The 57,671-nt window shown below is 33.5% G+C and carries 53 protein-coding genes and 1 pseudogene (1 of these 54 running past the window's edge); 29 read left to right on the plus strand and 25 right to left on the minus strand.

Annotated elements, in window-relative coordinates; all coding sequences use genetic code 11:
* The 4 genes from EMN46_RS07995 to rpsF all read right to left on the minus strand — a co-directional run.
* A partial coding sequence (locus tag EMN46_RS07995; RefSeq protein WP_154200279.1) for a hypothetical protein occupies nucleotides 1-483 on the minus strand: 483 nt, incomplete at its 3' end.
* Between the two features lie 897 nt (nucleotides 484-1,380).
* Entirely contained in the window at nucleotides 1,381-1,824 is a 444-nt protein-coding gene (rplI, locus tag EMN46_RS08000) for a 50S ribosomal protein L9 (protein WP_154200280.1), read from the minus strand.
* A gap of 24 nt (nucleotides 1,825-1,848) precedes the next feature.
* The gene (gene rpsR, locus EMN46_RS08005) at nucleotides 1,849-2,118 is read right to left on the minus strand and encodes a 30S ribosomal protein S18 (protein WP_129254426.1); all 270 of its coding nucleotides are present in this window, start codon (nucleotides 2,116-2,118) and stop codon (nucleotides 1,849-1,851) included.
* Nucleotides 2,119-2,120: 2 nt separating this feature from the next.
* A complete protein-coding gene (rpsF, locus tag EMN46_RS08010; RefSeq protein ID WP_154200281.1) occupies nucleotides 2,121-2,471 on the minus strand; it encodes a 30S ribosomal protein S6 in 351 nt (116 codons plus the stop codon).
* A 330-nt stretch (nucleotides 2,472-2,801) separates the two neighbouring features.
* On the opposite strand from rpsF, the gene EMN46_RS08015 reads away from it, so the two are divergent.
* Nucleotides 2,802-3,926 carry a universal stress protein gene (locus EMN46_RS08015; RefSeq protein WP_154200282.1) on the plus strand — a complete coding sequence of 375 codons (1,125 nt, stop codon included), beginning with the start codon at nucleotides 2,802-2,804 and terminating at the stop codon, nucleotides 3,924-3,926.
* A gap of 78 nt (nucleotides 3,927-4,004) precedes the next feature.
* On the opposite strand, the gene cysK is transcribed toward EMN46_RS08015, so the two are convergent.
* On the minus strand, nucleotides 4,005-4,916 hold the full coding sequence (cysK, locus tag EMN46_RS08020) for a cysteine synthase A (protein WP_154200283.1): 912 nt from the start codon (nucleotides 4,914-4,916) through the stop codon (nucleotides 4,005-4,007).
* Between the two features lie 129 nt (nucleotides 4,917-5,045).
* Nucleotides 5,046-5,885, minus strand: coding sequence for a serine O-acetyltransferase EpsC (gene epsC / locus EMN46_RS08025; protein WP_154200284.1), 840 nt, complete (start codon nucleotides 5,883-5,885; stop codon nucleotides 5,046-5,048).
* Nucleotides 5,886-6,746: 861 nt separating this feature from the next.
* Between epsC and EMN46_RS08030 the strand changes: the two genes are divergently transcribed.
* Complete coding sequence (locus EMN46_RS08030) at nucleotides 6,747-7,412, plus strand: hypothetical protein (RefSeq protein ID WP_154200285.1); 666 nt, start codon at nucleotides 6,747-6,749, stop codon at nucleotides 7,410-7,412.
* A 370-nt stretch (nucleotides 7,413-7,782) separates the two neighbouring features.
* On the opposite strand, the gene EMN46_RS08035 is transcribed toward EMN46_RS08030, so the two are convergent.
* Nucleotides 7,783-10,251, minus strand: coding sequence for a TonB-dependent receptor (locus EMN46_RS08035; RefSeq protein ID WP_154200286.1), 2,469 nt, complete (start codon nucleotides 10,249-10,251; stop codon nucleotides 7,783-7,785).
* A 370-nt stretch (nucleotides 10,252-10,621) separates the two neighbouring features.
* Between EMN46_RS08035 and ovoA the strand changes: the two genes are divergently transcribed.
* Complete coding sequence (gene ovoA, locus EMN46_RS08040) at nucleotides 10,622-12,748, plus strand: 5-histidylcysteine sulfoxide synthase (protein WP_154200287.1); 2,127 nt, start codon at nucleotides 10,622-10,624, stop codon at nucleotides 12,746-12,748.
* A 66-nt stretch (nucleotides 12,749-12,814) separates the two neighbouring features.
* Here the strand turns inward: ovoA and EMN46_RS08045 are convergent, their stop codons facing one another.
* Together EMN46_RS08045 and EMN46_RS08050 are read right to left on the minus strand one after the other, a co-directional pair.
* Nucleotides 12,815-14,878, minus strand: coding sequence for a tetratricopeptide repeat-containing sensor histidine kinase (locus EMN46_RS08045; protein ID WP_154200288.1), 2,064 nt, complete (start codon nucleotides 14,876-14,878; stop codon nucleotides 12,815-12,817).
* A 712-nt stretch (nucleotides 14,879-15,590) separates the two neighbouring features.
* On the minus strand, nucleotides 15,591-16,982 hold the full coding sequence (locus tag EMN46_RS08050) for an MATE family efflux transporter (protein WP_154200289.1): 1,392 nt from the start codon (nucleotides 16,980-16,982) through the stop codon (nucleotides 15,591-15,593).
* A gap of 155 nt (nucleotides 16,983-17,137) precedes the next feature.
* Between EMN46_RS08050 and EMN46_RS08055 the strand changes: the two genes are divergently transcribed.
* Entirely contained in the window at nucleotides 17,138-17,635 is a 498-nt protein-coding gene (locus EMN46_RS08055; RefSeq protein ID WP_154200290.1) for a GtrA family protein, read from the plus strand.
* 519 nt (nucleotides 17,636-18,154) lie between these two features.
* Here the strand turns inward: EMN46_RS08055 and EMN46_RS19925 are convergent.
* Nucleotides 18,155-18,446, minus strand: a pseudogene (locus EMN46_RS19925) (IS1595 family transposase); the annotation flags it as partial.
* A 121-nt stretch (nucleotides 18,447-18,567) separates the two neighbouring features.
* Here EMN46_RS19925 and EMN46_RS08060 point away from each other — a divergent pair.
* The 7 genes from EMN46_RS08060 (at nucleotide 18,568) to EMN46_RS08090 (ending at nucleotide 24,672) form a co-directional block, all read left to right on the plus strand.
* Entirely contained in the window at nucleotides 18,568-19,383 is an 816-nt protein-coding gene (locus tag EMN46_RS08060; RefSeq protein WP_154200291.1) for an SDR family oxidoreductase, read from the plus strand.
* A gap of 11 nt (nucleotides 19,384-19,394) precedes the next feature.
* Nucleotides 19,395-20,522: an NADH:flavin oxidoreductase gene (locus EMN46_RS08065; protein ID WP_154200292.1), complete on the plus strand. Its 1,128-nt coding sequence runs from the start codon at nucleotides 19,395-19,397 to the stop codon at nucleotides 20,520-20,522.
* A 147-nt stretch (nucleotides 20,523-20,669) separates the two neighbouring features.
* Nucleotides 20,670-21,692 carry an alpha/beta fold hydrolase gene (locus EMN46_RS08070; RefSeq protein WP_154200293.1) on the plus strand — a complete coding sequence of 341 codons (1,023 nt, stop codon included), beginning with the start codon at nucleotides 20,670-20,672 and terminating at the stop codon, nucleotides 21,690-21,692.
* A gap of 35 nt (nucleotides 21,693-21,727) precedes the next feature.
* A complete protein-coding gene (locus EMN46_RS08075; RefSeq protein WP_154200294.1) occupies nucleotides 21,728-22,123 on the plus strand; it encodes a hypothetical protein in 396 nt (131 codons plus the stop codon).
* 93 nt (nucleotides 22,124-22,216) lie between these two features.
* On the plus strand, nucleotides 22,217-22,954 hold the full coding sequence (locus tag EMN46_RS08080; protein WP_154200295.1) for an SDR family oxidoreductase: 738 nt from the start codon (nucleotides 22,217-22,219) through the stop codon (nucleotides 22,952-22,954).
* Between the two features lie 289 nt (nucleotides 22,955-23,243).
* Entirely contained in the window at nucleotides 23,244-23,687 is a 444-nt protein-coding gene (locus tag EMN46_RS08085) for a nuclear transport factor 2 family protein (protein WP_154200296.1), read from the plus strand.
* A 79-nt stretch (nucleotides 23,688-23,766) separates the two neighbouring features.
* Complete coding sequence (locus EMN46_RS08090; protein WP_154200297.1) at nucleotides 23,767-24,672, plus strand: AraC family transcriptional regulator; 906 nt, start codon at nucleotides 23,767-23,769, stop codon at nucleotides 24,670-24,672.
* Nucleotides 24,673-24,725: 53 nt separating this feature from the next.
* Here the strand turns inward: EMN46_RS08090 and EMN46_RS08095 are convergent, their stop codons facing one another.
* Nucleotides 24,726-25,322 (minus strand): TetR/AcrR family transcriptional regulator, encoded by a 597-nt coding sequence (locus EMN46_RS08095; RefSeq protein ID WP_154200298.1) that lies wholly within the window; start codon nucleotides 25,320-25,322, stop codon nucleotides 24,726-24,728.
* Between the two features lie 556 nt (nucleotides 25,323-25,878).
* Here EMN46_RS08095 and EMN46_RS08100 point away from each other — a divergent pair.
* The 10 genes from EMN46_RS08100 (at nucleotide 25,879) to EMN46_RS08145 (ending at nucleotide 35,265) form a co-directional block, all read left to right on the plus strand.
* Complete coding sequence (locus EMN46_RS08100; protein WP_154200299.1) at nucleotides 25,879-26,658, plus strand: hypothetical protein; 780 nt, start codon at nucleotides 25,879-25,881, stop codon at nucleotides 26,656-26,658.
* A gap of 183 nt (nucleotides 26,659-26,841) precedes the next feature.
* Nucleotides 26,842-27,753 carry an oxidoreductase gene (locus tag EMN46_RS08105; RefSeq protein WP_154200300.1) on the plus strand — a complete coding sequence of 304 codons (912 nt, stop codon included), beginning with the start codon at nucleotides 26,842-26,844 and terminating at the stop codon, nucleotides 27,751-27,753.
* A 184-nt stretch (nucleotides 27,754-27,937) separates the two neighbouring features.
* On the plus strand, nucleotides 27,938-29,089 hold the full coding sequence (locus EMN46_RS08110) for a metallophosphoesterase (RefSeq protein WP_195715218.1): 1,152 nt from the start codon (nucleotides 27,938-27,940) through the stop codon (nucleotides 29,087-29,089).
* A 124-nt stretch (nucleotides 29,090-29,213) separates the two neighbouring features.
* Complete coding sequence (locus EMN46_RS08115) at nucleotides 29,214-29,978, plus strand: EFR1 family ferrodoxin (protein ID WP_154200302.1); 765 nt, start codon at nucleotides 29,214-29,216, stop codon at nucleotides 29,976-29,978.
* A gap of 5 nt (nucleotides 29,979-29,983) precedes the next feature.
* On the plus strand, nucleotides 29,984-30,466 hold the full coding sequence (locus tag EMN46_RS08120) for a hypothetical protein (RefSeq protein WP_154200303.1): 483 nt from the start codon (nucleotides 29,984-29,986) through the stop codon (nucleotides 30,464-30,466).
* Nucleotides 30,467-30,544: 78 nt separating this feature from the next.
* Nucleotides 30,545-31,195: an SDR family oxidoreductase gene (locus tag EMN46_RS08125; protein WP_154200304.1), complete on the plus strand. Its 651-nt coding sequence runs from the start codon at nucleotides 30,545-30,547 to the stop codon at nucleotides 31,193-31,195.
* 197 nt (nucleotides 31,196-31,392) lie between these two features.
* Entirely contained in the window at nucleotides 31,393-32,520 is a 1,128-nt protein-coding gene (locus EMN46_RS08130; RefSeq protein ID WP_154200306.1) for an NADH:flavin oxidoreductase, read from the plus strand.
* Nucleotides 32,521-32,551: 31 nt separating this feature from the next.
* Nucleotides 32,552-33,292 (plus strand): SDR family oxidoreductase, encoded by a 741-nt coding sequence (locus EMN46_RS08135; RefSeq protein ID WP_154200307.1) that lies wholly within the window; start codon nucleotides 32,552-32,554, stop codon nucleotides 33,290-33,292.
* Between the two features lie 54 nt (nucleotides 33,293-33,346).
* On the plus strand, nucleotides 33,347-34,246 hold the full coding sequence (locus EMN46_RS08140; protein ID WP_154200309.1) for a haloalkane dehalogenase: 900 nt from the start codon (nucleotides 33,347-33,349) through the stop codon (nucleotides 34,244-34,246).
* Between the two features lie 107 nt (nucleotides 34,247-34,353).
* Nucleotides 34,354-35,265 carry an AraC family transcriptional regulator gene (locus EMN46_RS08145; protein ID WP_154200310.1) on the plus strand — a complete coding sequence of 304 codons (912 nt, stop codon included), beginning with the start codon at nucleotides 34,354-34,356 and terminating at the stop codon, nucleotides 35,263-35,265.
* A gap of 164 nt (nucleotides 35,266-35,429) precedes the next feature.
* On the opposite strand, the gene EMN46_RS08150 is transcribed toward EMN46_RS08145, so the two are convergent.
* Nucleotides 35,430-35,891 carry a hypothetical protein gene (locus EMN46_RS08150; protein WP_154200311.1) on the minus strand — a complete coding sequence of 154 codons (462 nt, stop codon included), beginning with the start codon at nucleotides 35,889-35,891 and terminating at the stop codon, nucleotides 35,430-35,432.
* A gap of 238 nt (nucleotides 35,892-36,129) precedes the next feature.
* On the opposite strand from EMN46_RS08150, the gene EMN46_RS08155 reads away from it, so the two are divergent.
* Complete coding sequence (locus EMN46_RS08155) at nucleotides 36,130-37,401, plus strand: DUF1566 domain-containing protein (protein ID WP_195715219.1); 1,272 nt, start codon at nucleotides 36,130-36,132, stop codon at nucleotides 37,399-37,401.
* A gap of 237 nt (nucleotides 37,402-37,638) precedes the next feature.
* Here EMN46_RS08155 and EMN46_RS08160 read toward each other — a convergent pair whose 3' ends face one another.
* The 4 genes from EMN46_RS08160 to EMN46_RS08175 all read right to left on the minus strand — a co-directional run bounded on the left by EMN46_RS08160 (nucleotide 37,639) and on the right by EMN46_RS08175 (nucleotide 41,942).
* The gene (locus EMN46_RS08160) at nucleotides 37,639-38,109 is read right to left on the minus strand and encodes a redoxin domain-containing protein (protein ID WP_154200313.1); all 471 of its coding nucleotides are present in this window, start codon (nucleotides 38,107-38,109) and stop codon (nucleotides 37,639-37,641) included.
* A 124-nt stretch (nucleotides 38,110-38,233) separates the two neighbouring features.
* Complete coding sequence (locus tag EMN46_RS08165) at nucleotides 38,234-40,123, minus strand: monovalent cation:proton antiporter-2 (CPA2) family protein (protein ID WP_154200314.1); 1,890 nt, start codon at nucleotides 40,121-40,123, stop codon at nucleotides 38,234-38,236.
* An 11-nt stretch (nucleotides 40,124-40,134) separates the two neighbouring features.
* Complete coding sequence (locus EMN46_RS08170; RefSeq protein WP_154200316.1) at nucleotides 40,135-40,728, minus strand: NAD(P)H-dependent oxidoreductase; 594 nt, start codon at nucleotides 40,726-40,728, stop codon at nucleotides 40,135-40,137.
* Nucleotides 40,729-41,399: 671 nt separating this feature from the next.
* The gene (locus EMN46_RS08175; protein WP_154200317.1) at nucleotides 41,400-41,942 is read right to left on the minus strand and encodes a DUF4269 domain-containing protein; all 543 of its coding nucleotides are present in this window, start codon (nucleotides 41,940-41,942) and stop codon (nucleotides 41,400-41,402) included.
* A gap of 761 nt (nucleotides 41,943-42,703) precedes the next feature.
* On the opposite strand from EMN46_RS08175, the gene EMN46_RS08180 reads away from it, so the two are divergent.
* Nucleotides 42,704-43,225, plus strand: a complete 522-nt coding sequence (locus EMN46_RS08180) for a lactoylglutathione lyase family protein (RefSeq protein WP_154200318.1) — start codon at nucleotides 42,704-42,706, stop codon at nucleotides 43,223-43,225.
* On the opposite strand, the gene EMN46_RS08185 is transcribed toward EMN46_RS08180, so the two are convergent.
* The gene (locus EMN46_RS08185) at nucleotides 43,201-43,572 is read right to left on the minus strand and encodes a helix-turn-helix domain-containing protein (protein ID WP_154200319.1); all 372 of its coding nucleotides are present in this window, start codon (nucleotides 43,570-43,572) and stop codon (nucleotides 43,201-43,203) included. The genes EMN46_RS08180 and EMN46_RS08185 overlap by 25 nt on opposite strands.
* 443 nt (nucleotides 43,573-44,015) lie before the next feature.
* Nucleotides 44,016-44,558 (minus strand): DUF4269 domain-containing protein, encoded by a 543-nt coding sequence (locus EMN46_RS08190; RefSeq protein ID WP_154200320.1) that lies wholly within the window; start codon nucleotides 44,556-44,558, stop codon nucleotides 44,016-44,018.
* Nucleotides 44,559-45,821: 1,263 nt separating this feature from the next.
* On the opposite strand from EMN46_RS08190, the gene EMN46_RS08195 reads away from it, so the two are divergent.
* Together EMN46_RS08195 and EMN46_RS08200 are read left to right on the plus strand one after the other, a co-directional pair.
* The gene (locus tag EMN46_RS08195; protein WP_154200321.1) at nucleotides 45,822-46,022 is read left to right on the plus strand and encodes a helix-turn-helix domain-containing protein; all 201 of its coding nucleotides are present in this window, start codon (nucleotides 45,822-45,824) and stop codon (nucleotides 46,020-46,022) included.
* Entirely contained in the window at nucleotides 46,023-47,078 is a 1,056-nt protein-coding gene (locus EMN46_RS08200; protein ID WP_154200322.1) for a hypothetical protein, read from the plus strand.
* On the opposite strand, the gene EMN46_RS08205 is transcribed toward EMN46_RS08200, so the two are convergent.
* The 5 genes from EMN46_RS08205 to EMN46_RS08225 all read right to left on the minus strand — a co-directional run bounded on the left by EMN46_RS08205 (nucleotide 47,075) and on the right by EMN46_RS08225 (nucleotide 52,236).
* Nucleotides 47,075-48,154, minus strand: a complete 1,080-nt coding sequence (locus EMN46_RS08205; RefSeq protein ID WP_154200323.1) for a DNA adenine methylase — start codon at nucleotides 48,152-48,154, stop codon at nucleotides 47,075-47,077. The genes EMN46_RS08200 and EMN46_RS08205 overlap by 4 nt on opposite strands.
* Nucleotides 48,154-49,878 (minus strand): N-6 DNA methylase, encoded by a 1,725-nt coding sequence (locus tag EMN46_RS08210; protein ID WP_154200324.1) that lies wholly within the window; start codon nucleotides 49,876-49,878, stop codon nucleotides 48,154-48,156. Before EMN46_RS08210 ends, EMN46_RS08205 begins: the two co-directional genes overlap by 1 nt.
* Nucleotides 49,878-50,192: a helix-turn-helix domain-containing protein gene (locus EMN46_RS08215; protein WP_154200325.1), complete on the minus strand. Its 315-nt coding sequence runs from the start codon at nucleotides 50,190-50,192 to the stop codon at nucleotides 49,878-49,880. Before EMN46_RS08215 ends, EMN46_RS08210 begins: the two co-directional genes overlap by 1 nt.
* Before the next feature lie 395 nt (nucleotides 50,193-50,587).
* Entirely contained in the window at nucleotides 50,588-51,898 is a 1,311-nt protein-coding gene (locus EMN46_RS08220) for a type II toxin-antitoxin system HipA family toxin (protein ID WP_154200326.1), read from the minus strand.
* Nucleotides 51,892-52,236, minus strand: coding sequence for a helix-turn-helix domain-containing protein (locus tag EMN46_RS08225; protein WP_229130310.1), 345 nt, complete (start codon nucleotides 52,234-52,236; stop codon nucleotides 51,892-51,894). Before EMN46_RS08225 ends, EMN46_RS08220 begins: the two co-directional genes overlap by 7 nt.
* A gap of 432 nt (nucleotides 52,237-52,668) precedes the next feature.
* Between EMN46_RS08225 and EMN46_RS08230 the strand changes: the two genes are divergently transcribed.
* A complete protein-coding gene (locus tag EMN46_RS08230) occupies nucleotides 52,669-53,847 on the plus strand; it encodes a 4Fe-4S binding protein (RefSeq protein ID WP_154200328.1) in 1,179 nt (392 codons plus the stop codon).
* A complete protein-coding gene (locus EMN46_RS19930) occupies nucleotides 53,834-55,102 on the plus strand; it encodes a nitroreductase family protein (RefSeq protein WP_229130311.1) in 1,269 nt (422 codons plus the stop codon). The genes EMN46_RS08230 and EMN46_RS19930 overlap by 14 nt, the downstream gene beginning before the upstream one ends.
* 354 nt (nucleotides 55,103-55,456) lie before the next feature.
* On the opposite strand, the gene EMN46_RS08245 is transcribed toward EMN46_RS19930, so the two are convergent.
* Nucleotides 55,457-55,750, minus strand: coding sequence for a putative quinol monooxygenase (locus tag EMN46_RS08245; RefSeq protein ID WP_154200329.1), 294 nt, complete (start codon nucleotides 55,748-55,750; stop codon nucleotides 55,457-55,459).
* 11 nt (nucleotides 55,751-55,761) lie between these two features.
* Nucleotides 55,762-56,361, minus strand: coding sequence for an NAD(P)H-dependent oxidoreductase (locus tag EMN46_RS08250; protein ID WP_154200330.1), 600 nt, complete (start codon nucleotides 56,359-56,361; stop codon nucleotides 55,762-55,764).
* A gap of 457 nt (nucleotides 56,362-56,818) precedes the next feature.
* On the opposite strand from EMN46_RS08250, the gene EMN46_RS08255 reads away from it, so the two are divergent.
* On the plus strand, nucleotides 56,819-57,268 hold the full coding sequence (locus EMN46_RS08255) for a hypothetical protein (protein WP_154200331.1): 450 nt from the start codon (nucleotides 56,819-56,821) through the stop codon (nucleotides 57,266-57,268).
* A gap of 30 nt (nucleotides 57,269-57,298) precedes the next feature.
* A protein-coding gene (locus EMN46_RS08260) for a T9SS type A sorting domain-containing protein (protein WP_154200332.1) crosses the window boundary here: on the plus strand, nucleotides 57,299-57,671 show its 5' portion. 3,374 nt of this gene lie beyond the right edge of the window; 373 of the gene's 3,747 nt are visible here — the first part of the coding sequence; the start codon lies at nucleotides 57,299-57,301; the stop codon falls past the right edge of the window.

Raw genomic sequence — 57,671 nt, forward strand, 5'->3', positions numbered from 1 at the left:
GGTTTCACTATAAAATTCAGAACCATTTTCGTCGTAAACTTTTAGTTTAATGTTTGATCCATTATTATTAAATACTGAAACGATAGAGTATTCTGTATCCAAGTAAGGGCTAATTCTTGCTAATTGAATTTTTTCGTCTGATACGTCCAATTTATTAGCTTTTACAACAAATGGTTCTTCAATTTTAGTGTTTTTACCAACTAATGCTACTGAATAGTTTCCATCTACCAAATAAGACAAATCTACCAATTTTTGAGTTGAAGTTTCAGCAGAGATGGTTTCGCTATAAAATACAGTGCCATCTTCGTCGTAAACTTTCAACTTAAGGTTTGAATCACTTGTATTAAATACTGATACAATAGAATAGTCTGTATTCAAATACTTGTTGATACGAAGATGTCCACTTGCAAATGCAGAGCTTAGACTTAATGTTAACACGGCGACTAAGGCCAATCCTTTTAGTTTTAAATTTAGATTTTTCATCTGTTTAAAAATTTTGGTTAATAATTAAATTTATTTGTCAAACGCTTTATGTGGTTTGTTCGACATTGTAAATCTATGAAGTATTCTTAGAAAAGATCTAGCTAAAATGATTGGGAAGGGCTGTTTTTACAACTATTTTAAGTACAAACGGTTTCGGGAAGCCCCGAAAATGTTTGCGTTATAAAAGTTTATTAAAGAAAAATATCTTTAATAGTGATTTTTGAGAATTCTTTTGATTATGATAACGTTTACGGAAATTATAGAAAGTGGCTCAAAACGTCAATTCTTGGAATATTTATTCTAAAAGTAGATTTTTTGAAATGTAAATGTGGGGGGGGGTCTGATAAAAAATGCTCTTAATTATTTATAAGCCTATTGAATTATTACCATTTATAAAATTGATTTACATCTGATCTTCAAAAAACTTAATTGACATTTTAGGGTAAGGTCATTATCTTACTTTTCTTGCACATTAAGATGCATGGTAATGTATCTCTAGAAACATGGACTCAACTTCAAATTCTCAATTCAAACTTATAGTTTGGAATATCAATATAAAATTCTGTTCTAAAAATTAGATTTTCCACTGATTAATGCAAAATACAATTTTAAAAGTCTATGTTTATCTCTTAACATACTTTATCTGTTTTTTGATCACTTTTAACTTTCAATATGGAAATGGATCTTGTTAGTATCTTATGAGTTATTAATATTATTATATATAAGACAAGACTCTAAAAATAAATGTGGTTTGTCGTTTTCGAAGTTCTAAGCTTGGTGTCGATTGTTTGGGCTGGATGTAAACTAAAAAACCACTCCAGGAAAAGGAGTGGTTTTAAATGTTTGTTTGAAAAGATTTAAGTTGTGTCTTAACTTAAATTAATTGAGCTGTTCAGATTATTCTGAAACAACGTCGAAAGCGATCTCTATTTTCACTTCTTTATGAAGTTTAATTATAGCAGAATGCTTACCGATTTCTTTAACAGCATCTTTGATTGCGATAACTTTTCTGTCAATTTCGAATCCTTGAGCTGCAAGAGCTTCAGCAATTTGAATATTGTTTACAGAACCGAAAATTTTACCAGTAGTACTAGTTTTAGCACCTAAAGTAATAGTTACAGTTTCAAGTTTTTTAGCAAGCTCAAGAGCTTCGTTCTTGATTTTTTCCTGTTTATGAGCGCTTTGTCTCATATTTTCAGCGTGCATTTTTCTAGCAGACTCAGTCGCTAAAACTGCAACACCTGTAGGAATCAAGTAATTTCTTCCGTAACCATTCTTGACAGTTACGATATCATTTTTATACCCTAAAGTATGGATATCTTGTTTTAAGATGATTTCCATTGCGTTTCCTCCTTCTTTAAATGATTACTTCATCATGTCAGTTACGTAAGGTAGAAGAGCTAAGTGACGAGCACGTTTAACTGCAGTAGCTACCTTTCTTTGATATTTTAAAGAAGTACCAGTAATACGACGTGGTAAAATCTTTCCTTGTTCGTTTAAGAACTTTTTCAAAAATTCAGGATCTTTATAATCAATGAATTTGATTTTGTTCTTTTTAAAACGACAGTATTTTTTCTTTTTGATCTCAACCGTTGGGGGAGTCAAATATCTAATTTCTGATTGATTTTGTGCCATGACTATTTTTCCTCTTTAGATGCTTTAAGGTTTCCTTTTCTTTTAATAGAATACTCGTATGCGTATTTATCAAGTTTGAAAGTTAAAAAACGGATGATTTTCTCGTCACGTCTGTAGTTAAGTTCCAATTTCTCGATAGTATCGCCAGGAGCTTCAAATTGTAGCAAGTGGTAAAAACCAGTGCTTTTCTTTTGAATAGGATAAGCTAATTTGCGTAGGCCCCAACTTTCCTCATTTGTCATCTTACCACCATTCTCGATGATAAGAGCCTTGAATTTTTCTGCCGCTTCCTTTACCTGAGCTTCAGATAAAACGGGAGTTACAATGAAAACGGTCTCGTAATGATTCAACATAATTTAAAATTGTTTAATTAATAAACTAATTATTAATAGTTTTACTAAGCCGCAAAAGTAATCAATCTTTTTCTAATATTCAAATGCACTGGAAGCTTAAGTTCTTATTAAACCTCTTTTTATTTTTTGATCTTAAGTATTTTTTTGAGTTTAGATTATTTTTATTAAATTGTATAGTGAACTTAATGATATGATATTTAGTTATTATATCTAGGTTAAATAAGAGTATTGCTATTAATAAGTTGTTTACTAACTAGTTATTGGTGATTCTATTATTTTAGTCGTAATGGTAATTGGATTTGAATATAAACCTTTTATAAATCGACACATATGAAAGACAGGATAATAACTTTAGCAACTTACAGCTATTCTAGGGCTCAATTACTTCAAGGTTGTTTAGAATCAGCAGGAGTAGAGTGCTTCTTAAAAAACATCAACTTATTGCAGTCTGCCATTGGTGGTGGCGTAAAAGTCAGAATTCGTGAAGAAGATTTGATTCGTGCATTAAATGTGATTGAGGATTTTAAGTTAACTTATGTAGAAAATGATGATGATAATGACATTCATGGTTCCATAATGAAATTAAATCGAATTATGGTTCCTGTTGATTTTTCTGATTCGACACCTCGTATTTGCAACTATGCCTACAATTTGGCTGTAAAATTCGATGCGGATATTCTTCTATTTCACACTTATTTTGCTTCGGCAATTGAAACTGTTCCATTTTCCGATAGTTATACCTATAATGCTACTGTTGTGGAGGTTTTAGCTGAAGTAGAGAAAAATGCTCAAAGAAAGATCAATGAATTAAAGGATCAGCTAACAGCACGAGTTGAAAAAGATAAAGTCAGTGGCGTTGATATTGATGTTGCTTTATCTGGAGGAATTGTAAGTTCTGAAATCGTTAGTATGACCAAATCTTATAAGCCCGATTTGCTAGTTATGGGATCTAGAGGCGAAACGGCTGGAACATCTAATTTATTAGGTTCTGTTGTGTCATCTGTTATCGATAGTGTTGATGTACCTATTCTTATTTTGTCAGATAGAGGAGAAAATCCTGATTTGGAAGATATGAAAGATGTGATGTATGCAACAGATTTTGATAAGGCTGATTTTAAGTCAATTGCTACACTCAAATATATTACCGAACCTTACTCAATGAATATACATTGTGTGCATTTTGAAAATGAAGGTGATGAGGATCCATTAGTTGATCATCGTATGGGTATACTACGTAAGTATTTGAGAAAAACAATAGGAAATGATACGTTTCAATGTCAAATTTTTAAGATGAGAGACAAAATGAAAGCAATTGAATCCTATGTTAATGATAATGATATTGGCATGATTGCTATTATGGCAAGAAAACACAATTTATTAGAGCGTTTGTTTTTTGGACAGATGTCACGAAAATTATTTGTGAAAACGCATATGCCAATTTTAATATTTCACTAGAGTACAATAAATCTTTATTTAGTGTTAAAAAAATAAAGCTATCGATAGAACAATTCTTTCGATAGCTTTAATTTTATATTAGAACAAGTCTTCAGTAGAAAGATAGCGCTCTCCAGTGTCGTAATTGAAAGTTAAAATACGAGCTTTTGCTCCAAATTCGTCTTTTTTCTTTGCAATTGCAGCCAAAGATGCTCCTGTTGATATACCTGCTAAAATACCTTCTTCCTTAGCTAGTGATCTAACCATAGAGAAAGCCTCTTCTTTGTTGACTTTAATTGCACCATCAAGGATTGATTCGTTAAGGTTTTTAGGAATAAATCCTGCACCAATTCCTTGAAGAGGATGAGGTCCTGGTTTTCCACCACTAATTACATGAGAAGTTTCTGGTTCAACAGCAAATATTTTTAAGTTAGGAAATTTTGCTTTCAAAATCTCTCCAACTCCTGTAATGTGTCCACCTGTGCCTACTCCGGTAACAAGATAGTCAAGGCCATCAGGAAAATCAGCAATTATTTCTAGAGCAGTGGTTTGTTTGTGTGCATCAATATTGGCTTGATTATCAAATTGTGATGGCATCCAACTGTTAGTCGTGCTTTCTATAAGCTCTTTAGCTTTATTTATAGCTCCATTCATCCCCAACTCGCGAGCAGTTAAAACGAATTCTGCACCATAGGCTGACATCAGTTTTCTACGTTCAACCGACATCGACTCAGGCATAACAAGAATTATTTTATAACCTTTTACGGCAGCAACCATTGCTAGTCCAACACCAGTATTACCCGATGTTGGCTCAATAATAGTAGCCCCTTCCTTAAGAATACCATCTTTTTCTGCCTTTTCTATCATCGATAGAGCAATTCTATCTTTTATACTTCCTCCGGGATTACTTCGTTCTAGTTTAATCCAAGCCTGTGTGTCTTTTCCTAGTATTTTATTAATTTTTACAACAGGAGTTCGTCCAATACTTTCTAGTATGTTTTCTAGTTTCATAATTTTATATTTTTAAAGTGTGTTCTCGAGATAATTGTCTGGAGAAAGTTGCCGCTTTATCACATCGTTATCTATAAGTTGTGATTTAAATGGCTTGTTTTTGATTGTGTGTTTTATTGTGAATAAAAATTATATTTGAAAGTCGATGATGTTGTTCTCTTTGATACTCGATCTGACTTTAATTTTATGTGAGTGATAGACTAAGGAGTTAGAGTCGACGCTTGCGGTCAGCCAAACATTACCACCAATTACACTGTTCTTGCCAATTATGGTATTTCCACCAAGAATAGTTGCATTTGAATAAATAATCACATTGTCCTCAACAGTAGGGTGACGTTTCTTTTTGGCTAAACTCTTTTTCACTTGTAAAGCACCAAGGGTAACTCCTTGATAAATTTTCACTTTGTTTTTAATGATTGCAGTTTCCCCTATTACAACCCCAGTTCCATGATCAATAAAGAATGATTCTCCAATTTTAGCTCCTGGATGAATGTCAATTCCTGTTTTAGAATGTGCATATTCACTCATAAGTCGTGGAATTATTGGAATATTTGCTAAATAAAGTTCATGACTTAATCGGTAAACCATAATTGCAAAAAAACCAGGGTAGGAGACAATAACTTCACCTAAATTACTCGCTGCAGGATCGAAATCTTGAATTGCTTGAGCATCTAATAATAGCGCTCTATAAACTTTAGGAAGGTTCAACATAAATTCTTTTGATAAATCATCAATAGAAAATTTAAGATCTTCTTTTATAGGTAATAGCAATAGTCTTAAATGTGTTTCTAATTGTAATAAGAGTGCTGCTTGTGCGCAATGACTCTTCGATCGACGTGCACTAATTGGAAATAAAGCGTTCATAGCTTCTTCAACAAAGGCTTGGCTTAAATCTCTACTTGGAAGGTCTAGTTCATTAATTTCACGTGAAGCTTGAAGCTCTTCCATAACTTTCGTTAGATAGTCCATTCTGGTATGATATATAAATGTATAGTAATAGGAAAATTTGAGACACAGGAAATATGTTCTCTTAATTTATTAGTCTTAAAAAAAATATGTTTTATAGAACTAACAATGAGGAATACAACAGCACCAACAACAACAATTCTTATTATTGTTCGAAAAATAAATATTTGATCTAAAAGAAGTTAGTGAGGTAGATGCATACATAGCTAACTCAAGAGGAGATTGAGTTGTAGTGTATGATGCGATATAACTATTCTGTTTCTTCATTTGATATTTAAATTCTAAAACAAATCTAAGGAATATTTTAAGATAAAATACTTCATTGTCTGATTTTATTTGTTAACGATATTTTAAAAAAAATATTTTGAGTTGATTAAAGATTAAATAAGAATGAAAAGCTGAAAAACTCAGTTTGAGTATTTAATATATGTGGAAATTAGGATTAACGTTGTATAATTTTATTATTGTACGTTGGTTTGAAGTTTTGACGAGTGTCTCGTTTTTTTATGTGTAGGAATAATTTTGTTCTGTGGTTTTATTTTCAAATTTATTCTTTCAACTTTATTATTTGGATATTTAATCGTGTTTTAATTATTACTGTTTAAGCATTTTTTAATAGGTGGTGTATGACGTGTACTTGCCATATTATAAGTGATATGCAGGTTTTGTAGATTGTGTATTTATTTATGGTGCCTATATTTTGTTTGAACAAAATATTCAATTGTCAGTTTAGGTTTAGTGTTTTATTTTGTAACTTGAGTCATAATAGTGGTTTTTGATGAAAAAAAGATTTTTGAATATATAAAGAATCGGTATATTTTTATTTTCTTTGTAACTACAACTTTACCAAATTAATGACATCTGATGAAAATAGCAAAACTTCTTTCAACCCTAACCTTATTTTTATGTTTTTCTTTTGCTCTGACAGCTCAAACGACTGACGTAAAAGAAACTCAAACAAAAAAAGATAGCACGAAAAAGGAAACAACTGTAGTTAAGCCGCGTGTTTATATTGAAAATGCTCCTATAAAAGAGCAATTTGACTTTATAATGAACAAATCTTTTCGATGGAAAACTTACAAATCAGTTCCGTTAGTATGGTTACAGAAGTTTGAATCAAATTTTGTTGATAGCTTGAATTCAATTAGACAGGATTTTTTAGGTTCTGAAAGACTCGTGTCTGAAAGAGATAAAACAATCAAATCTTTGAATTTAGAATTAAGTGAAACTAAGAATGCGTTAACAACTATACAAGATAGTAAGGATAGTATGGTTTTATTGGGAATTCAAATGTCGAAATCGACTTATAATTTATTCATTTGGAGTTTAGTTGGAGGTCTGATAATTTTAACCTGTTTCTTTTTCTTATTATTTAAAAGAAGTCACTTAGTAACGAAAGAAACTCAAGTAAGGTTAGATGAAGTAAGAGAAGAATTTGATTCACATAGGAAGAACGCTTTAATACGTGAGCAAAAATTAGCAAGAAAATTACAAGATGAAGTTAACAAAAACCGAAATTTAGGTATGTAAGTTTCATCAATGAATATATTTAAGGGTCTTAATTTAGGTTAAGACTCTTTTTTTATGTCAATATTTCGATCCTTCTATTTGAAACATCCAAATTGAAATCTGGTTTTATAGCTTTTCTTAAGATTTAATTTCTAGATAAATATTGAGTTAGACATCAACAAAAAGTGTTGAAATGGGGATGACAAATTTTACAGGAGTGTCTGTATTTATTGGGTATGGAATATCTATAAATTATTGATTAAACCTGTTTCGTGTTGCTTTAGATTTTATTCAGAACATTACTGTTTGTGTAAGGCTATGTCAGGACGAGACATGGGTATAAAAAAAGAGGTATTCCTTAGAACATCTCTTTCTCTTATTATAGTTGTATTTATTGCATTTCGAATTCTTCCATATCAACATTTTCTTCTTGAGGTCCACGTTTCTTTTTGTAATTATTGATTTTGTAGCTCAAATTTAGTTTAATACTAGGCCATTGCATATCAAATTTGCTGTTGTTATAAAAACCATTCCCTTTACTAATATTTTCATATTTAGCGGTATTTAATATGTTTCGTAACTGTAATGTCGCAGATAGTTTACGTTGCATAAACTCTTTTTTTAGACCTAAATTCGCCGTAATAAAGGCCTTTCGTTCGCCTTGAGCTTTCTTACTTGCTGAATTGTATCTGACATTAACTTGAAAGCGAGTGGTTTTATTAAACATGATAGTAGAATTATTTCTCAAACTCCAGTTGAAACTTTTTGTTGAAAAATCTTGTGTTGTAGGTACATTATCACTGTCGTAGGTTGTGTAGTCACCTTCTTCTTTGTAACGATACACATTACCAATTAGATCATTTTTAAACCATTTAGCTAAGCTTAAGTTGAACATGGTTTCCAAACCAAGCGAATAATCAGTACCTACATTTTCAGTAGTTGATAACATCACATTTTCCTGATAAACCGATCGTATACCTTCCATAACATTTTGAGTGACACGGTAGTATGTTTCAAATGAGAAAGATTGTTCCCCAATACGTTTCTGATAACTTAATTCGTATGAATCGATATATTCAGGCTTTAAGTTAGGATTTCCTTTTCGAACGTTGTAAGCATCACTCCAAGTGATAAAAGGTTCAAGGCTCGATCCTCTTGGGCGCTGAATGCGTCGTGTATAGCTGGCCATTACTTGGTTTCCTTCTTTCAAGTTAACTTGCGTGTGAATGGTAGGAAAAAAGTCCCATCGATTGATTGTAAAGTTTTCATTTCCGCCCTTAAACTTGATTTCTCTGTCAGTATATTCGGTTCTTAATCCAACTTGATAACCAAATTTTCCAGATTGATCGGCATATAGCGCATAAGCTCCATGTACATTCTTTTTATAATCAACTTCGTGACCATATTCTGGTTGTGGAATATAATCTATGTCTACGAGTGAATAATCCGATTGTGTTGTAATATCTTCACTTTGTCGAAGTTTAGATTGATAACCTGCTTCGAACTTGCTTTTCCCACCCAATGGGAGCGTATAGTCTGTTCTAATGTCGATATGAGAACTAGGACCTTTTTCGGTGGATTTTTTTCCATCTACAATACTAGCATCTTGTTTACGCTCTGTTTTCGATTTTTCATCACCATCACGATAAGAATAGTTAACTTGAGTTAATAACTGATGTCCCTTACCTTCAAACTTTCGTAGGTAGCTGAAATTGGCATTATAGAATTCCATATCACGATTAGAAACATCGGTACTTATGTATTCCTCAGGCGTGCTAGGATCTTGGCCATCTATTTGAAAATAATCTGTATAGTCCGATTTTGAACTGCTTTCCATTTCTCTGCCGCCATAACGAAGACCAAGTGTGATTATATTATTATCGTCAATTTCGTAATCGAAACCTGTACGAAAACCATAACCTAAACGTTGACGATCAGAATTTCCTTCAGAGAAAACGTATGTTGTTTTATCTCCTGATGTTGTTCTGTTTTCGCTTTCACGATCGCCAGAAAAGTTACGGTTGTTATAATCCATTCCAACATGAAAGTTGAATTTGTTTTTACGCACATTAACTAGAAAGTCAGCTCCGTAATTGTCATAATTTCCCAAGTTGAGGTTTACAACACCCGAAGTGCCTTTCAGCTTTCCTTTTTTAGTAATAATATTTACAATTCCTGATGAACCTTCAGGGTCATACTTGGCAGAAGGATTTGTGATAATTTCAATATTATCGATGACACTGGCTGGCATTTGAGTAAGAATGTCGGCAGCATCTAGAATAGATGGACGTCCATCAACCAATACCGTAAAACTACTGCTTCCTCTCAGGCTAACATTGCCTTCAATATCTACATCAATAGAAGGTACCGATTCCAATACATCAACCGCATTACCACTGGCTGTGGTTAGTTGACGGCTAACAGGAATCACTTTTTTATCAATTTCATATTGTACAGGTAAACGCTCAGCATTAACTGTAACCTCGTTCAACGCTTCACTTGCTTGATTAATATAGATATTCTTTAAGTCGGCATGTTTGTGATCGTTATTAATTGGAATGTTACGTATGGTTTTTTTGTTGTATCCAATGAAAGAAATTTCAATATAGTATTTGCTAGGTTTGAGGTGTTTTAATTCAAACTCGCCTTGTGCGTTTGTAATTGTTCCATTTATAAGACTCGAATCGCTCATATGAAATACGGAAACTGTGGCGTATTCAACGGGTGTTTTTAAGTCATTGTCTATCACAATTCCTTTTATAGTACCATTCAGAGCTCCTGCTGAGTTTGGTACTAAGCTTATGGCTTGAGATACGCAAATAAGCATTGTGAAAACTAGTAGTAATAATGTTCTCTTCATTTTTAGGTTCTTGTTTTAGGTGAGCAGTAGTTTGCTCATCTATTTTAAAATTAGTTAGCGCTTATGATTTTATACATTTTGAAATCCAGAACAAAAATTTCTTTTTGACAGAAATCTATGTTTAGACGAACAAAAATGCAAAAGGTTTAAGTCCGATTTTTAATTTGATTTCAAAATTATCATATTAAACTGTTTTGAGATCATTGAAATGCAGTTTTAGCCGATTTTAACAAGTATTTAACGAAATAGCTTTATATCTTGTTCACAAGTGATATCATTTTTTAAAATCAATTAGGTGTTTATGAACTTTTAATAAAAATCCTTAACTTCATTAAGTATAAAAAAATGCAAATTTAATAAGTGAAATGATATGATTGATATTGAATCGGACAAAAATATACTCGTAACAAAAACACCCATTCTCAATTCAGGTAATTCAGAAGATAAAAGAGAAGAAATACTCGAATATTTTTTGGCTACTTGGGAGTTAGATGATAAATTATACGATTCGTTGAAAGGCGAGGAGACCTTTTATATGCGAGCCGATCCTCTTCGTCATCCGCTTATTTTTTATATTGGACACACAGCTGCTTTCTATATTAATAAGTTGTTGTTGGCTGGTCTCATTACAGAAAGAGTTAATCCTAAGTTTGAGTCAATATTTGCGGTTGGTGTCGATGAAATGTCTTGGGACGATTTGAATGAGAAGCATTACGATTGGCCTAGTTTGCAGGAGGTACAAGATTACAGAAAGCAGGTGAAGACTGTGCTTGAGCATTTGATTGCAGAATTACCTCTTAGTATGCCAATTAATTGGGAGAGTCCATTTTGGGTGATTATAATGGGTGTTGAGCATCAGCGTATTCATATCGAAACGTCTTCTGTTTTAATTAGACAATTGCCTATCGATAAGGTGAAAGATAATCCTCTATTTAAAATATGCGATAAATCGGGACAAGCACCGACTAATAAGTTGGTGAAAGTTAATGCTGGGCAAGTAAGCATGGGTAAGACCAAGGCTAATGCTCTTTATGGTTGGGATAATGAGTTTGGTGCATTAAGTATAGATATTAATGCTTTCTCAGCTTCCAAATTTTTAGTTTCTAATGTTGAATTTAAAGCTTTTGTTGATGATGATGGCTATAATGGGCAAGAATGGTGGACAGAAGAAGGATGGAGTTGGGTGCAGTTTAAAAAGTGCGAATGCCCTGTTTTTTGGATGAAAAAAGGGGATAACTGGAGATTGAGATGTATGTTGAAGGAGATTGCCATGCCATGGAATTGGCCGGTTGAGGTCAATTATTTAGAGGCAAAGGCTTTTTGTAATTGGAAGTCAGCTAAAACTGGGAAGAAATTACGAATGCCAACCGAGGGAGAATATTATTTGTTGCGTAATTCTCTTGATATAGAAGATCAAGCTTATTGGGAAAAGGCACCTGGAAATATAAATCTAGAACATTATGCGTCCTCTTGTCCTGTTGATGAGTTTGAGTTTAATGGTTTTTATGATGTGATTGGTAATGTGTGGCAATGGACTGAGATGCCTATTTCAGCTTTCGATGGTTTTGAAATTCATCCTTTTTATGATGATTTTTCAACACCAACATTCGATGCTCGACATAACTTGATAAAGGGTGGTTCGTGGATATCTACAGGTAATTTGGCCATAAAGGATTCGCGCTACGCTTTTCGTCGTCACTTTTTTCAGCATGCAGGTTTCCGATATATTGAATCGGAAGTTGAGGTGGCTATAGATGACGATTATTATGAGAGTGACGAACTGGTTTCACAATACTGTGAGTTTCAATATGGACAGACTTACTTTGGTATAGAAAACTTTTCTACTGCCTGTATTAAGCTTTTGCAGAATCATTTGAAGACAATTAATAAGGGATCAGCTCTCGACTTGGGGTGTGCTACAGGACGAACCTCTTTCGAGTTGGCAAAGTATTTTGATAAAGTGATGGGATTGGATTTTTCTGCACGATTTATTCGAATAGGAACACAGCTTAAGGAAAGTGGTAAACTGAATTATAGCCGAATAGAAGAAGGTAAGCTTGACACGTATCAAGAGATTAAGCTTGCGGATTATGGATTGGATGCTTATGCCGATCGGGTAGAATTCTTTCAAGGTGACGCCTGTAATTTAAAACCCTTATTCTCAGGTTACGACTTACTTATTGCAAGTAATTTGATCGATCGCTTATACAATCCCATTAAATTTTTGCAGGACGTTCATTCTCGTATTAATGTAGGTGGATTGCTTGTTTTAACATCGCCATATACTTGGCTCGAAGAATTTACCGAACTTGATAATTGGGTAGGAGGCTACAGAAAAGATGGTGAGCCATACACAACGCTTGATGGATTGAAAGATCACTTATCTGAATATTTTGAATTGGTAGAAGAGCCTAAAGATTTATCTTTTGTAATTCGTGAAACGGCTCGTAAATATCAACATACCATTACTCAGATAAGTATTTGGCGTAGAAAGTAAGAGCATAAAAAAGGGATAGTTGATTGTTTCAATTGTCCCTTTCATATTTTTTGAGTTGCTTTTTTATTAGTTAATTGGTTTTGGTAAAGAGATTATAAATTCACTGCCTTTTCCAACTTCACTGGTAACTTTTATATTTCCGCCATTTTTTTCTATAAACTCTTTGCAGAGAATTAATCCTAATCCTGTTCCTTTTTCGTTATTAGTTCCTTTGGTAGAAGTATTCTCATCAATCTTGAATAGATTATTTAGCATCTTGGGAGTCATGCCAACACCCGTGTCTACAATATGTAGATTAACAGATTCTTCCTTTTCCGATGTGTTAATCGTAATCAATCCTCCATCCGGAGTGAATTTTATGGCGTTGTTTATCAAATTACCAATAAAAATCATCGACGTATTTTTATCTACTATTAGCTTAATATCGTTAGGTATACTTACGGCGATATTTATGTGTTTAGCACTAGCACTTTGTCCATATAAGTCGACACATTTTTGTACTAAGTCTTTAAGTACGAGAGGCTCTTTTTTTATTTTGATTTCTCCTGTTTGTGTTCGCGCCCAAGTAAGCAGATTTATGAGTAAATCATAGGCAAAATGTGAGGATTTACTAATCTCATTAATCATGTCTATTCTTTCATCATTATCAAATGAGTCGTAGTTAGAGTTTAATATATCCGTAAAACCGAGTATCGAATTAAAAGGAGATTTAAGATCATGAGAGATGATTTTGAAAAGTTTATTCTTTGTGGCATTTAATATTTTAACTTGATCATATTGTTCTGTTAGTTTATTGTTTTTTAGTAAGAGTTCTTCTTTCTGCTCTTCTATTAATTTGTTCTTTTTGAAGAGTATATCATTAGCTTCTTTCTTAATTTTAAAACGGTTATACAGTATGATTGCTATTAAAATAACAAGTATAGATGAGGCTATAAATGAGTTTTTTAATGTGGTTTGTTTAGCGATTTCTAAATCTTGAATTTCATTATTTTTTCTGAGTAATTCATTTTCTTTTTCCTTTTGCTCGCTATCGTATTTCGTTTGCATTTCGGCAATTTGCTTCGAGCTATTTTCACTGTAAATACTATCCTTAAGTGAAATGAATTTTTCTAGATAAACTAAGGATTTATTGAATTCACCACTTGACTTATAAAGGTGAGAATAATATTTATAGATTTCCAATCTTTCTTCCTTTACATCAAGTTCAACTGATAAGTCTAATGCTTTTTTATAGAAAGATAGAGCAGTGTTGTGTTTTTTTAATTCTTTCTGAACAAGCCCAATACTTTTGTATGCAAGTAAAACACCCATTCTATCATCAATCTTTTTACTTAGAGTGAGAGATTCGTTGAAATACGTTATAGCACTGTCATAATTTTTAAGATTATATTCAACGTTTCCTATATTATATAAACTTACAGTCGTTCCGTAATTATTTCCATTTTTTTTATTTAATTCGAGAGATTCTATGTAGGTGTTTTTGGCTTTTATGTAATCTTTTTGGACTTCATAAATCTGTGCCATCAAGTTTAGTTGAGTTGATAAGTTACTTGAATTATGATGCTTTTCAGATAAATCAATGGCTTCTTGTGCATACTTTAGAGCTTTTGGATAATCTTCTTGTGCCATATACATAACACTAATATTGTAATTCGTTGTGATTATTAGGTTAGTAATTTTGTGTTCTTCTGAAATTTTCAAAGATTTCAGAAAGTACTTTAAAGAATTTTTGTAGTCTGATAGGTCTTTATAAACAAGACCTATATTGCTATATAAAGAACATATTCCTTTTAGATCATTTATCTCTTCGTATATTTTTAATGACTTTTGAAGATTTTTTAATGCGAGATGTGATTGACTCTTAGCCCAATGATTTATACCAATACATTTAAGGGCTTTTGCCATATCGACTTTACTGTCTTCCTTTAGCGCAATTGTATAGGCTGTTTTTGCATAACTTATACCTTTATCTGGGGAGACATTCCAATATGAAAAGGCTAGTTTATTTAATATCTCAACCTTTTCTAGTCCTTGTTTATTGGGAAGTAGAGCCTCTAAACTGTCAATTTTGCTTTGAGCAGTTAGAATGTTCGAAAGTGAAATTAGTAGAATTAAATAGATGTATTTCATCGCAAAAACATAAGATGTTCAATAATTATACTAAATATCGTAAAATATTATAGGAAAACTTAGTTGACTTACATATTTTTTTTAGTTACGACTAACGAAATGTATGTGTTTAAATCGAATCTTAATTATTCGGTTATTATTTTTCAAAATATATAAACCTTCAGCTTTCTTTTTTGTTGGATTTTATGAAGTTTATATTAAAAGGCTTGCATTAAGTATGCTAGGCTTTTACGATTGTTTTGGATTTATTTACGAAGCGTAAAATATTCACATAATTACAAAATTTTCATAATTAACAGAAAGTTAGAATCTGTCTCTTTCGTAAATTATGTCATTATGGGAAAGCCTTTTGTTGTTCAGTATAGTTAGTCGCAGATTAATATGATGATTTGTAATTTATCTGCGAGACGTAAAGTATTTATAGAATTACAAAATTTTCATAATTAACAGAAAGTTAGAATCTGTCTCTTCTGTAAATTTTGTTATTATAGGAAAGTCTTTTGTTGTCCAGTATAGTTAGTCGCAGAATAATATGATGGTTTGTAATTTATCTGCCAGACGTAAAGTATTTATAGAATTACAAAGTTTTCATAATTAACAGAAAGTTATAATATGTCTATTCTGTAAATTATGTCATTATGGGAAACCTTTTGTTGTCTAGTTTAATCATATCAAATCATATTTGATCAGCGTCAAAAATCTAAATTGAAAATTATATTTCTGAATGTTTAGATTTAGTTTGAATATTTAATGATTTAGTATCCAGAATCTTCAGTTCTCGAATTATAAAAAAGCCTGCAACCATAGCCGATCCAACATCAGCAATTGGGCCGGCAAACCAAACACCAGTTAAGCCCCAGTAGGTGGGTAGAATAAATAATATGGGGATTAACAGTATAACCTGTCTCATAAGAGTAAGTAGAATTGAAATACCTGCTTTACTGATTGATTGAAAGTAATTTCCAACAATGACTTGAAATCCAACAATGGGAAGTGCAAGCAAAAATATTTTAAGACCTTTGGTTCCTACTTTCAATAATTCATCGCTTGAATTATTAAAGGCGAGTATTATTAATTCAGGACAGAATTGGACTAGGAGCCATCCTGCAATTGAAATTCCTGTTGCAGCTTTTATACAAATGATGAGCGTGTCTTTTATTCGCTTGTAATTTTCTGCTCCATAATTAAAGCCATAGATAGGTTGCGCTGCCATATTAATTGCAACTATAGACATGACGATTAACATGGCAACCGAATTAATTATACCCATGGCTGCTATGGCTATGTCGGTACTATATTTTACCAGTTGTATGTTATATAAACCTTGTACAAAACTACCTGCAATTTGCATCGAAAAAGGTGCAAATCCAATCGTGATAATGTAGAGAATGATTTCCCCATTTAATTTAAAGTTTACTTTACGTAGCTTTATAATGGCATGTGAACTTCTAAAATGGCGAATAACCCATACGCAAAGAATAAATTGAGAAATGATGGTTGCCCATGCAGCGCCTGCAACACCCATATCGAACCAAAAGATAAAAATAGGATCGAGTATAATATTCGTTCCTGCACTAATTAACATGGAATACATGGCTATTTTTGCATTGCCTTCGGAACGAATCATATTATTCATGGCAAAGCCAATAACGTTAAAAACAGCACCAAATAGAATGATGTTTAGGTATTCATTTGCAAATGCCATTGTATCGCTTTCTACACCAAATAAATGGAGTAGTGGATCTTTAATACTAAACCCGATGATGCTAATAATGACCGATACAATTAGCATTAGGATAAATGAATTACCAAGCACTTTTTCTGCTCGAGCAAAGTTTTTCATTCCCATATTAATGGAAATACGAACACCAGCACCAATTCCTATTAGCATACCAAAAGCCATAAGAATAAGCATAATAGGATAAACGGCACTTAAGCCCGAAAGGGCTTTTGCACCAACGCCTTGACCTATAAATATACGATCGACAATATTATATAATGAGTTTATAATAACTCCTGTGAATGCAGGTAAAAAGTATTTCCACAATAGGGAAGTGATTTTGGCGTTTCCTAGTTCGTAAACGTTTTTTGTATTTTTGTCCATAAGCTTTAAAGTGCCGCAAATGTATTAATTTTGGAATGTTTTATCTCCAATAAGCTTAAAAAGTAGATGAAATGAGGTAAAATAAAGGTGAAAGGCTATGAAATAGATGAAAATGACCTATTTTCTTTTGTACATTTGTCTTCCAAATTATAGAGATGAAACTATTTTACAGTTTAATAAAGTTTATAGAGACCTGTGTGCTTTGGTTTTACCCGCCATTTAAAAGGTTTATGCCTTTGCAAACCTTTAAATATGCAGCAACTGGAGGTGCCAATACAGCATTGGATATTTTTCTATACTTTATTTTCTACAATTTTGTTCTGAATAAGGAGCTTGTTGATCTCGGTTTTGTTGCTATAGCACCTCATATCGCTGCCTTTATTATGTCTTTCTTTTTTACTTTTCCTACAGGTTTTATTCTAGCTAAATACATTAGTTTTCCAGGTTCTTTTTTACGAAAGCGTATTCAGCTTTTCAGATATGGATTAAGCGTGATGGGAAGTGTACTTATAAATTATGTTTTCATAAAACTATTTGTCGAAGTTTGTGGATGGTATCCAACACCATCGAAAATTGTGACTACAATGATCGCAATTCTATTTAGTTATACTGCTCAAAAGTATTTTACTTTTAAAGTCAAGATAAACGAATAAAGTCTATTCATAATAATTTCTAGAATACATCAATCTCTATCTGTTAAGATCAAATTGATAGAGGTCGGTAGTTCGGAACATATAAATTTGAATTGAAATTTTTTGTTAGAATACACCATTCTTTTTACAATATTATTAAATATACTTTGTTCGTTTTTTGTAAATGATCCAATCGGTAAGCTGTATAAGCTATGAGTTGTTTTGATTATTTTCTAAAGGATATTTAATGCAGTTGGTGTATTCCCGCATAAATATTTTGATCTGTCGTCCCTCTGGAACTTTTTTTTTGTATTTTAATTCTATTACCATACTTTCAGCTCTCTGCGCTTTTCTTTAAAATTGTTTAGGGTTATCTCCTCTCTTTTAGTTCCGTTAGGAACGTTAGTATGGTAGTTTGTTTATTTCATATTTTTTTAGATCTCCTTAGGAGTGACACCCCTGATTCATAGGTTTATTTCTGCTTGATTTATTTACATGCACCTTATGTATAAACAAGGGGGTAGTTTTTTCAGTACACTATAGCAAACTAGCAGATAGGCTTTTAGTGCTAGTTGTCATTTCAAAACGAATAAAAAAAGTTTTCCGAATGCCAAATTTCACTTTATGAAACAGTATTAGCAGTCGTTTCAGTGTGACTACATCTATTGCACGTTCTCGAAAAATCTTTACGAATTTAACGGCTTATATATTTAGGCTTAACACACTTGAATCCTTGATTCCACTTGATTTTTGCTAGATATTCTTTACAGTTTTCATCTGTTTTGAAGCGTTCAGCAAACTCGAGGAGGTTTTGACCTTTGAGAATTCCCATAAATCATCTCGTAAGTTGAACTGAATCCTTAATTTGTATACAACAATCTGTAATTGATATACATCTGCGAATCTGTTCTAAAGTAGTTTTGTATCAGTAAAAATCATAAACACATATACAAATGAAGAAGACAATATTAATTACAGGAGCAAGTAGCGGAATTGGTAAAGAAACAGCAAAGTATTTTCATGAAAAAGGATGGAATGTAATTGCCACCATGCGTACTCCTGAAAAAGAAGATGAGTTAACTAAGCTTGATAATGTATTGGTAAGCAAATTGGATGTAACGGATTTGGAATCGATAAATAATGCAATAAGTGGCGGTATTGAAAAGTTTGGAAAAATAGATGCCTTGGTAAATAATGCGGGTTATGCTGCTTATGGTCCGTTGGAAGCATTTCCGAGAGAGAAAATTATTCGTCAATTCAATACAAATGTAATAGGTGTACTTGATGTTACTCGTGCGATACTACCTCATTTTAGAGCAAACAAAGATGGTGTTATTGTTAATATATCGTCGATGGGTGGAAAAATGACTTTTCCATTGGGATCCTTATATCACGGTACAAAATTCGCAATTGAAGGCATTTCAGAATCCTTACATTTTGAACTGGAACCAATCGGCATTAAGGTGAAAATTGTTGAGCCAGGTGTTATCGCAACCGACTTTGGAGGACGTTCATTCGATTTTAATAACGACCCAAGTATGGAAGAATACCAAGGAACGGTTGATAAATTAATAAAGTTTCAGGAGCATTTTCTCGACGCAGCGTCGGAACCAATAGTTGTTGCCGAACAAATATATGCGGCAACTACTGATGGAACTAACAAAATAAGATACGAAGCGGGACAAGATGCTGTAGAGCTTCTTGATAATCGTAAAAAATTAGATGATGAAACTTTTATCGGTGGAATCAAACAACAGTTTGGATTTTAAAAAACAGAATTATGACTATAAAACAAGCATTTGAAACTGCAGTAATAGGTGGAATAGAAGTGAAAAACAGAATCGTCCGTTCTGCTACAAACGAAGGATTAGCTAAAGAAGGAAAAACGAGTCCAAAATTATACGAGATGTATGAAGACCTTGCAAAAGGTGGAGTCGGGCTAATTAATATGGGCTATTTTGTATTCTCAAAATCAGATCATTACTCCGAGAGTGTAGTTCAACTAAATAAAGAGGCTATTCCAGGACTGAAAAAAATAACTGATAATGTTCATCAATACAATACAAAAATAATAGCTCAACTAAATCACACTGGCACGTTACAGTTTGCTCCTGTTGAGGGAGCCGTTTTTGGTCCATCGGAATATACCGACCCTAATTCGGGTGTTCAGGCAACGGCTTTTACTACAAAACAAATACAAGACCTTATTCTTGAATTTTCAGAAGCGGCTTTGGTTGCTAAAACTGCCGGTTTCGATGGGGTTCAAATTCACGGAGCGCATGGTTATTTGTTAAATAGTTTTTTAAATCCGGACTTCAATAAAAGAACCGATGAATATGGTGGTGATTTTAAGAAGAATATGCAAATCGTACTTGATATTTTGAATGAGATCAAAACGACATGTGGTAGCGATTTTCCGGTTTGGATTAAATTAAGCAGTTCAGATTTTTATGCGGATAACCAAGGTGTAACCGAAGAGATTTTTCTAGCAGTAGCCGAAGAGTTGTCGAAGCAAGGGATAGATGCTATTGAAGTGAGCGGAGGTTCCATGTCGGGACACTATAGTATATGTCGCGCGAAGAAGCACTCGGCCTACCATTTGGATTCAGCAAAAAAGTTAGGCGAAAAAATAGACGCGTCGGTAATACTTGTCGGTGGAATCAGAGAAATAGATGTCGTTGACTCAATATTGGCTGAAACAAAAATTGATGCTGTATCCTTATCGAGAGCTTTGGTACGCGAACCTAATTTGGTTCAAAGATGGCAAAGCGGAGACCGCTCTCCAGCAAAATGTGTGGCATGCAATGGTTGTTTTAACTTTAATGGAGTGCAGTGCTTTTTTACGCTAAGTGAAGAAGAAAAAGAAGCACAAAGACCTATAATGAAAATGATGCAATCGAAGAATTAACTGGCACTTGGAATTTAGAGGGAAAGTTGAGAATAGAATTACCCAATCAGCAATTAGTATACAAAACACCGTAATAAGTATAAACAGAAGTTCTCAACTACCTCTACATTTGTATCATACAATTTTAGAATATTAAAAGAAAAAATCATGAAGAATATAATTTTAACTGAAATGAACAGAGTAGCAAAAATATTGGTATCTGCTCTTGTTTTTATTGGGTTAACAGGAACTGCGGTTTATGCACAAACAGCTGACCCAGTAATCTTTAACAAAGATGCCAACAACAAAAAACAACGTCCATTTATTGTCGACAAAAAAGAGTATCCATTCAAAAGTAATTGGTTCGAAAAAGATGGTATTTCAATGCATTACATTGATGAAGGAGAAGGGATTCCGATTGTATTAACACATGGAAATCCTGACTGGTCGTTTCTAAACCGAAACATCATTAAACAGTTATCGGGCGAAGCACGTGTGATTGCTTATGATTTACCTGGATTTGGTTTTTCAGATACACCACAAAATTTTGATTATACACCACAAGAATATGTTGAATGGATAAGCGCTCTGCTATTTGAGCACTTGAAACTGGACAAATTTATTATCGTAGTTCAAGATTGGGGAGGTCCAACAGGTTTATCTGTTGCCACAAGCAATCCCGATCATATTTTAGGTTTGGTAATTAGTAATACTTGGGCTTGGAAAGCGGAAGGTAAAATGGTAGAATTCTCAATGCAGATGAGAACACCTGAAATGGAACAAAAAGTTATCGATGAAAACTTTTTTGCAACAGCACTTATGCAAAGTTCAATCAACGAAAAATCGCGTAACAATAAAGCTATTACCGATGCTTATGCAATGCCTTTCCCAACAAAAGAATCTCGAAGAGCAACTGCCGCTTTTCCTCAACAGATTACCTTGGCTGAACCTTGGTTAGAAAAATTAGAAGGAAAATTAAGTACACTTAAAGATAAACCTGTAGAACTTATTTTCGGGTTAAAAGATGATGTTGTTGCTTCACAGCACATTCAAGACAAATGGCGCACCTATTTCCCTAAAGCTCCAGTGCAATTATTACCAGATGCTGGTCATTTTACACAAGAAGATAGTCCAGAGAGTTTTGTATTTTCGCTTCGTAGAATGATGAAGAAAATAAAATCAGGAGAGTAAATTAATTTATTGACTAACAAAAAAAATACTGTGCTATGCAAAAATTATCAAACATCTTTCGAAAGATAGTTCTAATAACAGGTATTCTAAATTTTCCTATCGGATTAATGATGATAGTACCTGCTTTCATTAACCCAAATCCTGAAACACTTATCACAACTGTAGTTGTTGGTGCTTTTATAATGTTTGCGGGTGCAACACTTGTTTGGTCTTCTCGCGATTTGCAAACACGAGCTTCAATTGTGGTATGGAATGGATTGGTAAGAGCCATTGGTGTATTAACTGTTATCTACACAACAACTATTGGCAATGTTCCTATGGAGCAAATCGTAATTACAGGATTGGATTTAATGCTGGCTCTTATTTATACAATTGGGAGCGTTAAAGTTACGGGAATCTCATTCGGAAAATTGTTATCGGGAAAAAGTTGAGTGCAGAATAATAAAGAACAAGTCTGAAATTAGTATAAATAGAAGTACTCAAGTGCATCTATTTATACTATATATTTTAAAAAATGAAAAGATATGAATAATATAGAAGGAAAAGTAGTCGTAATTACCGGAGCAAGTAGTGGTTTAGGAGAAGCAACTGCTCGTTATTTGGCAGAAAAAGGAGCAAAAGTGGTTTTAGGTGCTCGTAGATTAGAAAAATTAGAAATTATTGCTGCTGATATCAAAAGAAATGGTGGAGCAATAGAAATACTAAAAACGGATGTTACCAATGCTAATGATGTAAAAGCTTTAGTAAAAAAAGCGATTGACAGCTTTGATAAAATAGATGTTCTTGTAAATAATGCTGGTATTATGCCTCTAGCACCACTCAGCGCTTTAAAAGTAGACGAATGGGATAGAATGATTGATGTAAACATAAAAGGTGTTTTATACGGAATTGCAGCAGCTTTACCAGAGTTTCAAAAACAAAAGTCGGGTCATTTTATCAACTTAGCATCTGTTGCTGGATTAAAGGTGAGTCCTGGTGGAGCCGTTTATAGCGGAACTAAATTTGCAGTTAGAGCCATAAGTGAAGGGTTACGTCAAGAAGTTGGTAAAGACATCAGAACCACTATACTTTCACCCGGTTTAATTGATTCTGAATTACAATTAGGAAGCTCTGACGAAGCAACCTCTCAATTTGTACAACAGGTTTATAAAGATGCAATTCCAGCTATTTCTATAGCAAAAGCTGTAGCCTATGCTATCGAACAACCTGACGATGTAGATATTAATGAGCTTGTAATTCGTCCTACTGTTCAGGAATTCTAAATAATACTATTCTAAGACCGTGCAAATTAATTCCAGAAAAAGGTATAAGAACAATTAAAACGGAAAGACCAAAAAATCCTTATAATGCGACTATATCAAGGGAAGATGTAACTAATAATATTACATGTTATCATTACAAATGAGAAAGATAAACTATACGAACTTTATAGTGGAAATGAATCTATTGAATCTGCATTAAAAAATGAAGTCTGAAAAGTTTCTTTGAATATGAGTTGAGATTGGAAAAATTAGTGAAAGCTAATGGTTTTGAAAAGTAAAGGATATTAAAATGAAACACACAGTAGAACAAAGAATAAAAAGATTAGAAGATTTAGAAGAGATCAGAACGCTTCAGGCTATTTACGGCCATACTGTCGATAAGGGCTGGGCTGGCAAAGAAATAGATATGGAAAAACTGGCCGAAATATTTACTGAAAATGCCACTTGGGAATGCCCTGACTATAAAATATCGGCAAAGGGTCTTCAGGAAATTGTTGAAACCTTCAAGGCAATGGATGCCGAGCATAAGTTTTTCTTGCACAGTTTCACCAATCCGATCATTGATATTGAAGGGGATAAAGCAAAGGCAAAATGGATCCTTTTTTCTCCCATTATGCCTGAGAATCGTGTAAATTGCTTGCTTGCAAGTTACGATAACGATTATGTACGGACATCGAAGGGATGGCGGCTTCAGGCACTTCGACTTCATATTGCCAATTTTCTGGGTGAGTAAAGCGCTTTGGTAAAATGGTTTTAGAACACTTAAATTCAGAGAACTATTTGCTGAGTTTAAAAGATAATATCCTGAAATAATGAAAGATATACATAGATTAGAAACGATAAGCCAGGTTTGTGATTTTTTTAATATAGAAAAGCCCAAGCATCCTTTGGTAACTGTAATTCCACATGGTGTAACCATGAATGAGAGTTTTAGTGGTAAGACTGTAGTTACAGATTTGTATCAGGTAATTTTAAAACCTAATGTTGATGGTTCCTTTTCTTATGGAAGAAATACATACGATTTTCAGGAAGGAACTCTTGTGTTTATTAAACCCGGACAGGTGATTACCATACCTCACTGGAATGATAATAAAGCAGAAGGTGGTTGGGTGTTATTATTTCATCCCGATTTGATTCGAAAATCAGAATTAGGCAAACATATCGATGATTATTCTTTTTTTTCTTATGATTCGCACGAAGCACTTCATTTATCGGATGAAGAGAAAAAGGAACTTTCCGAAATAACTGAGAAAATTAAAAAGGAATACAGCCAGAATATTGATAAACATAGCCAAAAACTAATTATCTCAAACATTGAACTGATACTAGATTATAGTACACGATTCTACGATCGTCAGTTTTATACCCGAACCAATCTTAACAAAGATATAGTGAGTCGTTTTGAGCAATTATTGAAAGATTATTACAATTCAGACAAGCAGCTTGTTAGTGGACTTCCCACAGTAAATTACTGTGGAACTGAGCTCCATATGTCTTCCAACTATCTTGGCGACATGCTAAAAAAAGAGACAGGACGGAATGCCCTAGAGCATATTCATTTTTATGTGATTGAAAAAGCAAAAACTCAACTTTTGAGCTCTTCAGAGCCCGTTGGGCAAATAGGATACAGCCTTGGTTTTGAGTATCCTCAGCATTTTAGTAAAATATTTAAGAAGAAAGTAGGCATGACTCCGGCAAAGTATCGAAGTATGAATTAAGAATTTATTCACAATATGTTACAATTAAGCTTCTCAAGACCGAGAGGCTTTTTTTATTTATATGAATTAGAAAAATCACTTAATACAGTGATAAAGAAAGGACTTGATATTGCTACCATTTTGTCAGTATCCCATGTTCTGCCAGTAGTCACCCATATATCATAAACTGTTTTGGTAATATGAGCACCTGCTTTAATCATTGATTTACCTTCAAATGAAGTAAGGATAATATTTGCATTTGGATAGAACTTTTCCGTAAATATTTTGGCGGTCTCTTGAAATAGCTTTAACAGAACATCATCTAAATCAATGGATTTAAGCATTTTATATGTATCGTTTTGAGTATGCCAGTAATCAAAGACAATTCTTAGGAATTTATTAAACGAACTTTTAATGGATGAATTTATACTATAAAGTTTCTCAGTTTCTTCTTTTATATAAGTTAGATATTCTCTTTCATAATAATAGTATACCACATCTTGCAGCTGATAAAAATGAGTATAAAATGTTTGTCTAGCATAGCCAGCTTCTAGACATAGATCTTTTACCTTTATGGGTTTACCTGGATTTTTATAGATAAGTTCAAAAAAAGTATTAGCTATTGAATCTTTAGTACGACTAACCTGATTATCATTATTTCTACTTGTCATTTTCGCGATTTGTCCAGTTCTATACAGATTAAAAAAATGTCTATTGACCTAGTATTAGATTCAATATACATTTGCAAATATATTAATTTAAGCGATGAAGCTTTTGTCTAGGGAAAAAAGCTTTTCATTCTTAAATATGTAATAATCATTTATATTTTAACCTAAAACAAAATCTCCGGTAGTTGAAGCCCTTGACTTGGTTGTAACTAAACTACAAAAATCTATAAATGAAGGAGTAGAGTCAACAGTTTTTAGCGGTAAAATTGAATCTGAACTATTGGCAAAAACCATTAATACCTACTGTTTTGGCTTATTGGTTGATTCTAGAATAAGATCTGAGGATTACGCTGATGTAGAGAATAAAAATGAAGTCAGACAAATTATATATCATATGCTTGGTTATCAACATTAATTAATAAACAATAATAAAATAAACATTATGGGAACTTTTACAATTTACATTTTTCAAATAATTACGGTCATACTTGGTAGTGGGCTTCTTGTCTACATGTTATGGAGGGGATTAATACTTTTATCTTCCAAGGGATTAATTAAAATGAATGTTAAGAACTGGAGTAGGAAGAAGAAAATACTTCTTGGGCTTATCAGTTTAATAGCTATTACGCTTGTTCTATATCCTCCAACGGTACGCTCATGGATGGAGAAATGGGGAACAACCGAAATAGAAAGGAATATGACTTTGCCGGATGATGATTTTATTTCTAATCCTAAAGTTGTTACAAATCATGCGATAACAATTGACGCTCCACCTACAGAGGTTTGGAAATGGCTGGTACAGGTTGGTGGATACAGAGCAGGTTGGTACAGCCTTACATGGGCTGAAAACTTATTTGGCATGGGCATATATAACAAATATGAGATTCGTCCGGAATGGCAAAACCTGGAATTAGGCCCATTATGTTTTAATCAAATTGGTGATTGTTGGCCAGTAGTGGATATCGAGCCTGGAAAATATTTGGTGCTTCATATTGACAACCGAGTAGATGATTCCGATTGGGACAGCATTTTTTATGCAAGTACTGGTGAAACAGTCAAATTAAGGATGTGGAAATCCTTTCCTGATGATGACTATCTAGATCTAACATCCTGGATATTATATATTGAAGAACTTCCAGATGGGAAAAGCCGTCTAATCTCACGTATGCACAAGACTTGGGAAACGGAAAAACCTATTCAGAATTTCATGTTTAAACTGTCAGGCGAAGAGATGCATTGCCTTATGGATATTGAAATGCTCAAACAAATCAAAGATTGTGCTGAAGGAAATGCTTCTAAATATACAAATACACCATTACCTGAAGGTGGCATTAATTAGCTTAATAGTTTTTTAATGTGAAAACTTGAAAAGCCAGCATATCTGCTGGCTTTTTTTGTTTTCTGTAAAATGTATTAGGCAAACTGTAAAAGGTATACATGGGTGGATTTTTGTTTCGATACATTTGTATCAATTAATAACAAAAGAAATTTCATCAGTAATAAGCATATAAAAAACACAGATATGAAAAATTGGTCAATGAATAATGTTGAATCTCTTTCCGACAAGACTATTGTTGTTACAGGTGCAAATGCAGGTCTTGGTTATGAAACTACATTAGCTTTGGCTAAAAAAGAAGCTAAGGTAGTAATGGCTTGTCGTAATGCAAGTAAAGCCGAAAAGGCAAAACAAGAGATATTGAAAAAAGCTCCTAAAGCAAAGCTAGAGATTATGACTTTAGATTTAAGCAGTCTTAAGTCTGTTCGTGCCTTTGCCAATAACTTTTTGAAAACACATAAGCGTTTAGATGTACTGGTGAATAATGCCGGTGTAATGATTCCTCCATATTCTGCAACAGAAGACAATTTAGAATTGCAGATGGCCGCTAACTATTTTGGGCACTTTGTTCTTACAGGATTACTTTTAGATGTATTAAACAACACAGCAGGGGCAAGAATTGTAATGTTAAGTAGCAAAGCGCACGAAAGCGGCAATATCGATTTCGACAATTTGAATTCCGAGAAATCTTATTCTAAGATGGGGGCTTATAGCCAGAGCAAATTAGCTTGCTTAATGCACGCTCAGGAACTAAACCGTCGCCTGTTGGTAGCAGGCTCAAAAATAATTGCAGTTGCGGCACATCCTGGAGCATCAAATACAGATTTGGCACGTCACACTCCTAAAGCTCTTTACTATATTCTGTATCCAATTATTCCTTTATTTACACACAAACCTGAAAATGCAGTTTTGCCTCAATTGATGGCAGCTCTTGATACTGATGTGCAAGGTGGTGATTATTTTGGACCCACCGGATTTGGTGATATGAAAGGGAAGCCTGGAAAAGTTACAGCAAAGCCACATGCTTATATCGAAAGTGTAGCTAAGAAACTCTTCGACGTATCGGAAAAACTTACCGCTTTTAGCTACAAATTCTAAATCAGAAAAAAGTTTAAATCTATCGTTATAAATTTATGATTGAACAAAATCATCTCATACTTTTAGCTAGAGTTCAGATAGAGAGTTGGTTATGTTGGTTTTTTTGTCAATCTATAAAACAGATTGGACAATCAGTAATAGATGTAAGTCTCTTGAAATAGAGCCATATAATTTTGTGTTAAATATGAAACAATCAATGATGGTCATTTTTATTGCAATTGCACTCATAATTTTTGGGACAGTTGCTTGGTATATATACAGTAGAGGAGCTTTGGCATTGGAAGGAAATAGTATGTTATCTGCTTTTACCTGGGCATTCTGGCTTTTAGTAGCCACGTTTTTTGTAGGTCAAATATTGGAACGAGGAGAACCAGGAGTCATTGCCACTATAATTAGTCGAATAGGTTCGGTAGGTTTAGCATTATTTTTATACCTTTTTTTATTCGTTTTATTTGTAGATTTTGTGAGGGTTTTACAGCATTATTTTCACTTTATTCCAACTTCGCTTACTTCAGGAATTCTATCTGGTAAAATGCTCTTTATTTATGGTATTTCACTAAGTACAATGATCACAATAGGAGGTTTTATAAATGCCCGTAATCCTATTGTTAAAGAAATAAATTTAGAAATCAATAAAAAGGATTCTAAACGTGATTCTCTCAAAGTGTTGTTAGCAACAGATGTTCATTTAGGTGTCATGTTGGGCAAAAATCATGTTCAAAAACTAGTCAGGCAAATAAATGATCAAAAGCCAGATATAGTGTTGTTTGGTGGCGATTTAGTAGACCATAATCCAAAACCTGTAATGAAACAAGATTTGGGGATATATATCGAGAAAATTAATGCTCCACTAGGCGTATACGCAGTAACAGGAAACCATGAATTTATGGGAAACCCAGATGTTACTATCGATTATTTTACAAAACATGGTGTTACCTATATTCGCGACACAATATTCAATATAGATGGAATAGTACAAATTTTAGGTCGCGACGATAAAGATAAAAGTCAATTTACACAAGAGGTAAGGAAAAGCTTAGACGAAATAATGAATAATAGCATTTCCAATCTACCTTTATTGCTTGTAGATCACCAACCAGTTGAATATGATATAGCCTCGAAAAAGGGTGTGGATTTAATGATGTCTGGACATACACACAAAGGACAATTATGGCCTCTATCAATTCTTACAAACTTGGTGTACGAAAATCATTTTGGGCTAATGCAAAAAGCAGACACATGGTTTTACACATCGTCGGGCTATGGAACGTGGGGACCGCCGGTGCGTGTAGGCAATAGACCCGAATTGGTGGTTTTTAATCTTTCATTCAAATAAGTGTTGGCCCTGTATTTTGATATAGATAATAATCTGTAAAATGTATTAGTCAATCAGTGATAGATGTTATTCCAAGTGGTTTTATCCATATAGTTTTGCATCTATTAAATCAACATATAATAAAATGATAATCTATTTTTCAGGCACCGGAAATTCTCTAACAGTTGCACAGAATATTGCCACTGGTTTAAATGAGAAAGTAATGCATATGAATGAAGCCAAAAAGCTCAAAACTATTAATGATCGTATTATTGGCTTTGTGTTTCCTGTACATAATTACGACATTCCTCCTATGCTAAAAGCTATTATCGAAAAACTAGATTTCCCTATGGTTAAATATTCTTTCGGCATAATAACACATGGTGGAGATAAAGGAAATACTATGTTTTCTTTAAAGAGTTTGATGAAAGATAAGGGCAGTGATTTACATTACTATAGCGATGTGTTAATGCCTGTAAATAGCAGGATTATGTACGGTTTACTTACCGATAAAATTGAGGAGAGAATTAGTGATTCGAAAACCAAATGTGATGCTATCGTTAATGATATTAAGGGAGAGAAGCAAAATGCGCAAAAAATCAGGAAGAATCACCTGATTGCTGTAATGCATAATTTAGCTGATACCAATTTTCTTAAAAAGCGATTTACGCCTGTTGTTGACACTGATTTATGTACCAATTGTGGTATTTGTCAAAGTGTTTGTCCTGTAAATAATATTTCAGTAATAAAAGGTAAGGCATTTATTGGAGACTCTTGCGAGCAATGTACTACATGTATGCATTGGTGTCCTCAAGTAGCCATTCATTATGGAAAAAGAAAGGTGCGCAAAGAGCAACAATACCATAATCCTGAAATAAAACTGAAGGATATTTCCAAAAGAAATCTTTAAAAGATATGACTAAGCTAGAACAAAACTATGGGGTATTTCTAGGTCTTATAAACAATGAAGATATTGAATTTGTAAATAAGATAAATGATACCATGCTTCATGACAATTATGCTTCTAAAATAGAGCATAAGAAGATCCTATCTATAATAAGTTATAGGAATAGAAACACCAAAAAGGTCGTTGTAAATATAACATTTAAGAAAGGGGTTTTGTCAGTAAAAATAGTGGGGCAACATATTTCGAGTTACGAGGGTTTTCTCGAAGAGTTACCCAATACAATGATTGAGAATATTGAAAACTCGTCTGATTGCAAGCAATTAATTGACCCTTCGGCATGTTGGCAAGCTTGCGAAATGGGGTCTGTTTTTAAGCTTAAAGGACAAAAATTAGCGAAATGCAGATACCATTGTTTTTCCTTTGATGTAGAGAATGAAAATAAGACTGGAATTAATGCTTTTATAGACATGGAGCGTAAATATCAGCTCTAGCAGTAAGTATCGTAAAATTAAAGTAAAATAATATTCTTGGTGGGAATATGTGATGAAATAATAAAAATATAAAATCAGATGAAATCAAAAAATAAAAAAACATTAGTTATTGGTGCTGGCGGTCAAATAGGAAAAATATTGATTGAGCAATTAGAAAATAAAGGAAGCTCGGTTGTTGCCTTGGTTCGCAGTGAAAGTAAAGCACAGAAATTTGCAGATTTAGGCGTAGAAACAGTAATAGCTGATTTGGAAGGAGATTTTGAACATGCTTTTAAAGGATGCGACAGTGTTGTATTTACTGCTGGTTCTGGAGGATCAACAGGTGATGATAAAACACTTTTAATCGATCTTTGGGCGGCTGCGAAAGCTATAGATTATGCAAAAAAGAATAATATTCAGCATTTTGTAATGGTAAGTGGTTTGGGAGCCGCTAATCCCGATGAGTTTGTAACAGAAATAAAACCCTATTTAGTGGCAAAGCATTTTGCAGATCGTTATTTAATGGAAAGTGGTTTGCCATATACTATTCTGCGTCCGGGTAGTTTAATAAACGATAACGGCACAGGTTTAATTAGAACGTCTAGACCAGCTAAATTTTCAGATCTAATTATTCCAAGAGAGGATGTAGCTAGCGTAATAAATTATTCTCTTTCGAATAATAAGATGAAAGGTAAAGTAGTTGAGTTTTTTAGTGGAAATGAATCCATTGATACTGTTTTTGATATTTAAATTTAAGCATGTGAATATTTTATTCTAATGGCATATTTCACTTGACTATGCTGAGAATAACTAAGCAAAAAGGTTGGCATGTGTCATCCTTTTTTGTATTTTTAAAAGGTATTCATACGACTAAAACTCAAAATCAGTAATAGATATTATTTCACGCAATTTTTGGAGTGTATTTTTACAATATAAATTTTAAAGTTATGAATTCAAAAGAAGCATTTAAACCTGCCTTAATAGGTGGAATTGAATTGAAAAATAGATTTGTACGATCGGCTACTAGTGATCCTATTGCAGAGAATAATGCGCCCAGTCAAGAAATAATTAATAAGTACGAAAAGCTCTGCGAAGGAGAATTAGGATTAATTATAATGGGCTATTTGGTGTTTTCTAAAACAGATCATTATTCTGAGAAAGATCTTTCAATGAATAATGATACGATATCTGGGTTTAAGAAAGTAACTGATATGGCTCATAATTATGGCACAAAAATAGTTGCTCAACTTAATCATAATAGTACCCAGCTATTTTTCAAACCAGAAGGAAATGTTTATGGCCCATCGGAATATACCGATCCTGTGTCTGGTATTATGGCTACTGCTTTTTCGAAGGAGCAAATTCATGAATTAATAAAAGAGTACGGTCAAGCAGCAGCTTGCGCTAAAGATGCGGGATTTGATGGTGTTCAGCTTCATGCAGCCCACGGTTATATGCTCAATAAATTTTTGAGTCCTGTTTTTAATAAAAGAACAGATGAGTACGGTGGCGATTTAGAACGTAGAATGCAAATTGTTATTGACATTTTAAGAGAAATAAAAAATGTATGTGGCAGTGATTTTCCAGTTGGAATAAAGCTAAATAGTTCCGATTTCGATTCTGAAGATAAAGGTGTAAATGAAGCAGATTTTCTAGTAATTAGTGAGAATCTTTCTTTAAAAGGAATTAATTCGATAGAAGTAAGTGGTGGCACATTGGCTGGTGTTTACAGTTTTTCTCGCGCAAAAAAACACTCAGCTTACCATTTCGCTTCTGCCAAAAGACTAAGTGAAATAATAACTACCTCTGTAATACTGGTTGGCGGATTAAGAGATGTGGATGAAATAGAGACTATTCTAAACGATACAAATATTGCTGCTGTTTCCCTTTCTCGTCCATTGATAAGAGAACTCGATTTGGTGAAACGATGGATGAATGGAGATCGATCAAAAGCAAAATGTGTGGCGTGTAATGGTTGTTTTAATCACAAAGGTGTTCAATGTTTCTTTACCCTTAGCAAAGAAGAGCAGGATGTACAAAGACCTGTAATGAAAATGATGCAATCGAATAATTAGAATACATAAATAATCAAAAAAAAATAATATCATGAAAAATAATATAGAAGGAAAAGTAGTCGTAATTACCGGAGCAAGTAGTGGTTTAGGAGAAGCAACCGCTCGTTATTTGGCAGAAAAAGGAGCAAAAGTGGTTTTAGGTGCTCGTAGATTAGAAAAATTAGAAATTATTGCTGCCGATATCAAAAAGAATGGTGGAGCAGTAGAAATACTAAAAACAGATGTTAGCATTGCTAATGATGTAAAAGCTCTAGTAAAAAAAGCGATTGACAGCTTTGATAAGATAGATGTTCTTGTAAATAATGCTGGTATTATGCCTCTAGCACCACTCAGTGCTTTAAAAGTAGACGAATGGGATAGAATGATTGATGTAAACATAAAAGGTGTTTTATACGGAATTGCAGCAGCATTACCAGAGTTTCAAAAACAAAAGTCAGGTCATTTTATCAACCTAGCATCTGTTGCTGGATTAAAGGTGAGTCCTGGTGGAGCCGTTTATAGTGGAACTAAATTTGCAGTTAGAGCCATAAGTGAAGGGTTACGACAAGAGGTTGGTAAAGACATTAGAACCACTATACTTTCACCCGGTTTAATTGATTCTGAATTACAATTAGGAAGCTCTGACGAAGCAACTTCTCAATTTGTTCAAAACGTTTATAAAGATGCTATTCCTGCTATTTCCATTGCAAAAGCTGTGGCGTATGCCATCGAGCAACCAGATGATGTTGATATTAATGAATTGGTAATTCGTCCTACAGTACAAGATTTTTAAGCTTGGATTAGCAATACAATTCAAAATGAATATTCATAAAATAAGAATTAAATCATGTCAAATATAAAACCGATTTCCGCAGCCTTTCCATTTGAATCTAAATTTCAAGAAGTATTAGATTCTAAAATGCATTATGTAGATGAAGGAGATAAAAATTCAAAACATACCTTTTTACTATTGCATGGTAATCCTACATCAAGCTATTTATGGCGTAATATTATTCCTCATTTAAGCCCTTTAGGTCGAGTAATTGCTCCTGACCTTATCGGAATGGGAAAATCAGATAAACCCGATATTGATTATACTTTTAAAGATCATATCGAATATTTAGATGCGCTTATTGAAAAATTAGCTTTAAAAGATATTATTCTAGTAATTCAAGATTGGGGCTCTGGTTTAGGTTTCAATTATGCCAATCAGCATAGAGAAAATGTAAAAGGGATTGTGTTTTTTGAAGCTATGGTTCAAGTTTCTTATTGGAAAAATACGACTAAAGAGACCGAAACATTATTCAAAAAATTTCGTGATCCAAAAGAAGGGTATGAAATGATTGTGAAAAACAACTTCTTTATTGAAGCTATGCTGCCTATGATGGCGGGCAGAGAATTAACTAAAGAAGAAATGGACCATTACCGGGCTCCTTATTTGGAAGAAAAGAGCCGTAAACCACTGCTTATGTGGCCAGGTCAAATTTCGTTTGATGGTGTTCCAAAATTTAGCACTGACATTGTTAATTCATATAATGAATACCACAAAAATTCAGCTATTCCTAAGTTGCTCTTTTATGCTGAACCAGGACTAATAATTAATCGAGAATTAGGTGAGCATATAGCTGAAACTTGGAAAAATATTACTGCAGTAGATTTAGGTGAAGGAAAGCATTATCTACAAGAGTCACATCCACACGAAATTGGGGAAGGTATTGTAGATTGGTATAAAAAAACAGTGAAGTAATTGGAAGAAAAGTGGTGAATAAGAAGCAATTACTTCAGCCTTAAAAAGTAATTAGTATCTTTATAAATAGATAATTTACGCACCCAGTCAAGCTATTAATTTGTAAAATGAAAGATATACACAGATTAGAAACAATAACGCAGGCTCATGAATTTATGGGTGTTGAAAAACCAAAACATCCTTTGGTTAGCATTTTTTGTCATGAGAAGATGTACTCTAATCGGGAATTAATTGGGAAAGCCGTTACTACCGATATGTATCAGGTCGTTTATAAAATGAATACTGACGGTTCGTTTGGTTACGGACGAAACACCTACGATTTTCAGGAAGGAACTATGTTGTTTCTTAAGCCTGGGCAAGTTATTACAATGCCCGAATGGGAGTTTAATGAATCAAATGGAGGTTGGTCTTTGTTTTTTCATCCCGACTTAATTAGGAAATCCCCACTTGGACATATTATTGACGATTATTCATTTTTCTCGTACGATGCAAACGAAGCACTTCATTTGTCGGATGATGAAAAACAGACCATAGCTGAATTGCGCGACAAAATAGTAAAAGAATATAGTTTGAATATTGACAAACACAGTCAAAAATTAATTGTAGGTAGCATTGAAATGATGTTGGATTATTGTACCCGTTTTTACGATCGCCAATTTTATACCCGCGAAAATATAAATAAAGATTTAGTGAGTAAATTTGAACACCTTTTGAAGAAATATTACAATTCAGGATTGGCTTTAAAAGAAGGTGTTCCGACTGTGAAATATTGTGGTGCTGAATTAAATATCTCGGGAAATTACCTAAGTGATTTACTAAAAAAGGAAACAGGAAGAAACGCACAAGACCATATTCATTCTTTTGTTATTGAACAAGCAAAAAATAGGCTTGTTAACTCAACCAATACCGTTTCGGAAATTGCTTACGATTTAGGATTTGAATATCCTCAATACTTTTCTCGTTTGTTTAAAAAGAAAACCGGGCAAACTCCCTTGGCATATCGAACAGCACTAAATTAAGATATACGTTTATCTATCAAAAAGAAAATCGGACAAACTATGGTGGGCTTGTCCGATTTTTTATTTTGTAAATAGTATTCATTTCTCAGTTAAAAGTATACAAGCATTAATTGAATGGTTTGCTAATAAGACTTACTGTTTTTACTTACACAAAGTGTTATGCTTTATATTATTTCCAAGTCTAGCTGTCTTCCTTCGTCACAGGCTTTTTTATCCATACTAGAACCTATAGCCATTCCAATTAGCATGCCTATTGGCAATCCTATTCCCATTAATCCCATATTCCCTAGGCTTGTTCCCAAGGCAACTCCCAGAGGAACTCCAAATACCGCCATTCCAACTGCCAACCATGTATTTCTATAATGATTTTTCGTTACAAGCTTGAGTTCTTTTTCGAGTAAATTAATAATTCGCGATTGAGTTTTAGATATTAGTTTCCTCAATTCTTTTTCTGAGTCAGTAAATGTGTTAATAGCTTCAATACCCCTATTGATAGAACTTATAATTTCATTGGGAAGTTCTTTTTTGTTCAGATGATTTATAAATTCTGAGAATTGAGCATATTCACTATTGAGTTTCTTATTTTGGTCGAACTCGGTTCTTTTTTTAAGTTTTATTAATTCCATTTGTCAATTTTAGGCTGATAGGCTTGAGTTATTATTTGTTCATGTTCAAATTTATTCAAAATCTCTCACAGTTTTGATAGATCTTAAAAAAACAATTCTCAATATTAAAATACGTTATTCTTTACCATAAATCGAACTCGTTGATAAAATTGCCCAATTCGTTGATTGTTTTTTCTAATTAAGCAATACCTCCCTTTCTTTGAATTACTAAATAAAACAATCAAATAAATATACGATGATGGAAAAATTCAGAATCCCGAAAAGATCAATTGCTTTTGCCGTATCAATCGGTTTAGTATCTGGTTTATTATTTACATCTTGCGATGATGATAATGACGACGAGGATACAAATGTAACAGAGTTAACGGTTAACAACTATGTACAAATTGCTTCTGGGCAAACCACCTTATATGATCATGACGGTGCAGTTGTTTCTTCATTAAATATTGGAGATGCGTTTTACGGACAAGATGCCAGTTATTTAAAAGGCAAAGAAATGAGTTATCAGGATAATGGTAACGAAACGGTTACCGACAATAATACAGGTTTAATGTGGCAGCAGATACCTACATCCGATGAATTTACTTGGCAAGAAGCAGTTGACTATTGCAATGATTTAGAATTTGGCGGGTACGACGATTGGAGAATGCCTAACTTAAAGGAACTTTTTTCAATCAGTGATTTTTCTACTGGATGGCCCTATATCGACACCGATTATTTTCATCTTGCAAGTGGTGAAGTTTCGAAAGACGAGCAATATTGGTCGAGCAACTTCTATGTTGGAACAACTGTAGAAGGCGGCAATAAAGCGGCTTTCGGAGTTAACCACGTAACTGGTCACATTAAAGCTTATCCTGCAGAAATGCCTGAAGGTGCTGGTCCTGGCAATGACGGAGCTCCTACTGATGGAGGAACTCCTCCTCCAGGCGATGGCAATGCTGCTCCAACAGGAAATCCTTTGGCGAAATACGTTCGTGCCGTTCGTGGTGGTGAATATGGAATTAATAAATACACCAACAATAACGATGGTACTATTACCGATAGTGCTTCTGGCTTAATGTGGGCACAAAGTGATAATGGAGAAACTATGAATTGGGAAACCGCTTTAGCTTATTGCGAAGCTGCTGAATTAGCTGGATATAGCGATTGGAGAATGCCAAACGTAAAAGAATTGCAAGGTATTGTTGATTATTCTTATTCTCCAAGTGCTGAAATTGCAGAAAATGTTGGGGCTGCTATTGATCCAATATTTAGCTGTACACCAATTGTAAACGAAGCGGGTAACGACGATTATGGCTACTATTGGACAGGAACATCAGCTAACTTTACATCAGGTGAACCTTACTATTATGCATGGTATGTTGCTTTCGGAATGGCTGTTAATGCTGAGGGTGAAGACCTTCACGGCGCAGGAGGTGTTCGATTCGATACCAAATATGAAGGTGGACCTTTGGGCGAAGGTGGTGAAAGATATTACAACTATGTACGTTTAGTTCGCGATGCAAACTAAGTTTTTCTGAATTAGCAGATTAAAAATCCAGCAAGGGACTTTCCTTTGTTGGATTTTTTATTTCCTCTAAATTTCGATTATATACTAAGGAGAAATCTTATATTTTATGATGCATTGTTATAAAATCTGGCTGTTGATTAATTCTTTCGTATTGTAATTGGCAATCAACAAAAAATAAAATTGTTTTAGATCTAGGAATAGCAAATTGCCCAATAGGGAAATGTATTTAACACTGTTTTATGCAAGAAGTTCTTCCAAGGCATACATTAATCTATTTTGAGCCCCTTCCTGAGAGCCAAAAATAGAACGGGATAGCTGTCCATCGGCGGTGATCAACAACCATTGAGGTGTTCCTTCTGATTGAAATAAATCATACACTTTATGTTCTTGGTCCAAGTAAATAGGGAAGGGTAATTCATTTATTGTAAAAATACTTTTCACATCCTCTTCGGTAGTTCTGTTTTTACCAAAGTTGGAATGAATACCAATGACCTGAAGTGTTTCAAATTTCTGTTGACATTGGTAAGCAAAAGGAATTGCTCTACCGGTACAGCCTAAACATTGATTGTTATAAATTATGATTAGAAGAGGTTTTCCTTTGTATTCCTCCATCAAATTAATTTCAGTAGAATTAAAATCTTGCACCTGAATAGATGCTATGTTCGTATCTTTATTTGTGAAATTTGCTGCTTCCTTATCTGGTTTCATATCTTTAATTTTGAGATTTACATGTTGTTATAAGCTTATAAACAGAAATTACATGAAAGGAAATAAGATCCCAATACTTCTAGTTTCCGTTTTTTTTGAGTCAAAAACAGTGTTAACCAATAATTTATATTTTACCCTCTCCAAATTCCTTAATAATATCTGAAGCATCCCACCCCATATCTTTTTCTTTATGGAAATCTTCTTTTTCCTGCAACATAGATTTTTCAAGGAATTGCATTCTTTTTTTGGCTTCAGAGATTAATAAAGACTTGTCTTGCCAAACCTCACTTAATTCTGGAATAAATTTTTCTACATTTTTTCTATAGGTTTTTGATGCGCGAAAGGACTCATGTCTTCTGTGGCCCAAATAACAAAGTGCATCGGTTCCCATTCTTAATGCAGAATCTAAAAAATCTAATTGTATACGATCTACACCCTGTTCTATTAAACTATAGGAGCTTAAAAAGGATTGGCTTCTTACAACAAGTTTTAACTTGGGATAATTTTTTTTAACTGTCGCTACAATTTCTTTTGTCTTATTAGGATCGTCAACGGCTACGATTAAAAGATCTGCTTCAGCTGCTCCTGCTGCTTTTAATAAGTCGTTGCGAGATGCATCTCCATAGAAAACTTTTAAGTCAAACTTTCTCAAAAGATCTACATTATCGGGATCAATATCCAGATAAGTGGCATAAACACCATTGGCTTGCAAAAATCTTCCAATAGTACTTCCATATCTACCAAACCCAGCGATGATTACTTTTTTATCTTCCTGCATTTCATCAGCTTCTTTTACACTTTCTTTGGTGCCAAACCGGGGTTGTATCAGTTTCTCGTTAAACAACATTAGTAGAGGAGTGAGCGCCATAGAAATGGCAACTACAGCTATTAATGGGTTCGCTACATCGCTTGATATAATGGAATTGGAAGTAGAGAAGGACAGGAGCACAAAGGCAAATTCGCCACCCTGTGCAAGTGAGAAGGAGAAGATCATATTTTTATCGAGACCCATCTTGAAAAAGTAACCAATAACAAATAAGACTACAAACTTTACAGCTATCAGAATAGCTACTAAGCCAAAAATTAATTTTGGACTCTCTGCAATCAAATGAAAGTCGATAGAAGCTCCAACAGCGATAAAAAATAAGCCTAGGAGTAAACCTTTAAAGGGTTCTATGTCAGTTTCTAACTCATGTCGGTACTCACTTTGTGCCAAAACCACACCAGCTACAAAAGTACCCAATGCAGGACTTAGGCCTATCATGGTCATAAGAGCCGCTGTTGAAATTACCAAGAGTAGAGCTGCAATAGTGAATAATTCCCTTAAATCGGTTTTGGCTATAAAACGGAACGCTTGACTAATTAAATATTTTCCGGCAAAAATAATAGTAGAAATCACACCTAAGGTTAATAAGGTTGTTCCCCAAATAGGCCAACCATCAACCCAGGTAGAGGAATGATGAGCCACATCAGTTGTTTCTGTTACCAATCCTTTAATTGCCAAATAAGGAAGGATTGCAAGAATAGGAATCACTGCAATATCTTGAAACAAAAGAACAGAGAAGGCATTTTGTCCTGCTTCGGTTTTCATGAGCCCTTTTTCGTTTAAGGATTGAATAACAATAGCTGTGGAAGATAGCGCAAAGGTAAGACCAATGGCTAGACCCGTTTGCCAGGCAAATCCCATTATAATGGCAATGCCCATAATTATAGCCGCTGTAATTCCTGTTTGAAAACCACCCAAACCGAAAATAGATTTGCGTAATTTCCATATCATAGAAGGTTGTAATTCGAGTCCGACAAGAAACAACATCATCACGACACCAAACTCAGCGAAATGCATCACGTCTTGTCCTTCTTCGCCAATAAACCCAAAAAGGAATGGTCCAATAATAATACCTGCTAGGAGATACCCCAATACTGAGCCCAAACCGAGCTTCTTGGCTACAGGAACAGCAACAACTGCAGCCGTTAAGTAAACCAATGCCTGAAAAAAGAATCCACCTTGTTCCATATTAATCTCTTCTATTTATTGGTGAAATAATCATTAAAATATTCTCTATTGGCCAAATCATCTAAATTGATGGTTTCATCTCGTAGACCAGCTAATAATTCCAAATAGGTCGTTTTATGCTCTAGGACTTCTTGCTTGGTAATAGAATGCGTACCATGAACCACAAAAGGAGGTAGGTAATTCATTTGACAAAGATTGGCCATTTGTTCGAAAGGTCTTAATAATTGTCGGATAGTAAACTTATTATAACCTTGCTGACAGTAGGCCATTTTTTCTCCTCCTGCGGTTAAAACTTGAAATATGAATTTACCTTTTAGTTTTATCCCTTCGTGTCCATAAGCCCATCCGTGGTTTAAAACCAAATCTTGCCATTCCTTGAGAATAGCGGGTGTACTATACCAATAAAAAGGATGATGAAATATAATGATATCGTGTGCATCTACCAGTTTTTGCTCAGCTTCAATATCAATATCCATTTCAGGGTAAGCCTGATAAAGATCGTGCAGCGTAATGCCTTCCATATCATCAACACCGTGAATCAGTATTTTATTTATTCTAGATTTTTGAAAAGCGGGATGAGCAAATAATATGAGTATCTTTTTCATGAAAAGATTTTAAGGTTAAAAGTAGAATGTTGAGATGACAAATCTAATCAATTTCTGAATAGTTGAATTTTCAATCTATTAGACAAAAAGTGGTGTGTTTAAATTGAAATTTCAATGACAACTATTGTTATTGAATTGTAGATGCTAGTATAGCCCCAAATGATATGCCGGTTGTTGTTGTTGTTGTTGTTGTTGTTGTTGTTGTTGTTGTTGTTGTTGTTGTTAAATGGAGACGATTCATGTTAGGTATTTCATGACATATTTTGATGTTTGGTAGTGGTGCGTATAAGAATAGTTTAATTATGTTTGCGAGGTTTGTTTATAGAATTTTTTTTGAAAAGGAAAGCTTGGTTGTCACAATTTGTTATTTTATTTCAATTTATTGATAATGAATTTAATATTAATTAAAAAATTTCAATCTCTTTGAATTGTTCTCTTGTGATTTCTTCGATATTTTCCAAAAAGCATTAGAAATTTCAATGATTCTAACATAAAAAATGAACCTAAATAGGTTCATTTTTTGCATAGTTATCTTGAGTTGATTTAAAAAGAGCTATCAAATTTTCTTGATTAAATACTAATGAAAATGTATCAAGGAAATCAGAATAATAAGAAGACTCTTTTTTTCATAGTTCTAAATCTTTACGTTTTAGTTTTGTCATAGAAATTCGCTAGTTTATTTCCGATTCAAGTTCCAAAAGTGATCTGTTGTGATTTTGCTTTAATCCCAATTCCATGCTGAATGCAGGTTCTGTTCTGTAGCCTTTATGTTTCAAATCAACAATTCGTTTCCGAAAAGCTTCCCCCCTTTGGTTGAGTAGTCTATCTTCTATGATCATGTGTCTATAAGCAATCTGATCTTTTGTATGAATATTTTGTCCAAAAATTTCAACTTCAAATTCATCCATAATAAAATACGCAAAGGTATCTTGGGTTGGTTGCTCTACGGTTTCCCATATCCTAAAGCCTATTTGGTCACCAAACTCTGCTGTAAGAATTTTTTTAAAATAAGCCTGATTCTCACAATAGCATATTACATCAAGGTCGCTACTCTCTATATCGATATTAATTGGAATTGTACCAACAAGTATTGGGTCAAACTGTCTAAGTTTTTCTAATACCTTGTGCTTAGTTAGTAGCTCGTAAGCTCGTTGTTGCTTTTCATTTCCATTTCTCAAGTAATCAATTTTTTCGAAGCTAGTGTGTGTATTCATGATTATTTGTTTTTGTGATACGATACAGTTGCAGCCTATCTGGTTTGTGCTTATTAATATACGAAAAAACGCATAATTATTTGACCTAAATAGGCAATTATTTTTCAATTTTTTTCATGGATGATTACTAGCTAAGTTTTTTAGCCATTTAATGGCTATTTACAACACTAATACGGCGTTCTAATATGGCAATATCGGGACGTTTTCCCTCCTTTTGTTTTTTATTTAGAGTGTCTTAAATTCATGTATATGGTGCTGACTTTAACGCTTAATATTTTCAGGGAGGATAATAGCTCGTAAGCTCCAAAAATCTTTTATTTTGATTCCTTTATTATGGTATTAATTATCTATAAAACATTGTGATAAGGTATTTTAATTCAATTTCCTTTTTTCCGATAGACTTAGCTGGTGCACGAGTACCCTTATGTATCTGATTAAATTTTCAGATTAATTATAAAATTATCTGTAAACCTACCGCTCATGTTGGGCAGTACTTGCCATACGAACGCTTAGTTGTTACCCCTCGTTATTATTTTGCTCATTAAATTATTTTCATTTTTTTTTCAGATGAAAGTCCTTATTAATCTGAATTATACACATTCGTGTAAGTATGTGCATTGAATGTAACTTATTGTATTGTTGATTGTTGTGTTGTAGGTTTGTGTCGTATTTAAAGAGAAATATTAATGAAAAAAACTTTAATTTTAGTTGTCGGCATACTTCTGTTTTCAACTATTAGTTATTCATAAACAACAAATGATATGAGTAATTTAAATGAATCTGTAAAAACTTACCCAAGAGCATTCTCACATATTGGAATTACAGTACCAGATTTGGATGCAGCCGTAAAATTTTATACCGAAGTGTTGGGCTTTTACACGATAATGCCACCAACCTTGGTAAAAGAGGAGGACAAAACAGCCATAGGAAAAATGTGTATCGACGTATTTGGTAAAGATTGGGGAACATTCAGAATTGCACACCTTTCTACTTCAGACAAGATAGGTTTTGAGCTCTTCGAATTTAAGCAAAGCAAAGATTTAAAACCTCGTTTTGAACCTTTCCGTACAGGTTTGTTCCATTTTTCTATTCAAGATTCTGATGTGGAAGGATTAGTGAAGAAAATTGTTGCTGCTGGAGGAAAACAACGTATGCCAATAGATGAATATTATCCTGGAGAGAAGCCTTACCGTATGTGTTATGTTGAAGATCCTTTCGGTAATGTTTTCGAAATTTATTCTCATTCATACGAACTTCACTATTCCGATGGAGCGTATAAGTGATGCGTTTTTGCAAAATCCTGTCCCCATTTATCTAATTCAAGGATGATGGGGATAAGCGATTTGCCTTCTTCTGTTAATTCGTATTCTACTTTAGGTGGTGTAACTGGGTAGACTGTACGTTTAACCAACTTATCCTTTTCCAGTGCCCTGATAGAATATGTAAACATTCGGCTAGAGATACCCGAAATGCTTTTTTGCAACTCACCCGAACGCATACAGCCATCCTTAAGGTGAAAAATAATTAAGCTCTTATGTTTATCTCCTGTTAGTTGTAAAGCAAAGGCTAAAGAACAATTATATTTTTTGTCCTTATAGTTTATTATTCTTTTATCTGCGAGATTATTCATTATTACTCTTTTAAGTAGGGGTAAGGATTCGTTTGTTATTTATATAGGTAAGGACTTTATCGCTTGTGTAATTGCCTGTAAATCACTATTGGGGTTATTTTCACTCTAAGCTAGGATTAATATTCAGGCTAAAGATAAATAATGTACAGTTGTTTCAATTTATTAAATTTGATAATGAATCAATTTTAATTGAAAATTTTTAATCTCTTTGAAATATTTTTTGTGATTTCTTTGATGTTTTTCCGAAACAAACTTTAAGTTTTATTGGTCCTAAAATAAAAAATGAACCCATAAGGGTTCATTTTTTACAAGTTATTGTTGAGCTGATTTTAAAAGAGCCTTAAATTTGCTTGATTAGAATAATCATAAAAAGGCTCTTCTCTTTCACAGCTCTATATATTTTTAGGTTCTGGTATTGTCGGAAATTCGAATTTAGGAATTCTTTAACTCATTTCCGATTCTAGACCTAAAAGCGCATTATAGGAATTTCCCTGTAAACCCAATTCCATTCTAAATGCAGGTTCTGTTTTGTAGCCTTTATGCTTCAAATCAACAATTCGTTTACGAAAAGCTTCACCTCTTTGGTTGATTAGTTTATTTTCTATAATCATGTTTCGATAAGCAACTTGTTTTTTTGTAGGAATATTCTTTCCAACAATTTCAACTACAAATCCATCCATAATAAAATATGCAAATGTATCTTGTGTAGGTCGATCTACGGTTGCCCATATTCTAAAACCTATTAAATGACCAAATTCCGCAGTAAGGAGTTTTTTAAAATGATCCCGATCTTCACAGTAGCATATTATATCAAGATCGCTACTTTCAATATCGATATTTATTGGAATTGTACCAACAAGTATTGGGTCAAACGGGCTAAGCTTTTCGAGTACCCTACATCTAGTCAGCAAGTTGTAAGCACGTTGTTGCTTTTCATTTCCATTTTTTAAGTAGTCAATGTTTTCGAAGCGAGTGTGTGTTTTCATGGTGGTTAGTTTTTGGGGTTAGAAACAGTAGCAGCCTGTCTGACTGATGTCTATAATATACGAAAAAATGATCGAAAATATGGCCAAAATCCCCAACTATTTTGTAATTTTTTTTTTTGATAATTATTAGCTAATATTTTCATTTATTTAATCGACATCCACAGGACTAATACGGTGTTCCATCATGGCAATATCACTTCATTTTTCTACCATTTTGTTATTCTGTTTTTAAATTCTGCTTTTAGTAAATCTATGTTTATGGTGCATACTTAAAGGCTCAATATTTTCAGAGAGAATAACAGCTCTTAAGCTCCAAAAATCTTTTATTTTGATTCCTTTATTATGGCATTAATTATATATAAAACATTGTGATAATGTATTTTAATTCAATTTTCTTTTCCATTTTTCCGATATTCTGAGTTGGTGCACGAATACGCTTATGTATATGATTAAATTTTCAGCTGATTTATAAATTTGCCTGTTAACCCATCGTTCAAGCTGGTTAATTACTGCCATTATCTATAAATCATTATTGTGTGGTGTTTTTAAATCAATTCGCTTTCACTTAATATAAATATATATTAAAAACAGAAAATTAAGTACTTCAGGTTTTCTATTTTCACAATAAAACGGATTTTTTAAGTATGCTATTAGACGATTCATTTTAGGTGTTTGATGAGGTATTCACATGCTTGGTAGTGTTGGTATAAGAGATGATGCAATTTTGTTTGTGAGGTTTGTCCAACGGGAAATTAGCTGTAACAAAAACGCCAAAACCTTTAATAAGTCTAGAAACTTATAATTCTAATTGGTACAATTAAATAAGAAGAGTAAAGGACTGATACCGTAGTTTTAGCCCATACCCAAGTCGTGTGACTAGTTCACCTTTACTCTTTCGGATAATTTAAATTCTTATATAATTTAATAATGTAAATATAAAGGTGGTGTAAGAGGTTCTCGCTTAGGCTAATAGCCTAGCGGCAGAATACTCGATTGTATGCTGGCGTTCATTCATTTCTATTTATTTGTCAATCAATTAGAATTCATTTTCAAACCTGTTTCAAATTGCACCAAACTACCCACGAAGCACAAATTTATTTTGTTTTTTTGAGGGAGGGCAAATCCTAATGCCTTGTGGGCAAATCGGGCTAGCTTTGCAAGCTCTTTGTCAAAGCTTTGGCAATGTGCTTGCAAATTAGGTTGAGTTTTATATGTAGACAATTGTCCGTTGTACAACTGGCAACATTAATTCACTTTTGTAGTATGGATATCAAATCACGATTTGGCAAAAAAGTAAAAGAACTTAGACTTTCCAAAAGTCTATCACAAGAATCACTTGCTCTTAAAGCAAATCTAGATAGAACATATATTCCAAGTATTGAAAAGGGAGAAAGAAATGTATCCATTACTGTAGTTGAAAAAATAGCAATTGCCTTAGATGTTAATATTAAAGATTTATTTTAGATGGAAAAAATAGTTAGTAGCATATTGTTCAGAAGGTTAACCTATAATGATTTTGATAAAATTAATCAACAAGGTAGTGCATACCATGGGAAAGGTGGTGGTCAAGGTTATATTGATTTCCCAACAAGAAATATTTCAGTCCAACAATGGCAACAAATTCTAGGTAATCCCACTTCATATGGGGCTCGAAATAGACCTAAATGGGAAATTACAGTAAGTAGTTTAGGTATTGCTGACTCACAAGATATTTTAATATCAAACAGAAGAGACTCATCAGTTAGTATTACATCTCAAAAATTACCAGAAAATAGTGGAGGAGGTAACCGAATTTTTTCTTGGCACCCTAATAATTCATTTCCAATAAATTACAACCCTGACTCTGATAATTTAGTTGTTTATATTATAAAAGCAGATGATGATACATTTTATGCGGGTTGGTTTTTAGAAAGTGAACCTCCCAAAAATTGGATTGTTAATGAAGAGTTAACAGTTTTATTCACAGAAGAAAGTGCTGGAATCATTACTCCACAATATAAAATGCTATTTGATACTGATACAAAAAAATGGCCATTTTACTTTGATGCTCAAACAATAAAAAATCAGTTAAAGTCAGATGAAGATATTGAAGCTGATTTACTAAATCAGGACACTTCTCCTAAACTGACTGAAATTACCGATGGTGAAGATGTTGAAGTGAAAGAACGAATATTCAAAATCAGGAAACGAAATAATAAAATTGTCAAGGAGTTAAAAAGACTTTACGATGGTAAATGTCAAATTACTGGCGAAGATTTTACTTTCAAAAAGAAAGATGGAAGTTTTTATTCTGAAGTGCATCATTTATTACCACTTGGGGAAAGTGGTTCCGATTCATATGCCAATGCAATTGTAATATCTCCACTAATACATAGAATGTTACATTATGCTGAAGTATCTGAAATTGACCTCTCAAAAATTGTGGATAATAAGCTATCTATAAAAATAAATGGTGAAGATTATGAAATAAAATGGCACCCTGACCATACTAAAACGATTGAAGATTCTTTAGCAGATTAGTATTTTCGTAAGTGAATTAAATATTCAGTTAATGTAGCTCCCTTTTTGCTATCGTTACTTTTAAATCTTTTATACTCTAATTCCTTAGGGATTACTTTACCATAAGAACTAAGGAATTTTATGAGCTCTTCCAATGTCAATAGTCCATCTTCACTGTAGCTTATTAAAATATCAGAGCAATTAATGTTTTTCAATATTTTATCGAATGAATCTCTTATTTTCACTTTAGAACAAAAATTGGAATACTGGTCACGCCAAGGTCGTAACCCACTAAGTCCAATAGCTTCAGGTTCATCTTCACGAGCAATAGTTTCTAATATATGGTAATTAGCTGCATACTGTCTCTTAATATATGGTGGGTCAATATAGCAAAAATCAGCACTTAATGAAGCGGCTATTTCTTCCGCATAACCTAAGTAAATATTATGGTCTGTCAATTTACCTTTACTTGAAAATGTTGAAGAGTATAATTGTAAAGGAGATTCGGCACGTTTAACAAATTTGGATAGATAATGACCATATGTTCCTGCAATGTTGGCTACATCATTAGTTGCCATTATTAAATCATGCAATAAAAGTGAATGCTCAATATCTGAAATTATTTTTTTAGCCTTAAGTGACTTTATTGCCTTTCTAATTGCATCAATTTTTTCAGCATTAGCTGATGTGAAATATTTTCTCTTTTTATCGGTATTTTGGGGGCTACCATCAGGGCTGAACTCCTTATAAAAATATCCCTGAATGGGTTTTAGGTTATTTAAGTAATTTTGAATTGTCTTGTAATTTGAAGATGAAAATAATTCATTGTCTTTATACTTTTCAATTCCTTTAATTTTATTAATATTTTCAAACTGAGGTTCTTTGTCTAGTTTTAAATGAACGGTAAGGTGATGAAATGAATACGTCATAACATCTAAAGCCGAAACTTGAAATCCAGCCTCTTTTAGAGCCAGAGAAAATAAACCTGTTCCTGCCATTAAATCTATTACATGTTCGGCATTAGGATTAATATTCTTTATCTCAGATATAATAATGTCTGATAGCTTGTCTTTGGAACCTATATATCTATAACCCATTAATTGTCAAAAATTTCGTCAACAGTGCAATTCAATAATCTCTTAATAGGAATCAATTGCTCGGCACTACTGAGCGCATGAAAAATTTTCTTATAATCCTCCTTATTAAGATTAAATAATCTCGCTACTTCTCTTTCGATTAATATGTCATTTTTAATAGATAGATTTTTATTTGCAGATTTTTTCACCTCACTAGCAATAATATTAGTGATTTTCTCAACCGTGTTTGCTGTTTCTTTATTATATAAATCTACCTCTGGAAATGGCAAACTGACTAGCTGTGTCTGGGTTAAATAAGGATGGCTTTTCCATTCGTTTTCGCCATATTTCTTCAATAGGAAATATGTTATTGCACGAGAATTTAATACACCAAGTATAAACTCTAACGAAATATTGCTTTCAAATGAATCATTTAGCTTTAAAATATAAACCACTTGATTTGTTACCGAGTTTTCATAATCAATACTTGCTGTAATGCCTACCCCAGTTTTTCTCACAAGTATTTTTTCACCATTATAAATACTAATATTTTTATAGTTAATCCCTTTTTTTAAAGTATTGATCCATGATTTAGAAAAAGAAGTATATCTAAATAAGTCTTCCCCAACTTTTAATTTTAGATTTCCTTTTCCATTATGAGATAATATGATATTTTCAATTTGTATTTCACTTAAATCGAATGATGTTCCACAATGAGCACAAGAAGGAGCTTTTGCCCTTGGATAAGGCATCCAGTTTTTGCATTTCGGACATTGACAGACAATACCTTTTTTAGAAATTTCAGCACCTCTAGTATTTGTGACAAGTCTTTTTAAAGGAGGATTTTTCTCTATTTTCTTAAAGGTAGATATGTCGTCAAATTTTAAATCAATGTCAAATTCAAAATTTCTATTACCTGCAAATCTACTTTGTAAAACATGATGTTTAAATTGTTTGTCAATATCAATTAACTCAACCTCATTATTAATTATCATTCTTTTATAATCAGGTGACAATCTGAAACAATCAACTTTGTGATGTTTATGTGGTATTTCCTTTTTACCAATTATAACAGTACATGCACGATTTATTCCTGGAAATATTTTTTCACCAAGTCGAGATATAGATAAAACTGTAGAATTATCTAGAATGAACTTTCTAATTAGTTTCTGCTCTTGACTAAAGATTGAATCTGGTAAAATTAAGCCATATAATCCGCCTGCCACAAGGTTATTTACAATTACCTCAATAAATAGATTAAAAATATCAAATTGCCCCTTAGAAGACACAAAATCTACGAATAGTTTTTCCTTATTATATCTTTCTAGACTTGCGCCCCAAGGAGGGTTACTAATTATCAAATTAAAGCCACTTCCCACATTGTTCATATTTCTAAATGTATCCCAGCTTTTTTGTGATTTCAAACCATCACTAGGGTATAAACCATCGCTATTCTTTAAGTGTAATTTTGATGTTACATTTTGCAACCTTATTTGAGTATTTAGGATTGCATCTTTATCAATATCTACTCCGTACACGTCAACCTTTTCATTCTCTGAATTTATTTTCAGAAAGGCATTTAATAAGATTCCATCTCCGCAAGCAGGGTCAAGTAACTTTATGTTTTTATCTCCTTGATAATAATCATTTAGTTTCTGAGCAACATAGTCAGCAAGAAACGCTGGAGTATAAAATACTCCATTTTCTTTCTTTTCTTCCTTTGTGTATGTAGCAATATCTCTCATTATCTTAATTTACTTTGTCTAATATATTCCACCTTTTTCTCAGCAACTTCTAAAATTTTAGAAAATGATTCCAAATCTCTAATTTGATAAGCCACAGTATCACTGTAATACGCAACTTGTAAATCCTCTATTTTAATGTTAAAAATATCAGAAACCTCGTCAAGTAATTCAGGATTTATCTTTCTTTCATCACGTTCTATTTTACTCAAAGTAGATTGGTCAATATCGAGTTTATAGGCAAGTTTTCTTAAAGGCATCTTGCTTTCTTCTCGATGATGACGTATTATGCTACCTATTGTGTCTATTTTTTGCATAGAAGATAGTTTTCTTGACAAATATTGTCCAAATATACGATTGATTTCCGAAAAATCAATGGAACTTAAATTAAAAGTTGCTAACAGGGGAGGCAAGGTTGCCCTCTTTGGGTAGCTTTGGTCTGTGCGTTGGCTAGTGGGGCTAGACAATGTGTGTAATGCGTGTTTGGTTTCCTTTTGCGGGTTGGAGAAAAAAATAAAATAAATTCCCTCTATTTTGCACTATCGTTTCTTCAATGAACTTTCTCTTTTTCCGCTTGCATACAACGATTGGCTAACAACTCTATGGGTGTTATTTCTTTTATATTTTTTAAAAGGTGTTGTTAATCAAATTTACAAAAATATATAGTAAACAGAATATTTATACAACTTAACTTATGAACAACTATTTAGCCTTATAGATTGAGAAGTGTTTCTTTGATTGAATTCCTCAACTCAGGTTTCATGTTAACACAATCGGCGTAGGTATTCCAGTTGGATACGGTTTCGTTTATTTGGCTGATTATTTTGTCAGCTTTCTTAATGTTCATAGCCTTCGCAAAGTCTAACAAATCTTGTCGGTTAATAGCCTTCCTTTTACCATTAATGCTTAAGGCATGTTGGCTCACCCATATACTATTGGGGCGGTAAGCATGGCAAATATCGTAGGCAGGAGCAAGTTCCCAATCCCCCTTTTCCTTTAATCGAAAGGCAAAGTTCTTGGTATGGTCGTCGCAATTTCGAGCAATCACATTAAATACCATTCTTCGGTACATTTGTTCGGCTTGCGGATAGGGTAGGTGTAGCATTCGCATGGTTTGAAACACTTGCTCGTAGCTAAAGCTGTTTACCTCGTTAAAATCGTAATGTTGCATGGCACAAAGCGTCTGAATATGGTATTTTACATCTCCACCTTCTCGGTCAAAGCGTTTCGTCATAAAATGCGCTCTCTTATTCTCTTCAAGCAGCTGCGATTCCATCATATTTATACCACAATCGCAAGCCATATTGTAATAGGCCATTTCCACACGACCATAGCCTTTACTCTCGCCAAACTGTGCATCGCTTACGCCATCTAACTTAATTAACCAGTGTTCAAAACCCTTGGGCGCCTTTGTTTGTCCCGATTTTACTTGTCCTGTTTTTTTATTGTAGGCAATAATGGCTTTTGGTCTGGCACCACCAGCCGATGTTCCAATTTTTAGAATATCGAGCATGGCGTTTCGTTCGTCCATGTCCAAATTGGCTTCAAAACCTTCTCGTTTACGAAGCATTTTTTGAGCTATGCTAACCAAACCATCTATTTCAATTTGAAATGTGCGTTTGTTTTGTTTGAATTGTGTGGGCTCAAACTCTAAAGCACCCATGCCTCGCGTTCCTATAAAGCAAAGCTGTTCTACGGGATTCATGCTGTTTTCTGCACGTCCGTTTTGTACCAACCAAGTGTTTATAAGTTGATTCCCATATTTGTCGGGTAAAACATCGGCCAATAATCCAGGTAAACCCTTAAAGGTATCGAATTCGCTATTTCTAGATGCTCTTAATTCGGGGAATGAAAAGATTCTCGTTTCCGATAGAATTGGCATTTTTAATGGTGCTAAATCGTAGCCCGTAGCTTTGAATTTTGGTTCATATTCAAAGCTGGCAATACCTCGTTGCTCGTCCCACGAAACGGCACCAACTGTTTGTCCCCAAATTTTTATGAAGGCTGTTTTTAGTGCTACCATTCGCTTTCGTATTGTTGGTCGTTTTTACTACTTTTTGCGCGTAATCTTTTCTTTTTTTCAAGTTTTGCCAGTTCTAAAGGACTTATTTCTTGCTCTATTTTAAATTGATTGAGTACGTGCAATATATTAAGTGTTCTGAGTATTTGTATGAGTGATATAAGAGAAATGGATTCTCCTTTTTCAATTTGGCTTATTGTTGAACGGTTAAGGCCAGCATCTTCAGCGACTTTTGCTTGTGTTCTGTTTTGGGCTAAACGCTGATGTTTTATGTAGGCACCCATTGAATCGATAATGGCTTTATTACTCATTGCAGTCCAGTTTGTGTCGTAATTTTCCATCATTATAGCTTAAAAGAGTAGTTTATGTTGGTATTTTCCATCACAAATTACAAAATCCAATTATAAATATCAAATATATTACAGTTGTGTGTTGGTATTTGTCATCATTAAGTATAAATTGTGAGTGTAATGTTGGATAATGCCATCATTTAGGTTGGACTAACCAAAAGAATACCTAAAGGCAGTCTTAAATTTGATTAGATAGTTTTTGTTTTGTATTAAATAATAGGTTGACATTTGATTGTTCAGTTTGTGGAAGAGTAATAGATATACACAAAATTATAATAACAGATTTTTACCTTATATATAGTCTACGAGAAATGCTTGTTTATGGGATAAAATAAAGTAAGCACATTGTCAGATAAAAATCGTTCAACTTTGGTTGATATGTACTATTTGAATATCTTAGCCAGCTAATAAAAGCAGAGGTCAATGAGGGTATCAAAAAAGCAGATAGTAGAAACGATATATACTTACAGCTTAGTAATTATATTGCTGGTAGCAATAGCTTATAGAGGTGGTCGGACGCATTTTTTCACCAAATCAGATGAGGTAGAAGTTGCTGTTACTTTAGAATCTGTACAAAATCTCTTTCCCGAAGCGAGTTCTTTTCACAAAAACAAGCTCAATATAATAGAGATTAAATCGGGTGTAAATGAGATAGGAGAAGCACTTGTATCTACCGATTTTGTGAAGGATAATTTTGGCTACGGAGGAGTCGTGCCTTTGCTCATAGGTCTTGATAAGAATCATGATATTGTAGGGGTAGAATTGCTTGCCAATGGCGAAACGCACGATTATTTAGAGTATGTTACAAAGTCGGATTTTCTGCACCAATGGGATAAGCTATCTCTACGTCAAGTTAAAGAACAGGATGTTGATATTGCTTCTGGTGCTACAATGAGCAGTCATGCTATTATCAAAGGAATGAAGCAAACATCAGCCGTATTTCATCACTTGTCCATTGAGAATAGCGAGAAAATATCGGTTAAAAGCATAGTTGGAGACATTCTATTTTTAGCTGTTGTTTTGCTATCTCTACTATTGGCTTTCGGAAAAGTAAATAAGAAACTACGTCCATTATATCTGCTTTTGGTTGTGGTGGTTATCGGAATTATACTTAATAAAGCGCTATCTCAGTTTTTGTTGTACAGTTGGCTGATAGATGGCATGCCTTGGGTTTTAAATTGGCAATCGGTGCTCTTGTTTATTCTTGCAATAGGCGTCTCATTTATAGGAAAAAGGAAGTTCTATTGCAATTATCTTTGCCCTATGGGTGCATTACAAGAGCTGGTAAATAAGGTTTCTCCTTTCAAAAAAAGGCAAGTGCCTCATTTGTGGAAAAACCTATCGATAAAAGAGGCTTATTTATTCTTTATCGCAGCCATGCTCTTGTTCGGTTTTGTACCCGAATTAAATTATTTTGAACCCTTTTTGGCATTCTCATTTAAAATAGCAAGCTATGGCTTTTTTATAGCAGGAGGCGTCATTGTAATTTTATCTCTTTTCTATAGCAAACCTTGGTGTTCTGTCTGTCCTACAGGATGCTTTATGGATACTATCTCATATAAAAAACAACCTACAAATAATAAAAAAGATGCAAAAAAGTAAAATTTTAAATATCGGTTTAGCTGTTATTATATTAGTGTTGTCTATTATGTTGACACAAAAAGAGGAAGGAAAGGAAACAACAGTATTGCCTACTTCTGCTGTTACAGATAAAGTGGAAAGAGACACCACTGCAACTAAATTTGAGAAAAAATCATTGGGAATCATAGCTGCTATTCATCCTAAACCTGCTTTAGTTATTGGCTCTTACGACAAAGACGGAAAACCTAATATGATGACTGCGGCATGGGTTGGTATCTGTAATTCAAGGCCTTTAAGTATCGCCGTTTCTATGCGTCCAGCTACCTATTCGTACCATAATATTACGGATAAAAAGTTTTTTACGGTAAATATTCCATCCGAAGAGTTAACCAAATACGTCTCTTTTGTGGGGAAATATTCGGGAAAAGACATGGATAAGTTCAAAGAAACGGGACTTACTCCAGTGAGAGGTGAATTTGTTGATGCACCATATATCAAAGAGTTTCCTATTGTGATTGAGTGTGAACTAACGGCATATCATGATTTGGGTTCCCACAGACAATTTATTGGTAAGATTATTGACGTGAAGGCAGACAAGGCCGTATTAGGGGCCAATGGAAGTATTGATATGAATCTACTTAAGCCCATTATCTATGCCAATGGTGGTTACTATAAAATGGGTAGTTTTATCGGCAGCCAAGGCGATATGTATAAGCAAGTAGATGGACAGGCTTTTATCCCTTCAGCTGAACCCACCTACGCCAACGAAACATTAAAGACCATACATAATAGAAAAAGTGTTCGACATTTTACCGATGCACCTGTTTCAAAAGCTCAGTTAGAGTTATTAATAAAAGCTGGAATGGCGGCGCCTACAGCTGTCAATCGTCAACCTTGGGCTTTTTATGTTGTAAGAGATAAGGCAGTTCTCAACAGACTTAGTGAACAATTGCCCTATGCCAAAATGTTAACACAAGCTCAAGCAGCTATCGTGGTTTGTGGCGATATGGATCGCGCAGGTAATCTTAAGGACAAAGGCTATTGGGTTCATGATTGTGCTGCTGCAACAGAAAATATTCTTTTGGCGGCAGAGAGTATTGGCTTAGGTGCCGTATGGACGGCTTCGTATCCTTATGATGATAGAACAGTAGCAGTAATCAATGAGTTGAATTTGCCTAAGAAACATATTCCTTTGAATGTGATTCCTATTGGCTACCCAACAGGTGAGGATCAACCAAAAGACAAGTGGAAACCTGAATATGTCATTTGGAAATAGGTTATAATCGCCTGATATAAGCGTATTTTTTAAGCAAGTAAAGGCTTACATTTATTGATTTTTATGTAGCCTTGAATCGAACTTATTTACGACAGGTATATGCTTATTTTCTAATATGTTTGACTTATAAGAATTGATCAGAAATTTATCTTGCTTAACTTATGAACAAAAAAAAGTGATTTAAATACAAAAGTAAAAACCCCAATTGTTTATAACAATTGGGGTTTATTTTAAATACTTGATTTAATAGTGTATTTATTGCTTGCGCAAAGATCAATGGTATCAATAATTAAAATAAGTGTATTTTAAAAATTGAGGCCAAAATTTTATATTCTCAGTAATTTATGATCTTAGTTATGCGATTTTGTCCAATTCGTTAACTGTAATAAGCATTGAGTCTTTAGTTACTTCAATAAAATTCACAAAATGTTTACTTGCCGTGTGTTTCTGCAAAGAATCATGATTTTCCCAGTTTTCATAAACAAAGAATAGATTTTCATCTTCCTTATCTTGATGTAGATCGTAATTGATACATCCTTCATCTGATCTAGAAAAGCCTACAAGTTTTATTAATTCAGCTTTTACTTCTTCTCTTTTTTCAGCTTTCGCTAAAATTTTTGCTACAATAGTTGTTTTTTGATTGCTCATAATCTTTATAATCAGATTGATTTTATGACTTGATTGAGTGCTTTTCTTGATTTTGCTTTTTTCTCTGGTTGATTAAAATCGTCCTTATCTCTAAATCCGATAGCAACCGCAACTACGGTCGAATAATCATCTGAACCTAGAATTGCATCGTATTTTTCGTGTTCAATTCCTTCCATTGGGGTCGAATCAATATTCATTTCAGCACAAGCACTTAAAAATACGCCTAATGCCAAATAAACTTGTTTTTCGAACCATACATTTTTCTGATCCTCCGAAAGTTGTTTTAAAAAATTGTTGTAGTAACCCACCGCACCTTCTGGTAATCTTTCAGCCAAGCCTTCTTCAAAATCCTGTATATTATTTATTCGATGAAATACCACTAGAGCGTCACAATTCTCAATTTTTTCAGTATTATGGAAAGATACTTTTGCCAATTCATTTTTAGTTTCACTATTGGTTATAAAAGTGAAGTTCCAAGGCTGACTATTTATTGAAGATGGACTTAATCTTAGTATTTCTTTAAGTTCCTCTATTTTATTCAATTCTATTTTTCTTGAACGATCATACGTTTTTGTTGCATAACGTTCTTGCATACTTTTAATAAAACTCATACTCTTTTCTATTTGTATATTTACATTTAATAACCACCCAATTTCATTCTCACTAAAAGAATGGCTGTCAAAATTAAACAAAAATTATTTTAATGTCAGCTAATTTCAAAACGAGACAATAGAAATTTAAATGTTGCAAATTTACAGACTGAGCATTTATTTTGAAGGTATTACTTCGTATTTACCCTCGGATTGCACATAAATTATGCTTTCTACTCCAGCATCCGACGAAATTGGATGTACCCAAACGCCTTTTGATGTGAACTAACTTCCTGGTTCTAAAATCTTTTTTCCTATTTTTCCCTTTTTGGCATTACAGACACGAATCAATTAACGTATTACTTGAAAGTGTGGCAGGATTAATAGCTTTAATTTATCATTAAATGGATTTACATTTAGTAGCTTTAACCATAAATTGTAAGCGTGTGTGGCATATAATTGATTAAAATTTCTAATAATGATAAATTTTTATTCTCTGATACATAGAATTATTCTAACTCAGCTATTTTTAGTATTTCTTTTAGTTGGCTGTGTTTCTACAAATAAACTAAATCAGCAAGAACCTTTTCTTAAGAGTACTTACCAACAAATTGCTTCGGAAAAATTTGGTGAAAATGTTGACTGTAAATTAAATTCAAACAAGAGTTATGCATTGTGTCAAAAGATGATGACTGCACCCGAACTTAATCCGAATCAACCGATAGCGTTTTTTGTGTATGATATTAAAAAGAATGAGATTATTTATGAGGATAAAATAGCTAATGCCAAAGTATCTTGGCATACTAATACACAGTTGAAGATAGTCATGCAAAAAGGCTATATTGTAAATTCGGCAGACACGGGGAAAACGATCTATATTTTCGACCTTCAATTAATGAAGAAAGTTAGCCTAAACCAAGTCAAATAAAGATTTTAACCAACGAACTTTAAAGGTTTCATGAAGAAATTTTATCTCTTACTTATTCTGTTTTTCCTGACTTTGTCTGTGATTTCTATCAGTTATTACGCTCGACCGTTCGAAAAGCAATCTTCTAATAGAGAATTTACACCTGAAGAAATATGGCATAAGCAATTTATAGAAAAGAAGGCCAAAAGAAAGCTAGGCTATAGTAAAGCTGATAAGCCAAATTTGTTCACCAAATATTTTAAAGATATCACAACTCAAATAGGAGAAAGTGAATCGGATTATGAGATGAACTATACAACAAAGGAGCTTCAGAAAGCTCTTGATAATGCTCCAAGATTAAAGAGTACCAATGCCTCTCTGAATTTTGTTCAGCGAGGACCTGCTAATGTTGGAGGACGTACTC

Source organism: Ancylomarina sp. 16SWW S1-10-2 (assembly GCF_009669305.1).
Classification (GTDB): Bacteria; Bacteroidota; Bacteroidia; order Bacteroidales; family Marinifilaceae; genus Ancylomarina.

Coding starts and splice junctions, on each gene's coding strand:
- EMN46_RS08135 (WP_154200307.1), top strand. CDS start 32,552: ATGAAAAATAATATAGAAGGAAAAGTAGTCGTAATTACCGGAGCAAGT.
- epsC (WP_154200284.1), bottom strand. CDS start 5,885: ATGGACTATCTAACGAAAGTTATGGAAGAGCTTCAAGCTTCACGTGAA.
- EMN46_RS08120 (WP_154200303.1), top strand. CDS start 29,984: ATGACTAAGCTAGAACAAAACTATGGGGTATTTCTAGGTCTTATAAAC.
- EMN46_RS08170 (WP_154200316.1), bottom strand. CDS start 40,728: ATGAAAAAGATACTCATATTATTTGCTCATCCCGCTTTTCAAAAATCT.
- EMN46_RS08250 (WP_154200330.1), bottom strand. CDS start 56,361: ATGAGTTTTATTAAAAGTATGCAAGAACGTTATGCAACAAAAACGTAT.
- EMN46_RS08145 (WP_154200310.1), top strand. CDS start 34,354: ATGAAAGATATACACAGATTAGAAACAATAACGCAGGCTCATGAATTT.
- EMN46_RS08210 (WP_154200324.1), bottom strand. CDS start 49,878: ATGAGAGATATTGCTACATACACAAAGGAAGAAAAGAAAGAAAATGGA.
- EMN46_RS08125 (WP_154200304.1), top strand. CDS start 30,545: ATGAAATCAAAAAATAAAAAAACATTAGTTATTGGTGCTGGCGGTCAA.
- EMN46_RS08060 (WP_154200291.1), top strand. CDS start 18,568: ATGAAGAAGACAATATTAATTACAGGAGCAAGTAGCGGAATTGGTAAA.
- EMN46_RS08100 (WP_154200299.1), top strand. CDS start 25,879: ATGAATGTTAAGAACTGGAGTAGGAAGAAGAAAATACTTCTTGGGCTT.
- EMN46_RS08075 (WP_154200294.1), top strand. CDS start 21,728: ATGCAAAAATTATCAAACATCTTTCGAAAGATAGTTCTAATAACAGGT.
- EMN46_RS08155 (WP_195715219.1), top strand. CDS start 36,130: ATGGAAAAATTCAGAATCCCGAAAAGATCAATTGCTTTTGCCGTATCA.
- EMN46_RS08110 (WP_195715218.1), top strand. CDS start 27,938: ATGAAACAATCAATGATGGTCATTTTTATTGCAATTGCACTCATAATT.
- EMN46_RS08130 (WP_154200306.1), top strand. CDS start 31,393: ATGAATTCAAAAGAAGCATTTAAACCTGCCTTAATAGGTGGAATTGAA.
- EMN46_RS08090 (WP_154200297.1), top strand. CDS start 23,767: ATGAAAGATATACATAGATTAGAAACGATAAGCCAGGTTTGTGATTTT.
- cysK (WP_154200283.1), bottom strand. CDS start 4,916: ATGAAACTAGAAAACATACTAGAAAGTATTGGACGAACTCCTGTTGTA.
- EMN46_RS08190 (WP_154200320.1), bottom strand. CDS start 44,558: ATGAAAACACACACTCGCTTCGAAAACATTGACTACTTAAAAAATGGA.
- EMN46_RS08070 (WP_154200293.1), top strand. CDS start 20,670: ATGAAGAATATAATTTTAACTGAAATGAACAGAGTAGCAAAAATATTG.
- EMN46_RS08050 (WP_154200289.1), bottom strand. CDS start 16,982: ATGGACAAAAATACAAAAAACGTTTACGAACTAGGAAACGCCAAAATC.
- rpsR (WP_129254426.1), bottom strand. CDS start 2,118: ATGGCACAAAATCAATCAGAAATTAGATATTTGACTCCCCCAACGGTT.
- EMN46_RS08045 (WP_154200288.1), bottom strand. CDS start 14,878: ATGAAATACATCTATTTAATTCTACTAATTTCACTTTCGAACATTCTA.
- EMN46_RS08080 (WP_154200295.1), top strand. CDS start 22,217: ATGAATAATATAGAAGGAAAAGTAGTCGTAATTACCGGAGCAAGTAGT.
- EMN46_RS08215 (WP_154200325.1), bottom strand. CDS start 50,192: ATGCAAAAAATAGACACAATAGGTAGCATAATACGTCATCATCGAGAA.
- EMN46_RS08220 (WP_154200326.1), bottom strand. CDS start 51,898: ATGGTAGCACTAAAAACAGCCTTCATAAAAATTTGGGGACAAACAGTT.
- EMN46_RS08160 (WP_154200313.1), bottom strand. CDS start 38,109: ATGAAACCAGATAAGGAAGCAGCAAATTTCACAAATAAAGATACGAAC.
- EMN46_RS08140 (WP_154200309.1), top strand. CDS start 33,347: ATGTCAAATATAAAACCGATTTCCGCAGCCTTTCCATTTGAATCTAAA.
- rplI (WP_154200280.1), bottom strand. CDS start 1,824: ATGGAAATCATCTTAAAACAAGATATCCATACTTTAGGGTATAAAAAT.
- EMN46_RS08105 (WP_154200300.1), top strand. CDS start 26,842: ATGAAAAATTGGTCAATGAATAATGTTGAATCTCTTTCCGACAAGACT.
- rpsF (WP_154200281.1), bottom strand. CDS start 2,471: ATGTTGAATCATTACGAGACCGTTTTCATTGTAACTCCCGTTTTATCT.
- EMN46_RS08230 (WP_154200328.1), top strand. CDS start 52,669: ATGAGGGTATCAAAAAAGCAGATAGTAGAAACGATATATACTTACAGC.
- EMN46_RS08165 (WP_154200314.1), bottom strand. CDS start 40,123: ATGGAACAAGGTGGATTCTTTTTTCAGGCATTGGTTTACTTAACGGCT.
- EMN46_RS08195 (WP_154200321.1), top strand. CDS start 45,822: ATGGATATCAAATCACGATTTGGCAAAAAAGTAAAAGAACTTAGACTT.
- EMN46_RS08185 (WP_154200319.1), bottom strand. CDS start 43,572: ATGAATAATCTCGCAGATAAAAGAATAATAAACTATAAGGACAAAAAA.
- EMN46_RS08065 (WP_154200292.1), top strand. CDS start 19,395: ATGACTATAAAACAAGCATTTGAAACTGCAGTAATAGGTGGAATAGAA.
- ovoA (WP_154200287.1), top strand. CDS start 10,622: ATGATTGATATTGAATCGGACAAAAATATACTCGTAACAAAAACACCC.
- EMN46_RS08150 (WP_154200311.1), bottom strand. CDS start 35,891: ATGGAATTAATAAAACTTAAAAAAAGAACCGAGTTCGACCAAAATAAG.
- EMN46_RS08035 (WP_154200286.1), bottom strand. CDS start 10,251: ATGAAGAGAACATTATTACTACTAGTTTTCACAATGCTTATTTGCGTA.
- EMN46_RS08085 (WP_154200296.1), top strand. CDS start 23,244: ATGAAACACACAGTAGAACAAAGAATAAAAAGATTAGAAGATTTAGAA.
- EMN46_RS08180 (WP_154200318.1), top strand. CDS start 42,704: ATGAGTAATTTAAATGAATCTGTAAAAACTTACCCAAGAGCATTCTCA.
- EMN46_RS08225 (WP_229130310.1), bottom strand. CDS start 52,236: ATGGAAAATTACGACACAAACTGGACTGCAATGAGTAATAAAGCCATT.
- EMN46_RS08095 (WP_154200298.1), bottom strand. CDS start 25,322: ATGACAAGTAGAAATAATGATAATCAGGTTAGTCGTACTAAAGATTCA.
- EMN46_RS08115 (WP_154200302.1), top strand. CDS start 29,214: ATGATAATCTATTTTTCAGGCACCGGAAATTCTCTAACAGTTGCACAG.
- EMN46_RS08015 (WP_154200282.1), top strand. CDS start 2,802: ATGAAAGACAGGATAATAACTTTAGCAACTTACAGCTATTCTAGGGCT.
- EMN46_RS08200 (WP_154200322.1), top strand. CDS start 46,023: ATGGAAAAAATAGTTAGTAGCATATTGTTCAGAAGGTTAACCTATAAT.
- EMN46_RS08055 (WP_154200290.1), top strand. CDS start 17,138: ATGAAACTATTTTACAGTTTAATAAAGTTTATAGAGACCTGTGTGCTT.
- EMN46_RS08245 (WP_154200329.1), bottom strand. CDS start 55,750: ATGAGCAATCAAAAAACAACTATTGTAGCAAAAATTTTAGCGAAAGCT.
- EMN46_RS08030 (WP_154200285.1), top strand. CDS start 6,747: ATGAAAATAGCAAAACTTCTTTCAACCCTAACCTTATTTTTATGTTTT.
- EMN46_RS08255 (WP_154200331.1), top strand. CDS start 56,819: ATGATAAATTTTTATTCTCTGATACATAGAATTATTCTAACTCAGCTA.
- EMN46_RS08205 (WP_154200323.1), bottom strand. CDS start 48,154: ATGGGTTATAGATATATAGGTTCCAAAGACAAGCTATCAGACATTATT.
- EMN46_RS08175 (WP_154200317.1), bottom strand. CDS start 41,942: ATGAATACACACACTAGCTTCGAAAAAATTGATTACTTGAGAAATGGA.
- EMN46_RS19930 (WP_229130311.1), top strand. CDS start 53,834: ATGCAAAAAAGTAAAATTTTAAATATCGGTTTAGCTGTTATTATATTA.